This is a genomic window from Streptomyces sp. NPDC002057 (genome assembly GCF_040296665.1).
Taxonomy (GTDB): Bacteria; Actinomycetota; Actinomycetes; order Streptomycetales; family Streptomycetaceae; genus Streptomyces.
Genome location: NZ_JBEOXR010000022.1, coordinates 57,672 through 108,577, shown reverse-complemented (window position 1 = coordinate 108,577; position 50,906 = coordinate 57,672). Strand labels below are relative to the sequence as shown.

Sequence of the window (50,906 nt, the reverse complement as noted above, 5' to 3'; positions counted from 1 at the left end):
GGGGGGGGGGCCCGCCCCCCCCCCCCGCGCGCCGGCCCCCGGGCGGCCCCCCCCCCCCCCCCGCCGGGCCCCCGCGTCGGGGGTGGCGCGTCGGGCCGGGCTTCCTGCGATGCTGGCCGGGTCGTAGGAAAGAACTCGGACAACTGGGCATGGGGGCTGTACGGCGTGGGTGTGGATCAGGGGGACGGGCGGGTGCGTGTGGTCATCGCCGAGGATTCCGTGCTGTTGCGGGAGGGGCTGACCAGGCTTCTGACCGATCTGGGGCACGAGGTCGTCGCCGGTGTCGGGGACGGTGAGGCGCTCGTGGAGACCGTCGGGAAGCTGGCGGCGGAGGGGGCCCTGCCGGACGTGGTGGTCGCGGACGTGCGGATGCCGCCGACGCACACGGACGAGGGAGTGCGGGCCGCGGTGCGGCTGCGCAAGGAGTACCCGGGACTGGGCGTGCTGGTGCTGTCGCAGTACGTGGAGGAGCAGTACGCCACCGAACTGCTGGCCGGTTCGAGCCGGGGGGTGGGGTATCTGCTGAAGGACCGGGTCGCGGAGGTCCGTGAGTTCGTGGACGCGGTCGTGCGGGTCGCACGGGGCGGTACCGCGCTGGACCCGGAGGTCGTGCAGCAGCTGCTGGGCCGGAGCCGTCAGCAGGACGTGCTGGCGAACCTGACGCCGCGCGAGCGGGAGGTCCTCGGTCTGATGGCGGAGGGCCGGACGAACTCGGCGATCGCGAAGGCGCTGGTGGTGAGCGACGGCGCGGTGGAGAAGCACATCAGCAACATCTTCCTGAAGCTGGGGCTCTCACCGAGTGACGGCGATCATCGCCGGGTACTGGCGGTGTTGACGTATCTGAAATCCTGACTATCTGACACTCTGTCAGACAACACGGGGAACCCGGGAGGGCGGCCGCCCGTCCCCGAGGGCCTAGGCCCAAAGGATGAGGCGGAATCCGACTTTCCGGATGCTCCGGGTGGCGACAGAACGTGACGATTCAGGGCAAGAGGGCGTCTCAAAAAGAGGTCCATGATGCGAGAAGTCCCGGGAGGGCCCACCCTGCCGTCGTAGGGTGGGCCTCGGGACGGACGGTGATCGGCCGACCGCATCCCGAGCCTTCTCCCGCCTCCGGCGGAGAGTCCCCTTGCCGCGAGGGAGGTCCAGTTCAGTGACCAGCCAGGTCAGTAGCGAGGCCGGTGAGGCCCTGCTCGGGGAGCAGCGCAGCGCCCCGGCGAAGCCCCACCACGGCACCGAGAAGGAAGTGCGCCGCCTCGATCGGGTGATCATCCGCTTCGCGGGTGACTCCGGTGACGGCATGCAGCTGACGGGTGACCGTTTCACCTCGGAGACGGCGTCCTTCGGGAACGACCTCTCCACGCTGCCGAACTTCCCGGCCGAGATCCGGGCACCCGCCGGCACGCTGCCGGGTGTCTCGTCCTTCCAGCTGCACTTCGCCGACCACGACATCCTGACCCCGGGCGACGCGCCGAACGTGCTGGTCGCGATGAACCCCGCCGCCCTGAAGGCCAACATCGCGGACGTACCGCGCGGTGGCGAGATCATCGTCAACACCGACGAATTCGCCAAGCGCGCCATGGCCAAGGTCGGCTACCTGACCTCCCCCCTGGAGGACGGCTCGCTGGACGGCTACCGGGTCCACCCGGTGCCCCTGACCACGCTGACCGTCGAGGCGCTCAAGGAGTTCGGGCTCTCCCGGAAGGAGGCCGAGCGCTCCAAGAACATGTTCGCGCTCGGGCTGCTCTCCTGGATGTACCACCGGCCGACCGAGGGCACCGAGACCTTCCTGCGCCAGAAGTTCGCGAAGAAGCCGCAGATCGCCGAGGCGAACATCGTCGCCTTCCGGGCCGGCTGGAACTTCGGCGAGACCACCGAGGACTTCGCCGTCTCCTACGAGATCGCCCCGGCGACCAGGGCCTTCCCCACCGGCACGTACCGGAACATCTCGGGGAACCTGGCCCTCTCGTACGGTCTGATCGCCGCCGGACGCCAGGCGGACCTGCCGCTCTACCTCGGCTCGTACCCCATCACCCCGGCCTCGGACATCCTCCACGAGCTGTCCAGACACAAGAACTTCGGGGTGCGCACCTTCCAGGCCGAGGACGAGATCGCGGGCATCGGCGCCGCGCTCGGCGCCGCGTTCGGCGGCTCGCTCGCCGTGACGACGACCTCCGGCCCCGGTGTGGCGCTCAAGTCGGAGACGATCGGCCTCGCGGTCTCCCTTGAGCTGCCGCTGCTGGTCGTCGACATCCAGCGCGGCGGCCCGTCCACCGGTCTGCCCACCAAGACCGAGCAGGCCGACCTCCTCCAGGCCATGTACGGCCGCAACGGCGAGGCGCCGGTGCCGGTCGTCGCCCCGAGGACGCCCGCCGACTGCTTCGACGCGGCGATCGAGGCGGCCCGGATCGCCCTGACGTACCGCACGCCGGTCTTCCTCCTCTCCGACGGCTACCTCGCCAACGGCTCGGAGCCCTGGCGCATCCCGGACGTGGCGGAACTCCCCGACCTGCGGACCCTCTTCGCCACCGGGCCCAACCACGAGCTGGCCGACGGCACCGAGGTCTTCTGGCCGTACAAGCGAGACCCCGAGACCCTCGCCCGCCCGTGGGCCGTGCCCGGCACGCCGGGCCTCGAACACCGCATCGGCGGCATCGAGAAGCAGGACGGCACCGGCAACATCTCGTACGACCCCGCCAACCACGAGTTCATGGTCCGCACCCGGCAGGCGAAGATCGACGGCATCGCCGTCCCCGACGTCGAGGTCGACGACCCGGACGGCGCCCGCACCCTGGTCCTCGGCTGGGGCTCCACCTACGGGCCGATCACGGCGGCCGTCCGCCGCCTCAGGGTCGCGGGACTGCCGATCGCCCAGGCGCACCTGCGGCACCTCAACCCGTTCCCGAAGAACCTCGGCGAGGTCCTGGAGCGGTACGACAGGATCGTCGTCCCGGAGATGAACCTCGGCCAGCTCGCCACCCTCGTCCGGGCGAAGTACCTCGTCGACGCCCGCAGCCACACCCAGGTCAACGGCATGCCGTTCAAGGCCGAGCAGCTCGCCGCCGCTCTCAAGGAGGCCATCGATGAGTGAGACTCACGCCGAGCCCCTGCTCAACCTGGTCCCCAAGGCCGAGGCCGTCCAGTCGATGAAGGACTTCAAGTCCGACCAGGAGGTGCGGTGGTGCCCCGGCTGCGGTGACTACGCGGTCCTCGCCGCCGTGCAGGGCTTCATGCCCGAGCTCGGTCTGGCGAAGGAGAACATCGTCTTCGTCTCCGGCATCGGCTGCTCCTCCCGCTTCCCGTACTACATGAACACCTACGGGATGCACTCCATCCACGGCCGCGCCCCGGCCATCGCCACCGGCCTCGCCACCTCCCGCCGCGACCTGTCGGTCTGGGTCGTCACGGGGGACGGCGACGCGCTCTCCATCGGCGGCAACCACCTCATCCACGCGCTCCGGCGCAACGTCAACCTCAAGATCCTGCTCTTCAACAACCGGATCTACGGGCTGACCAAGGGCCAGTACTCGCCCACCTCCGAGGTCGGCAAGATCACCAAGTCGACGCCGATGGGCTCGCTCGACGCGCCCTTCAACCCGGTGTCGCTCGCGCTCGGCGCGGAGGCGTCCTTCGTGGCCCGTACGGTCGACTCCGACCGCAAGCACCTCACCGAGGTGCTGCGGCAGGCCGCCGACCACAACGGCACGGCGCTCGTCGAGATCTACCAGAACTGCAACATCTTCAACGACGGCGCCTTCGAGGTCCTCAAGGACAAGGACCAGGCCAAGGAGGCGGTCATCCGCCTGGAGCACGGGCAGCCGATCCGCTTCGGCGCGGAGAACGAGAAGGGCGTCGTCCGGGACCCGGTGAGCGGCGACCTCCAGGTCGTCACGGTCACCCCCGGGAACGAGGAGAGGATCCTCGTCCACGACGCCCACGCGGCCACCCCCACCACCGCCTTCGCGCTCTCCCGGCTCGCGGACCCGGACACCCTCCACCAGACCCCCATCGGGGTGTTCCGGTCGGTGGAGCGCGCGGTCTACGACACGCTGATGGCGGAGCAGCTCGACGCGGCCGTGGAACAGCACGGCAAGGGCGACCTGGGGCAGCTCCTCGCGGGCAACGACACGTGGACGGTGGCCGGGTAGCACCCGACCCGCCCGAGGGCCCGGTCCGCACGGACCGGGCCTTCGTCACGCACCCGTGAGCGCCGCCTTCGCGAACTCCCCCAGGAACCGCGGCACTCCGTTCCTCACCTGCCACAGGTAGAGACCGACGAGGCTCGCGGCACTGTTCTCCCGGCCGGCGGAGGAGTACGTCTTGACGAGTCCCTGGTAGGGGTTCTGCCGCAGACTGTTCGCCACCCCCGTCGCCTCCGACTCGGCGTGGTTCCCGAGGGTCGTGTGCAGCGCCTGGAGCGTCCAGTTGACCGCGTCGTACGCCTCCGTGGCGTACGGCTCGACGGGCGTCGTGGGGGCCAGCCCCCATCGCTTCCGGTAGAGGGCGGTGAACTCCTTCGCCGCCGGGATGCCGTCGGGGTCGGCGTAGCCGGTGCCGAAGAACCAGCCCTCGGCCGCCGGTCCCGCCAGCGCGAGGAACTCCGGCTGGAGCACGTACTCGACGCTGCCCCGGAGCCCCTGGTACCCCTGGTCGCGCAGGGCCCGGGCGCAGAGCGCGGCCCGGCGCGGCGAGTTCCCCACGTACATCACGCCCTGCGGGTCGGTCGCGAGGGCGGACCGGACGGCGGCGGCGAAGTCCTCGTCGTCCTTCTCGACGGGGTGGGAGGTCGCCACACCTCCCCGGGCCTGCGACGGCGGGGTCTCCCTCATGCTCTTGGCCGCGAACCAGGTGTACCGGCCGCCGGCCCGGTCCTCCACGAGGGCGGTCCGGACGTACTCGCGCTCGGAGAGGTAGCGCGCGAAGGGGACGATCATCGAGTCGGGAGAGGCGCGGGGCTCGAAGTAGGTCCGCTTGATGGTCTGCCCCTCCACCGTCATGCCGGTGGGGACCGAGGCGAGGACGCTCACCAGGGGGACGAAGTGGTCGACGAGCTCGGCCACCGCGGCAAGGACGCTGGGGACCGTCGTCGGGCCGAGGACACCGATCAGGTTCTCGTCCTTGAGCAGGGCGCGGGCGGCGGCCGTGGCCCGCGCCCCGTCCCCACCGTCGTCGGCGGTGCGCAGGACCAGGTCGAAGGGGCGGTCGGGGCGGGCGTTGAAGGACTCCACCGCCACCCGGGCGCCGCGCTCCTGGGCGCGCCCGAGCAGCTTCGTGGGGCCGCTCAGATCGGTGAGCACGCCGATCGTGTAGCGGGGAAGCACGGTGCCGGGCCCCGTCTCCGTTCCCGTCCCCGCCGGCCCGCGGTTCAGCAGCCAGGCGGTCAGGCCGCCCGCTCCCACGACGGCGGCGGCGGAGCCCCCCACCAGGAGCCTGCGGCGCGACATCCCCCGCGAGGGCTCGGAGGGTCCGAGCAGGGTCGGCTCGGCGACCGGCAGGTCCAGGGCCCGTGAGGAGCGCTCGGCGATGAGCGCGGGCAGTCCGGGCGGCAGCCAGTCGCCCGCCGGGCCGTCGGCCCCTCCCAGGGCGGCGCCCACCTCGGCCGCCGGGGGCCGGTCCGCCGGGTCCTTCGCCAGACAGGCGGTGACCAGCGGAAGCAGCGTGTCCGGTACGTCGGTGAGGTCGGGCTCCTCGTGGACGGTGCGGTAGACAACGGCCGCCACCCCGCCCGTACCGAAGGGGCGCTCCCCCGTCAGCGCGTACGCGAGGACGCAGCCGAGGGAGAAGACGTCGCTGGCGGGGCCGACCTCGCCGGCCCCGGCGGCGCGGGCCTGCTCGGGGGCGAGGAAGCCGGGGGTGCCGATCATCGCGTCGGTGGCGGTCAGGGCGGTCGCCCCGGCGGAGCGGGCGATGCCGAAGTCGATGAGCCGGGGGCCGTCGAGGGCGAGCAGGACGTTGCCCGGCTTGACGTCGCGGTGGACGAGCCCGGCCCGGTGCATGTCGTCGAGCGCGGAGGCGAGCCGGGCGCCGAGGGCCCGTACGGTCGGCTCGGGCAGGGCGCCGTGCAGGGCGATCGCCTCGGCGAGGGAGGGCCCGGGCACGTACTCGGTCGCCAGCCACGGCTCCCTGGCCTCCGGGTCCGATCCGAGGACGCGGACCACCCAGCGGCCGGTGATCCGCTCGGCGGCGCGGGCCTCGCGCCGGAACCGCTCCCGGAATCCGGGGTCGGCGGCGTGCTCGGCCCGGATGAGTTTGACGGCGGCGAGCGTCCCGCGGCCGGAGCGGGCGAGGAAGACCACGCCCATGCCTCCGGCGCCGAGGCGGCCGAGCAGCCGGTACCCGGCGATCGTCGACGGGTCTCCCCTGCGCAGTGGTCGCACGATCAGGCCTTCTGCTTCGCCTTGTTCGCGGGGAGCACGGGTGCGGGCCCGATCACCTTGTAGGCCCCGTTCTGCACCGCGTGCACGAACGTGCCGCCGTTGGTGAGGTCGCCGTTCTCGTCGAAGGTGTAACCGCCCATGACGCCCGTGTACTTCTGCTTCCGCAGCGCCGTCCAGAGCCCCTTGCGCGCGGGGGCTCGACCGGCCTTCGCGCTCCGCGCGAGCTCCTCGGCGACCATGGTGACCACGTCGTACGACTCTCCCGTGTAGTACGCGGGGGGCGCGCCGAACCGCTTCCGGTGGGCCGCGACGAAGCCGGCGGCCTCCTTGCGGGTGACGGCGTCGAGCACGGGGGTGCCGAAGAACCAGCCCTCGGCGTCGGCGCCGGCCTCCTTGAGGAACGCCGGCCCGAAGGCGTGCTGACCGCCGAACCGGGGTCCGGTGAAGCCGAGTTCGTTGAGGGCGCGGGCGGCGAGGACCGCGGTCTCGCGGACTCCGCAGTGGACGTACGCGTCCATTCCGGCGTCGATCATCTCGCGGAGGACCCCGCGGTAGTCCCGCACCCGGGCCGGGACCACGCGGAAGTGGGGGGTGAGACCGGCCTGGCCGAAGGCGAACTGGACGCCCCTGACGAGCAGCCAGCTGTACTGGTCCTCGGTGCGGTCCTGGAGGACTCCGGGCCTGCGGATCGCCTTCAGGAGCGTGACGGCGTAGGCGAGGTGCATGCCGGCGTAGGGGTGGTGGGGGATCGCGCGCAGCACCGTGGCGTTCGGCGGGCTCTGCTTGTCCCGGACGGTGAGCAGGTTGTATCCGGCGGAGACGGTGACGAGCGGGAGGCCCGACTCCTCGAAGGCGGGGAGCGCCGTCTGTCCCGTGTCGTCGGAGGTGGGTCCGAGGACGGCGAGGACACCCGGATCGGTGGTGAGTTCGCGGGCGGAGGCGAGGGCGGTGGTGCGGTCCCCCCGGTCGTCGGAGACCTTGAGTTCGAGCGTGAACGGCTTGTCCTGGCGGGCGTTGAACCGCTCGACGGCGAGGCGGGCGCCGCGCTCCTGGGCGAGCCCGATCTCCTTGGCGGGCCCGGAGAGGTCGGCGAGGACCCCGATCTTCCAGGTGGTGCGGGGCGGGCCGGGCTTCGCTCCGTCCCTGTCGCCGTCGGTGCCGTCGTCCCTGAGCCCCGCCCAGGCGGCGACGGAGCCGCCGCCCACGACGAGGGCGGCGCCGGAGGCGAGGAGCAGGAATCCGCGCCTGCTGCGCCGCGGAGGTCCCGCCGGTCCGGCGCCCGCCTCGGTGGCGTCGATCCCGGGGAGCGCGAGCATCCCGGCCGAGCGTTCGGCGATGGTCCGCACGAGGGGGGCGGGCAGCCAGTCGGCGGCGTGGCCCGGGGTGTCCTCGACGAGCCGGGCGGCGACCTCGTGGGCGATGGGCCGGGCGGCGGGGTCCTTGGCGAGGCAGGCCCGGAGCAGGTCGAGGAGGCCGTCCGGTACGCCGGTGAGGTCGGGTTCGTCGTGGACGGTGCGGTACATCAGGGCGTCCACGGCGCCGGTGCCGAAGGGCGGGCGGCCGGTCGCCGCGTACGCGAGGAGGCAGCCGAGGGCGAAGACGTCGGCGGGCGGGCCGATGGCCTCGGTGCGGGCTTCGGCCTGCTCGGGGGCGAGGAAGCCGGGGGTGCCGACGACCATGTCGGTGGCGGTGAGGGCGGTCTCGCCGGTCGCGCGGGCGATGCCGAAGTCGATGAGCCGGGGGCCGTCGACGGCGAGCAGGACGTTGCCCGGCTTGACGTCGCGGTGGACGAGCCCGGCCGCGTGCACGGCGGCGAGGGCGCGGGCGACGGCCCCGCCGAGGACGCGGACGCTCCGCTCGGGCAGCGGGCCGTGGGCGGTGACGGCCTCGCCGAGGGAGGGGCCGGGGACGAACGCGGTGGCCATCCACGGTTCGGGGGCGTCCGGGTCGGCTCCGGTCACCGGGACGGCCCAGGGGCTGACGACCCGGCGGGCGGCCTCGACCTCGCGGCGGAACCGGGCCCGGAAGTCGGGCTGGTCGGCCTGGTCGGCGTGGGTGACCTTGACGGCGGCGAGCTCGCCGTTCTCCGTGCGGCCCAGGTAGACGACGCCCATGCCGCCGGCCCCGAGCCGGCCCAGCAGCCGGTAGCCGGCGAGGGCGGAGGGATCGGAGGGCAGCAGCGGCTGCAGCGCCCCGGGCGCGGGACGGGGCGGGACGGGGGGTTGGGCCGGGTACGGGGGCGCGGCGGGCTCCGGCCGGGGGTCGGGCTGGGGCTCGGGCTCGGGCCGGGGGGTCGTGGGGCTCATGACTGGACCTCCAGCTCGTCCTTGGCGCGGTTGATCATCGTGACGAGGGCCTGGACCTGGCCGGTGACGGTACCGACCGTGGTGCTGGTCTGCTCCTCGCTGTAGCCGGGTGCGCCCTTGACGACGGTGGCGACGGTGACCTGTCCGATCCGGGACTGGTACCAGCCGTAGAACTGCTCCCCCTTCACGGCGTCGTTGAGGTAGACCCCGCGTTCGCCCAGGGCGTCGGTGGCGGTGTAGTTGCCCCCGATGCCGAAGGGATTGCCGAGGGAGATCAGGCTCGCGACGCGCTCACCGTCCCGCAGCCTCTGCTCGGGGCAGCGGAGTGCCTCCTCCAGCGTCCCGGCCATCTCCCAGTCGGCGTCGGCCTCGGTGCGGTGGACGGTGACGGTGGAGGCGACCCGGAGGACGCCGAGGGCTCCGTCGGCGGGGATCTCGCTGTAGGCGGTGACGCTGTAGAGGACGGTCGAGGGCCGGGAGCCCGTCTCCCACGAGCAGTTGGCGCCGAGGACGGGCCAGTACTCCGGGTCGCTGAGGTACGGGGTGCGCTTGACGTAGTCCGGTCCCCAGGCGTCGGGGCCGGCGACGACGGCGAGGGCGATCCGTCTGGCGTCGGCCTCGGTCTTCGGCGCGCGCTTCGGGTCGGGGACGAAGTCGAGGGCGGTCGGCGTGGGTGCGGGGGTCGGTGCCGCCGTGGCCGGAGCGGCCGACGTGCCCGTACTCCCCGGGCTCTTCCTGCCGTCGGGTCTCTTCCCGTCGTCTCCGCCGCCGCACCCCGTCGCGACCAGTCCGCCCACCAGCACGGCGCAACAGGCGCGCAGCAGCCTTCGGTCCCTGTTCACCACAGTTCCCCCACGGTCCCTCACGGTTTCCCCCGAACAGTGAGCAGATCGTACGACTCGTGAGGCCAACCCGCCGTGGCTACAACATCATTGGGACGAACCGGTAGCGCTCTCGCGACGCGCCTCGTCGTACCGCGCGCGGGCGTCGTCGACGGCGGCGACCTGGCGCTCGGACCAGCGGGCCAGCTCCCAGACCTGGCGGGCGGCCTCGACGCCGAGGTCGCTGAGGCTGTAGTCGACGCGGGGCGGGATGACCGGCTTGGCGTCGCGGTGGACGAAGCCGTCGCGCTCCAGGGTCTGGAGCGTCTGGGCGAGCATCTTCTCGCTGACGCCGCCGATCCGGCGGCGCAGCTCGCTGAAGCGGTACGAGCGCTCCATGAGGGCCGCGAGGACGAGGACGCCCCAGCGGCTGGTGACGTGCTCCAGGACGAGCCGCGAGGGGCACATCGGCTGGTTCACGTCGGGCTTCCCGCCCGGCCCGGACACCACCTTGCCACTTACTTCCATACCAGTACCTTACTTCAAAGTGGGTACTTTCGAAAGGTTAGCGCTCGTCGTACGGTGAGTGCATCGCCCACCGCACCCCACGGGAAAAGGAAACACCATGAGCATCGTCGTCACCGGAGCCACCGGCCAGCTCGGCCGCCTCGTCATCGACGCCCTCCTCGCCGCCGTCCCCGCCGAGTCCGTCGCGGCCGTCGTGCGGGACAAGGAGAAGGCGGCCGATCTGGCGGAGCGCGGTGTCGAGCTGCGGATCGCCGACTACGACCGTCCCGAGACCCTGGCGGAGGCCTTCGGGGCCGGCGACCGGGTGCTCCTCGTCTCGGCCAACGAGGTCGGCCGGCGCGTCCCGCAGCACACCGCCGTCATCGACGCCGCCAAGGCCGCGGGCGTCGCCCAGCTCGCCTACACCGGCGTCCTCGGCGGCGACGAGGCCGACTTCGACCTGGCCGCCGAGCACAAGGTGACCGAGCGGCTGATCCTCGACTCCGGCCTGCCGTACACCTTCCTGCGCAACGGCTGGTACACCGAGAACTACACCGCGAACCTCGCGCCGGTCCTGGCCCATGGCGCCGTCGTCGCCAACGCCGGCGAGGGCCGTGTCGCCTCCGCCACCCGCGCCGACTACGCCGCCGCCGCGGCCGCCGTCCTGACCGGCCCGGCCGAGGAGCACCTGAACAGGGCGTACGAGCTGAGCGGCGACGTCTCCTGGTCCTTCGCCGAGTACGCGGCCGAGGTCGCCGCCCAGTCCGGCCAGGAGATCACGTACAGCAACGTCCCCGCCGAGACGCACCTCGCGATCCTCACCGGCGCCGGGGTTCCCGCCCCCTTCGCCGAGATCCTGGTCGACGTCGACCGGGCCGTCGAGCACGGCGCGCTCGCCCGCCGCACCGACGACCTCTCCCGCCTGATCGGCCGCCCGACCACCCCGATCGCCGTGACGATCAAGGCGGCGCTCGACGTTTCCTGAACTGTCATGACCGTATGGCGATACGGGCATGACAACCCCTCCCGTGCGGCGCTACCTTCGAGAGAACAGCGCGGCAGAGGGCGGGAGGTCCGGTGAAGACGGACAACGAGGAACGAGCAGGGTTGCTCTACGGGATCGGCGCCTACGGAATGTGGGGGCTGGTCCCGCTCTTCTGGCCGCTCCTCAAGCCCGCCGGGGCGCTGGAGATCCTCGCCCACCGGATGGTGTGGTCCCTGGCCTTCGTCGGCCTCGCCCTGCTCGCGCTGCGCCGCTGGGGCTGGCTGCGCGATCTGGTCCGCAGCCCGCGCAAGCTCGGCCTGATCACCGTCGCCGCCACCGTCATCACGGTGAACTGGGGCCTCTACATCTGGTCCGTCAACACGGGCCATGTCGTCGAGGCCTCCCTCGGCTACTTCATCAACCCGCTCGTCACGATCGCCCTCGGCGTCCTCGTCCTCCAGGAACGCCTCCGCCCCGCGCAGTGGGCGGCGGTCGGCGTCGGCTTCGCCGCCGTCCTCGTCCTCGCGATCGGGTACGGGCAGCCGCCCTGGATCTCGCTCACCCTCGCCTTCTCCTTCGCGGTCTACGGACTCGCGAAGAAGAAGGTCAACATCGGCGGCGTGGAGTCGCTCGCCGCCGAGACCGCCGTCCAGTTCCTGCCCGCCCTGGGCTACCTGATCTGGCTCGGCACCCGGGACGACCTCGCCTTCGGCTCCCACGGCGGGGGCCACACGGCCCTGCTCGCCGCCACCGGCATCGTCACGGCGGTCCCGCTCGTCTGCTTCGGGGCGGCGGCGATCCGCGTACCGCTGTCCACGCTCGGACTCCTCCAGTACCTGGCGCCGACCTTCCAGTTCCTGCTCGGGGTCCTCTACTTCCACGAGGCGATGCCGCCGGAGCGCTGGGCCGGCTTCGCCCTCGTCTGGCTGGCCCTGACGATCCTCACCTGGGACGCCCTGCGCACGGCGCGGCGCAGCCGGGCGGCGGTCGAGGCCGCGAAGGCCACGGCGTCCGAGGCGGAGGCGGCGGCCGTCCCGGTCACGGGGGAGGCCGCTGGGGCCGCTGATACGGCTGGGACGCTCACGCCTCCGGCGGGCCGTACGTCCTGATCGGTCGGCGGACCGCCCGCCGGTCACCGATTCGGTTACCAGTCCGAGGGTCGGTTCCGTCTTGTAACCGCATGCATTGTGCGGGAGCATCGGGTGTCATGGACGAAGTCATGTCGAAGTCACCGAGTCACTGCGCGAGAACCTACGGAAACGACGGGGACCCCGACCCCTTCCAGTGGGACACCCGGGAGGACTGCGAGGTGCGGCAGATCCTCGACCGGGTCGCCGACAAGTGGTCCCTGCTCGTCATCGCCCTCCTCGACCGGCGCCGCCTGCGCTTCACGGAGCTCAAGCGCGAGATCGACGGCGTCAGCCAGCGCATGCTGACCGTCACCCTGCGCCAGCTGGAGCGCGACGGCCTGGTCAAGCGGACGGTCCACCCGGTGGTCCCGCCTCGCGTGGACTACGAGCTCACCCCCCTGGGCCGCACCCTGCACGTCACGATCCGCTCCCTGGTCACCTGGACCGAGCAGCACCAGAACGAGATCGCGGCGGCGCGGGAGGAGTACGACGCCAAGGAGCAGGCGGCGGCAGCGGCCGCACTGGTCTGACGCCGGGGAGGACCGCACGGCCGCCGGCCGACCGCCGACGGCCGCGATATCCGGTGGCCCTCCCCCGGTCGCTTCGCCGACCCTGGGGTCATGGCAGAACCGAAGTACCGGATCCGTGCGCTCCACACCGCCCGCACGGTCACCGTCTACCAGGCGTACAGACCCTCGATCGGCCTTCCCGCCGCCCGCGAGGGCCGCTTCCCGGCCGCCTGGAAGCGGGACCGCATGACCTGGATCAAGCCGTCGTTCCTGTGGATGATGTACCGCTCCGGGTGGGGGACGAAGGAGGGCCAGGAGACCGTCCTCGCCGTGGAGATCGAGCGTGAGGGCTTCGAACGGGCCCTGCGCGACGCCTGCCTCTCGCACTACGAGCGCGGCTTCCACACCGACCGGGCCGACTGGAAGCGGCGGTTGCGGGAGGCCCCCGCCCGCGTCCAGTGGGACCCGGAGCGCGACCTGAACCTCCGGCCCCTCCCGTACCGCTCGCTCCAGCTCGGCCTGTCGGGCGAGGCCGCCCGCCGGTACGCGGACGAGTGGACGGTCTCCGTCACCGACGTCACCCCGCTGGCCCACCGCGTCCGCGACCTGGTCCGGGCCGGCGACGTGGACGGCGCCCGCCCGCTGCTCCCCCGGGAGGAGCCGTACCCGGAGCCCGAGGGGCTCCTCGACCACCTGCGGGTGCGGGACGGCGACGGCGCCGCGACGGCCGGGAGGGCGATGGCGCCGGCCCCGGGCACGCCGTAGCGACCCGGCCGCCGCCGGTCGGGCCGCCGGAGGCGCTACGGGACGAGGGCGCGAACGATTTCGGCCATCACGCTCTTCCAGTGGGCGCGTTGGCGCTCGCGCTCCTCGGCGCTCGCCAGGTGTTCCTGGTGGAAGCCGAGGACGGCGCGGCCGTCGCTCGCCGGGGAGACGGTGGCCTGAAGGACGGTGTCGCCGTACGAGAGGCGGACCCGGTCGCGCGGCCGGAAGCCGCGGAGCGCGGGATCGCCCTCGGCGGGAAGGACGGCGCCGGGGCCGAGCCACAGGGCCAGGCCCTCGGCGCTCATCAGGAAGTCCCAGACGGTGGCGACGGGCAGGGGCAGGGTCTTCGAGACGCCGATCTCCCAGCCGGCGTCGCGGGTCAGTCCTACGGGCATCACGCGTCTCCTTCGTGCGGGGTACGGGCCCGGTGCGCCCGTACCTTGTGGCGGTTGCCGCACCGGTCCATCGAGCACCAGCGGCGGCGCCCGGGGCGGGAGGTGTCGGCGAAGAGGAGGGAGCAGTCGTCGGCGCCGCAGACCCGGACCCGGTCGGCGTACGGCCCGGTCAGAAGGTCGACGGCGTCCCGGGCGAGGGTCGCGAGGAGCCCGGACCCGGTGGCTCCGGGGGCCCACGCGCGCGTGCCGTCGGCGCGGACCAGGGCCGCGAGCGGGGTTCCGGCGGCGGCGGCGTTGACCACCGACCGCTCCCCGGGGTCGAGCGCGGCGCCCCGGGACCGGGCGAGGGCGAGGCCCCAGAGCGCGTCCCGGACCTCCCGCACGGCCGCGAGTTCCGCGTCGGTGACGGTCACGTCGAGCCCGGGCGCGAGCCGGCACCGCCGCACCCAGTCGAGCAGCCCGTCGACCCCGTCGAGCACCTCGTACCGGGCGGCGACCGGCCCGGGGCCCCCGGTGAGGAGGAGTTCGAGGCAGAGCGCCCCGGCATCGAACCGGAAGCGCTGCCCGTCGGGGTGGTGGAGGGTCATGGCGGCGTCCTGGGTCACGTAACCACTATAAGGAGTTACCTCTCGCCGCTCCACCGGAAGCCCGCGATCCCCTTCCCCGTCCGGGTGAGGCCGCCGGGCGGCGCGCCCCGCTGGACGCGCTCCGCCGGCGCGGGAGGCGGCGGAGGCGCTCGTCCGCTGAGCGAACGTGCCTGACCGGTTTCCGCTCTTGACGCGAAGTCAAACTCTCACTGAACATTCAGCACGCACAACAGAACAAGTGAGCACCTGAACAACTGAACACCGCACACGCACTCGTACAGCTCCAGCGCCTCGTGGCCCACAAGCCCGAGGCGTCTCGCACGTTCCGTCCCATCCCCGTTCGGAATCCGGAGCCCCCACAGATGAACATCTCCGTGCCCAGACGCGTCACCGCGGTCGCCGCTCTCGCGGCGCTCGCCCTCGGCGGACTCACCGGCACCACCGCCTCGGCCAACCCGGCCGCGGCTGCCGCCGCGCCCGACATCCCGCTCGCCAACGTCAAGCAGCACTTGACGGACCTGCAGTCGATCGCCACCGCCAACGGCGGCAACCGCGCCCACGGCCGTACCGGCTACAAGGCGTCGATCGACTTCGTGAAGGCGAAGCTGGACGCCGCCGGATACACCACCACCATCCAGCAGTTCACCTCCGGCGGATCCACCGGCTACAACCTGATAGCCGACTGGCCCGGCGGTGACCCGAACCAGGTCCTGATGGCCGGCTCGCACCTCGACTCGGTGACCTCGGGCCCCGGCATCAACGACAACGGCTCCGGCTCCGCGGCGGTCCTGGAGACCGCGCTCGCCGTCGCCCGATCCGGCTACCAGCCCACCAAGCACCTGCGTTTCGGCTGGTGGGGCGCTGAGGAGCTCGGTCTCGTCGGCTCGAAGTACTACGTGGCCCAGCTGCCCTCCACCGAGCGCGCCAAGCTCTCCGGCTACCTCAACTTCGACATGATCGGCTCGCCGAACCCGGGGTACTTCGTCTACGACGACGACCCGGCGATCGAGACGACCTTCAAGAACTACTTCGCCGGGATCGGCGTCCCGACCGAGATCGAGACGGAGGGCGACGGCCGCTCCGACCACGCCTCCTTCAAGAACGTCGGCGTCCCGGTCGGCGGTCTCTTCACGGGCGCCAGCCGGGTCAAGTCCAGTGCCCAGGTGCAGAAGTGGGGCGGTACGGCCACGGCCTTCGACCGCTGCTACCACTCCTCCTGCGACACGACGTCGAACATCAACGACACCGCCCTGGACCGCAACAGCGACGCGATCGCGCACGCGATCTGGACGCTCTCCGCGGGGACGACCAACCCGCCCACCGGCAAGGTCTTCGAGAACACGGCCGACGTGTCCGTCCCGGACAACGGCGCCGCGGTGACCTCCACGGTCAACGTCACGGGCATCACCGGCAACGCCCCGAGCAACCTCTCCGTCGGCGTGGACATCGTCCACACCTACAAGGGCGACCTCGTCGTCGACTTGGTCGCCCCCGACGGCTCGGTCTACAACCTGCACAACCGGACCGGCGGCAGCGCCGACAACATCGTCCAGACCTTCACCGTGAACGCCTCCTCCGAGGTCGCGAACGGCGCCTGGAAGCTCCGCGTCCAGGACAAGGCCTCGGCCGACACCGGCTACATCAACGGGTTCAAGCTCACCTTCCCGTAAGCCGCCCCGCGAGAAACGCCCGGGCGGGTCGGTGACCATCGCCCCCGACCCGCCCGGGGCCCCAACCGTGTTCCGCCGAACGCTACTTGTCGGCGTTCGCCGCGTTCACCAGCGCGTCCTTCGTGACCGCGCCGACGTAGACCCGGCCGTCGTCGGTGAGGAGCGCGTTCACCAGCTTCGTCTTGAAGACGGTGCCGGAGCCGAACTTCCCGCTGACCTTGTCGCCGAGGGAGTCCAGGAGCCCCTGGACCTCCTTCGGCGCCTCGTCGGTCTTCGGCGCGGGGGCGCCGGTGTCGAGCTTCGCGATCGTCGTCCAGCCCTCGCCGATGACGTTCACGCCGCCCTCGCCGGAGCCCGCTCCGAGGCCGAAGGCCTCCCCGAGGCCCCCGGGCAGCTCGTCGCCGAACGGGTTCTCCTTCGCGCCCTCGGCCTCCTCGGCCGCCTTCTCCGCCGCGCCCTCGGTGACCTTCGCGCCCTCGGGCGCCTTGAAGGCGAAGTCGGAGGCGGCCGGCTTCGAGAAGTCGACCTTCGTGAAGCCCGCGTCGACGACGGGCTTGCCGCCCTCGACCGAGGCGAGGGTGAACTTCAGCGGGGTGCCGTTCGCCGCGTCCACCGCGATCTTCACCGACGCGACCGTCGAACCGCTCTGCTTCGGCTTGATCACCAGCTGGTACGCGTCCCGGCCGGCCACCTTGGCCGTACCGTCGACGGTGATCGACGTCGTGTCGCCGGCCGCCTTCAGGACCTCGTCCGCGAGCTGCTTGGGCGTGCCCGGCAGCTCCGCGTCGCCCTCGGGGGCCCGCGACGGACCCTCGCCGGCCGGGGCCTTCTCGTGGAAGACCTCGTTGGACTTGCTGTCGTACGCCCAGACGTCGTCGCCGTTGTGGATCAGGCTGTACTCGTCGGAGCCGTCGAGCAGGGTCAGCTTCTGGCGCTCGGGGCCGTCCGCCGCCACCCGCAGGGTGTGGCTGCCGGAGAGGAGCTGGGTGAGCTTCTCCGTCGGGTCCGCCGAGGCCGGGCCGCCGCCACCGCCGCCGAGGCCGGAGGCCAGGCCGGACGCGAGGCCGTCGAGGGGCAGGCCCAGGTCGGTGGAGACCTTGAACGTGCCGGACAGGGTCTGCGTGTCCGAGGCGGCGATCTTCTCGATGAGCTGCTGGGCCGTGATCTCCGGCAGGTCGGGGTCGCCGGACGCCGCCAGCGCCGGGACCAGTCCGATGGTCGCCGCGGCCACCCCTGCCACCGCGACCGGGACGATGAACCGGCTCGCCTTACGGGTCTGTGCCATGGTCTCCCCTACCTCCGTGCCCTGCGCGGGCCCTCCGTGGTCGATGACTCCATCTCACCAAAGCAGCGGCGAGGATGCGTCAGCCCGGGGGATCAACCTGGCGTACTGCTTCGGGATGACCCGACCCTGAGACGGACCGGCCGTACGGGGGACGGAGTCACGGAGCGGGCGGCGGGACGGCGGCTCAGCCCGCCCGGTGGACCACCGCGTCGCACATCTCCGCGAGCCCGGCCTTGGCGTAGCCGTCGGGCAGCGGTGCCAGCATGGCGCGGGCCTCCTCGGCGTACCGCACGGTGTCCCGGCGGGCCTGCTCCAGGGCCGGGTGGGCGCGCAGCCGGCGCAGGGCCTCGGCGTGCCGGGCGTCGTCGGTGAGGTCGCCGTCGACGAGCTCGACGAGGGCGAGGTCCTCGGGCCGTCCGTGGGCCGCGGCGGCGGCGCGCAGGTGCAGGACGGGCAGGGTCGGGATGCCCTCGCGCAGGTCGGTGCCGGGGGTCTTGCCGGACTCGTGGGAGTCGGAGGCGATGTCGAGGACGTCGTCGGCGAGCTGGAAGGCGACGCCGAGCCGTTCACCGTACTGGGTGAGGGTGTCGACGACGCTCTCGTCGGCGCCGGACATCATGGCGCCGAAGCGGCAGGCGACGGCGACGAGGGAGCCGGTCTTGCCGCCGAGGACGTCGAGGTAGTGGTCGACGGGGTCGCGGCCGTCGCTGGGACCGGCGGTCTCCAGGATCTGGCCGGTCACGAGCCGTTCGAACGCCTCGGACTGGATGCGTACGGCCTCGGGACCGAGGTCCGCGAGGGTGTGCGAGGCGCGGGCGAAGAGGAAGTCACCCGTGAGGACGGCGATCGAGTTGCCCCAGCGGGTGTTGGCGCTGGGGACTCCGCGCCGGACGTCGGCCTCGTCCATGACGTCGTCGTGGTACAGCGTGGCCAGGTGGGTCAGCTCGACGACGACGGCGGAGGGCACGACGCCCGGCGCGTAGGGGTCGCCGAACTGGGCGGCGAGCATCACGAGCAGGGGGCGGAAGCGCTTGCCGCCGGCCAGGACGAGGTGCTGCGCGGCCTCCGTGATGAAGGGGACATCGCTCTTGGTGGCGTCCAGGAGGCCCGCCTCCACTGCCGCCAACCCGTTCTGGACATCGGCCTCAAGAGCCTGGTCCCGCACGCTAAGACCGAACGGCCCGACGACGGTCACGAGGGGGTCTCCTGTCTGCTGACGCCTGCTGACGTTCACGCGGGTGCGTTCACACGGCTTGCCGAGGATCACATGGATTGTCGATGTGTCGCTCGATTCACTCAAGCCAGCGTATCCGGTCACCTTTCGATCACCGTGGGCGCCTTCCCGTCACCCCCGGTATGTTCGGGATCAGCTCATACGACCAGGAGTAGTCCTTTTGTCCCGAACAACGATCGACACCGACACGGGCGGCGAGCAGCCGCCTCCCGAGGACGACCACGCCTTCTTCGGACACCCACGGGGTCTGCTGACCCTGTCGGGCCTGGAGGTCTGGGAGCGGTTCTCGTTCCTCGGCATGCAGGCGATCCTCGTCCTCTACTTCGCGGCGTCGGTCTCCGACGGCGGTCTCGGCATGGCGTCGGGCACCGCCGCCTCGGTCTCCGCCGCCTACGGCACCCTCGTCTACCTGGTCTCGGTGGCCGGCGGCTGGCTCGCGGACCGCGTCCTCGGCTCGTACCGCGCGGTCCTCTGGGGCGGCATCCTGATCGCCTGCGGGCACTACGCCATGGCGGTGCCGACCGCCGCCATGACCTGGGTGGGCCTCGGCCTGATCAGCGCGGGCACGGGGCTGCTCAAGCCCAACGTGGCGACCATGGTCGGCAAGCTGTACCGGACCGACGACGACCGCCGGGACGCCGGTTTCGCCCTCTACTACATGGCGATCAACATCGGGGCCTTCGCCGGGCCGCTGATCACCGGCTGGCTCGCCGACCACAAGGGCTACCACTGGGGTTTCTCGGCGGCGGCGATCGGCATGACCTTCGGCCTGATCCAGTACGTGGTGGGCCGGCGTCACCTGGCCGGGCGCAAGCACTCCGCCGAGTTCGCGCTCGCCCCCGACGCCATGCGCAGGGCGGTCCGGCTGATGATCGTCGGCGCGGTCGTCGTGGCCGCCGCCGGCACGGGCCTGGCGCTCGCGGGCTGGCTGACCATGGACCGGTTCGTGGACCTGCTGACCCTGATCTCGGTGATCGCCCCGGTCGTCTACTTCTGGGTGATGTTCACCAGCCCCCGGGTCACGGCCGAGGAGCGGGGCCGCCTCAAGCCGTACATCGTGCTCTTCCTGGCCTCGGTGGTCTTCAACTTCATCCTCTTCCAGGCGTACTCGACGATGATCCTGCTCGCGTCCACCAACGCCCGCACGACCATCCTCGGCTTCGACTTCCCCGCCAGCTGGTACGCCTCCGCCCTCGGCGCCTTCGAGGTCCTCCTGGCCCCGGTGGTGGCCGCCCTCTGGGCCCGGATGGGGCACCGGCAGCCGCACGCCTCCAACAAGATCGCCTACGGGGTGATCCTCGGCGGCCTGTCGTTCCTCCTGATGGTCCTGCCGACCTCCGGGCACGCCGACGACACGTACCGGATGGCCGCGTGGTGGATCGTCGGCTCCTACCTGCTGCTCGGCCTCGGTGACGTGCTCCTGGAGACCTCCGGGATGTCCGCCACCAGCAAGCTCGCGCCGAAGGCCTTCTCCAGCCAGACCATGTCGCTCTGGTTCCTCTCCCTCGCTCTCGCCAACGGCATCCAGGCGCAGACCGTGAAGCTCTACGACGACGTCTCCAAGCCCGTCTACTTCGGCGTGAACGGCGCCGTGGCCGTCGCCGTCGGCCTCGTCGTGATCGCCCTGGCGCCCTGGCTGCGCCGCACCATGCACCCCGTCCACTAGGGAGCCGAGATGAAGATCCGTACCGAGTTCCCCCACGAGGTCCGGCGCGAGGACGTCCGGATCCCGCTGCCGGACGGAACGAGGCTGTACGCGCGCGTGTGGCGCCCCGTCACCGACGAGCCCGTGCCGGCCCTCCTGGAGTACCTGCCCTACCGCCTCACCGACTGGACCGCGCCCCGCGACGCGCAGCGCCACCCCTGGTACGCGGGCCACGGCTACGCCTCCGTACGCGTCGACGTCCGCGGCCACGGCAACAGCGACGGCCTGCCCGGCGACGAGTACGACCCGGTCGAGCTCGCCGACGGCGTCGCCGTCGTGAACTGGCTGGCCGAGCAGCCCTGGTGCACGGGCAAGGTCGGCATGTTCGGCATCTCCTGGGGCGGCTTCAACTCGCTCCAGATCGCCGCCCTCGCCCCCGAACCGCTCAAGGCGGTCGTCACCGTCTGCTCCACCGACGACCGCTACGACAACGACGTCCACTACATGGGCGGCTCCGTCCTCGGCGTCGACATGCACGCCTGGGCCGCCACCATGCTCGCCTTCGTCTGCCGTCCGCCCGACCCGCGGTACGTGGGTGAGGAGTGGCGCGAGATGTGGCTGAAGCGCCTGGAGGCGGTGGAACCCTTCCTCCACACCTGGCTCGCCCACCAGACCAGGGACGACTACTGGCGGCACGGCAGCGTCTGCGAGGACTACCCGGCGATCAAGGCCGCCGTCCTCGCCGTCGGCGGCTGGCACGACCCGTACCGGGACACCGTCCTGCGGCTCGCCCAGCACCTCCCCCAGGACCGGGTGCGCGGCATCATCGGGCCCTGGTCCCACCAGTACCCGGACCGCGGCCTGCCGCCCGGCCCCGCGATCGGCTTCCTCCAGGAGACCCTGCGCTGGTGGGACCACCACCTCAAGGGCGCCGAGAACGACGTGATGGCCGAACCGCTGCTCCGCTCCTGGATCAGCGACTCGCACCTCCCGGCCACCGTGTACGAGGAGCTGCCCGGCCGCTGGGTCACGGACCCCGCCTGGCCCTCCCCGAACGTCACCCCCGTCACGTACGCCTTCCAGGGCGCCCCGGTCGTGGTCGACTCGCCGCAGCAGACCGGGCTCGACGCGGGCCGCTTCTTCCCCTTCGGGAACGACGCCGACCTGCCGCCCGACCAGCGCGACGAGGACGCCCACTCGGCCTGCTTCGACTTCCCCGTGCCCGAGGACGGCGGCCCCGTCGAGATCCTCGGCCGGCCGTCCGTGAGCCTCGCCCTGCGCACGGCCGCCCCGACCGGGCAGGTCGTCGCCCGGCTCTGCGACATCGCCCCCGACGGCTCCTCCACCCTCGTCACCCGGGGCGCGCTCAACTTCTCCGCCCGCTACGGCCGCGACCGGGCCGTGGAGGCCCAGATCGGCGAGACGGAGAGCTTCGTCTTCGAGCTGAACGGCATCGGCCACTCTTTCGCGCCCGGCCACCGGGTGAGGCTCGCGGTCTCCTCCACGTACTGGCCGTGGATCTGGCCGCAGCCCGACGCGGCGGGCTTCACCCTCGACCCGGCCGGCTCCTCCCTCACCCTGCCGGTGCGCCGCCCCACCGAGGACGCCGTCACCTGGGAGGAGCCGGAGCAGGCCGAACCGCTCGGCGTGGTCTTCCCCCGCACCCTGGAGGAGCCCCGCCCGGAGCGGGTGGTGGTCAGGGACGTGGCGAAGGGCGAGTGGACCCTGGAGGTCGACCCGAAGTACGGCGGGACGCGCGTGTACCCGGACGGCCTGGAGTTCACGGAGGACGCCCTGGAGACGTACACGATCGACGAGAGCGGCCCCCTGTCCGCCCGGACCCGCTCGGAGTGGACGATCCGGCTGCACCGGCCGGAGACGGCCTGGGACGTCACCGTGGACACCCGCTCGGAGATCGCCTGCGACGCGGACGACTTCCTCACCACGAACGAGGTGGTGTGCAAGGAGGGCGGCGAGGTCGTCTTCCACCGCACCTGGGAGAAGCGGATCCCGCGCACGGCGGGGTGAGTACGCGGAAGGCGCCCGTACCGAGGTCGGTACGGGCGCCTTCACGTCGGATCAGACGTTCGCGCCGGCCTTGCGGCGGCGGGCGACGAACATCGCGCCGGCGCCGAGGGCGACGGCGGCACCGGCCGCGAGGCCGATCTGGTTCAGGTGGTCGTTCGCACCGGTGGCGGCGAGGGAGCCGTTCACGGGGGTGCTGGACGAGCCGCCCTGCGGGGTGGTGTTGCCGTTGCCACCGGTGGTGGGCGCCGGGGTGGGCGTCGCGGTGGTCTCCGACGGGGTCGGCTTCGGCTTGTCGGTCTTGGCCGCGAGGATGTCGAAGTCGACTTCGGCGTAGGACTTGCCGATGCCGCAGGACCCGTCGTTGTTCTCGTACGCGCCGACGGCGAAGGCCCCACCGGGGCCGGCCGGGGCCTTGGTGGAGACCGTGAGGCGGAGCTTCATGTCGGCGGTCGCGCCCTTGGCGAGCGTGCCGACGTCGACGGCGTCGAAGGAGGCCTCGACGTCGGTCCAGTGCGGGTTGCCCGCGCCGGTCCACTCGATGGTGATGAACTGCTTGAAGTAGCCGTTCTCGTCCTCCTCACCGGGGAGGGCGGCCGCGCCGACGTAGGCCTCGACCGCGTCGAGGGTCCGCTCGGTGGTGTTGGTGACCTGGAGCGAGAAGACGGCGCTCGTGCCGGCGGTGATCGTCTTCGGGCCGCTCAGCCCGACCTTGACCGCCTTGTCCTCCTTGCACTCCTCGCCGATCTCCTCGAAGAACTCAAGCTCCTCCTTGGCCTCGGCGAGCTTCTCGGCGGCGGTCTCCTTGACCGTCTTGGTGAGCTCCTCCAGCTGCGCGGCGGCGATCAGGGCCTCGTCGCGGGCCGTGTCGGCCTCGGTGTGCTTCGCGTCGGCGGCGGTCTTGGCCGCGGTGGCCTCGTCGGCCGTCTTCTTCGCGGCGGCGACGGCCGCGGTGGCGGTCGTCTTCTGCTCCTCGGTGGCGTCGACGGGCAGCTCGGCCAGGGCCTTCTCGGCCTTGGCGAGCTCCGCGTCGGCGGCGGTCTTCGCCGCGGCCGCGGCGTCCGCGGCCTTCTTGGCGTCGGCGACGGCGACCTGGAGCGGGTGGTCGGCGCTGTCCACGGCCTTGAAGGCCTTCGCGGCCTTGTCGTACGCGACGACGGCCTTGTCGTACGCCTTCTGAGCGAGCTCGACGGCGGCCTTCAGCTCGTCGAGCGAGGGGCGCTCGTCGTCCTCGTCCGACGCGGGCTTCTGCGTCGACGCGGGGGACGGCTTCGTGTCGGCGAACGCGGGCGCGGCCGAGAGGAGCAGGACCGGGGTGGTCACGGCGGCGGCCACGGCGGTCGCGAGAATGCGACGAATCTTCACAGTGCGGGACCTTTTTCCTGGTCAGGGAAGGTGGAGGAATTGCGGGGCACGTGCCTGCGGCAACATCACGCGGCGCGGTACCACCGTGATCGTATGGCCGGGAACGGCCTTGCGGGAGACCTGTTTTCGCAGCTCGGAGCCGGTTCCGACGCCCACCCGGCACACAAAGCACGTGAAGGCGGACAGTTGCCCACGGAGGCCGCACTTTCTGTGTGATCCATGTCATCCGCGCCCGGCGGCCCGACCCGTAACGTGTCCCCCACACCCGTGGAAAGCGAGGCACGTACCCATGTCCGAGCACAGCCCGCTCGACCTGGCCGAGGGCGATCCCTTCGGCCCGCACAACCTCCCGTACGGCGTCTTCTCCACCGCCGACGAGCCCGGCCGGCGCCGGCTGGGCGTCCGGATCGGCGGGCACGTGCTGGACGCGGGTGCCGCGGCGCACGCGCTCGGCTCGCCGTACGCCACGCTCCTCGACCGGCCGAACCTCAACCCGCTGCTCGCGGCCGGGCGGACCGCCTGGCGCGATGTCCGCCGGGCCCTCACGGCCTGGGTGACGGTGCCCGCCCACCGGGCGGACATCGAGCCGCTGCTCCACCCCCTCGACACGGTGACCCTGCACCTGCCGTACGAGGTGGCGGACTACGTCGACTTCTACGCGAGCGAGCACCACGCGACGAACGTGGGCCGGATCTTCCGCCCCGACGGCGACGCGCTGACCCCCAACTGGAAGCACCTGCCGATCGGTTACCACGGTCGCGCGGGCACGGTCGTGGTCTCCGGCACCGATGTCGTCCGCCCCTCCGGACAGCGCAAGGCGCCCACGGACGCGGCCCCGGTCTTCGGCCCCTCGGTCAAGCTGGACATCGAGGCGGAGGTCGGCTTCCTGGTCGGCACGCCGTCGGAGCTGGGCCGGCCGGTGGCGCTCGGCGACTTCCGGGAGCACGTCTTCGGTCTGACGCTGCTCAACGACTGGTCGGCGCGGGACGTGCAGGCCTGGGAGTATGTGCCGCTCGGCCCGTTCCTCGGCAAGTCGTTCCAGACCTCGGTGTCGGCGTGGGTGACGCCCCTGGAGGCGCTGGACGCCGCCCGGACCGCTCCGCCCGCGCGGGACCTCCCGCTGCTTCCGTACCTGGACGACGCGGACGAGGAGGAGCCGGGCGGCTTCGACCTGCGGATCACGGTGGAGATCAACGGCGAGGTGGTGGCCGAGCCGCCGTTCTCCACCATGTACTGGACGGCCGCCCAGCAGCTCGCCCACATGACGGTGAACGGCGCCTCGCTGCGCACGGGTGACCTGTACGGCTCGGGGACGGTCTCGGGCCCCGAGGTGAACCAGCGCGGTTCGCTCCTGGAGCTCACCTGGAACGGCCGGGACGCCCTCGAACTCTCCGGCGGCAAGCGGACGTTCCTGGAGGACGGCGACGAGGTCGTCCTGACGGCGTGGGCTCCGGGCCCGGACGGCACGCGGGTGACGCTCGGCGAGGTCCGGGGCCGGATCGCCCCCTCCGCCTGAGGCTCAGGCGGTCCGCCAGAGGGCGGGGACGTTCGGCGGCTGCCAGCCGGGCTGGGCCGTGTGCGCCTGGAGGCACACATAGGCGAGCCCGCCGTGGGTGACGGCGTCCCCGGCCCGGTAGGCGGTCCCCACGGCCCAGCTGCCCCCCGGCGGCTGGGTCGTGGCGGTGGCCGTGGGCGTGGGGCTCGGGCCCGGGTTCTGCGGCACGTTCAGGACGAAGTCGAAGGCCGCCTCACGGGCGCCGCCCGCGTCCCGCACGGTCATGAGCAGCCGCGGGTCGAAGATCGTGTCGGTGTTGTTGCGGGGCTCGTTCGGGAAGTACAGCTGGGTGGTGAGCACCGGGCGGCCGGGGGCCTGGAGCTTGACGTGGATGTGCCGGGTGCGGCCCGGGTAGAGGCCGGGCACGATCGTGGTGAGCCGGAACGCGCCCTGGGCGTCGGTGAACTGGTGGCCGCGGAAGCGGAATCCGGTGTTGTCGTAGGCGCCGTTGGTGTCGGCCTGCCAGAAGTCGAGCAGGACGCCGGATATCGGCCGGCAGGCGAGGCCGAAGACGTAGCCGCTGACGGTGAGCCGCACGCCGGCCGTTCCGGCGTCCACGAGGCTGGTCCGCAGCGGTGAGTTGGGCTTGAAGTAGGGGCCCTCGGTCTGGGACGGGGTGGGGTCGTCGCCGTCGTCGCACTCGGGGGTGAGGGCGGGTGCCACGTCTCCGGCGCTGAGGGTCCGGGCGAGTGCCGGTACGCCCATGAGGACCGCGGGGGCGGCGATGCCGGCCGCGAGCGCGGCCCGCAGCACCGCCTTGCGGGTGACGTGCCCGGTGGTGGTCTCGTTGTCCATGCCTGCCTGCTCCTCGTGTGGGGGGGCTGGGGGATCGCAACGAACCTAGGCGGGCGGGTCGCCGTCTTCGATGGACGGATCACGGCGGTCGTGGTGTTTTCGGAAGTCTCCCGGGCTGCGCCCCGTCTCGCGGCGGAAGAAGCGGCAGAAGTACGCGGGGTCGTCGAAGCCGACCCGGGCCGCGATCTGACGTATCGACAACCCGGTCCCGACGAGGAGGCGCTGGGCCTCCCGGGCGCGGGCCTCGCGCAGCAGGGCGCCGGGGGTGCGGCCGGTGGCGGCGCGGACGGCCTCGGCGAGGTATCCGGGGGTGACGCCGATCAGCTCGGCGCACTCGCGTACGGTCCTGCCCTCCGCTCCGGTACGGGCGAGCCGCCGGGCGAACTCCTCGGCGACGGCGGCGGGTCTGCCGGGCGGCGGGGTGTGGGTGCCGGGGCCGCGCAGCCGTGCCGTGCGGACCAGGAGGACGTGCAGGAGGGAGCGCAGGACGGTCGCGAAGCCGTCGGCGCCGTGGCCGTACTCCTCGACGAGTTCGGCCATCAGCCGGCCGGTCCGCGCGTGCGTGGGCGGGTCGAGGGTGAGCCAGGGCCGTTCGCCGAGGCGGCGCAGGAGGGCGCGGTCGCCGGGGTGGTCGAGGAGGAAGTCCTCGGTGAAGAGGACGACGCTGCCGTCGAGGCCGCGGGCGTCCTCCCAGTGGTGCAGCTGTCCGGGGAGGATGAGGCCCAGGTGGGGCGGGTGGAGCGGCCAGCGGGCCAGGTCGACGACGTGGGTGCCGGTGCCGGCGGTGACGTGGACGATCTCGTAGAAGGTGTGCCGGTGCGGGAAGGCGGCTCGGGACATGGGGCCGATGGTGTCGAAGGTCCCGGCGGCGAAGGGCACCTGGTCGGGGAGCCGGACCTCCAGGCGGTGCATGGGCGGGTCGCCGGCTCGCGGGGTGGCGCAGGGAGTTCCCGGTAACGCGGTGGTGTCGCTCATCGTGCCGCTTCCCCCTCCTGGTACAGACCATTGGGCGGCTCACACGATGGCACGGAACCCCTCACGGGTCACCCCCGCGCACGGGGCCCCGGGGTGCGCCGAGGGGGTACGCCGAAGGGCCCGGCTCGCCCCCGAGCCGGGCCCCTCGCGCGTGCGGTCCGGTCTACCGGACGAAGACGCTCGCCTGGTTCGCCAGGTCGAGGAAGTACTGCGGCGCGAAGCCGAGCACCACCGTGACCACCACACCGGCCGTGATGGTGAGGGTCGTCAGGGCCGAGGGCACGGCGACCGTCGGGCCGTCCGCCTTCGGCTCGCTGAAGAACATGAGCACGATCACCCGGATGTAGAAGAAGGCGGCGATCGCCGAGGAGATCACACCGACCACGACGAGCGCGCCCGCGCCGCCCTCCGCCGCCGCCTTGAAGACCGCGAACTTCCCGGAGAAGCCGGAGGTCAGCGGGATGCCGGCGAAGGCGAGCAGGAAGACCGCGAAGACCGCCGCGACGAGCGGCGAACGGCGCCCGAGTCCGGCCCACTTGGAGAGGTGGGTGGCCTCGCCGCCCGCGTCCCTGACCAGCGTGACGACGGCGAAGGCGCCGATCGTCACGAAGGAGTAGGCGCCCAGGTAGAAGAGGACGGACGAGATGCCGCTCGGCGTGGCCGCGATGACACCGGCGAGCAGGAAGCCCGCGTGCGCGATCGACGAGTACGCCAGGAGCCGCTTGATGTCGGTCTGGGTGATGGCGACGATCGCACCGCCCAGCATGGTGACGATGGCGACGCCCCACATGACCGGCCGCCAGTCCCAGGTGAGACCCGGCAGCACCACGTACAGCAGGCGGAGCATCGCGCCGAACGCGGCGACCTTGGTCGCGGCGGCCATGAAGCCGGTGACCGGGGTCGGGGCGCCCTGGTAGACGTCCGGGGTCCACATGTGGAACGGCACGGCGCCGACCTTGAAGAGCAGCCCCGTGAGGATCATGGCGAAGCCGATGAGCAGCAGCGCGTCGTTGCCCATGGTGTCGGCGAGCGCCGGGTTCACGGAGGCGATCGAGCCGTCGACGACCTGGGCGATCGTGGCGTACGAGACGGAGCCCGCGTAGCCGTAGAGCAGGGCGATCCCGAAGAGCAGGAAGGCCGAGGAGAAGGCGCCCAGGAGGAAGTACTTGACGGCCGCCTCCTGCGACATCAGCCGCTTGCGGCGGGCGACGGCGCAGAGCAGGTACAGCGGGAGGGAGAAGACCTCCAGCGCGACGAAGAGCGTCAGGAGGTCGTTGGCGGCCGGGAAGACCAGCATGCCGGCGATGGCGAAGAGCGCCAGCGGGAAGACCTCGGTGGTGGTGAACCCGGCCTTGACGGCGGCCTTCTCGTGGTCGCTGCCGGGGACGGCGGCGGCCTCGGCGGCGAAGGAGTCGACCTTGTGCCCGTGGTCGGCCGGGTCGAGCCTGCGCTCGGCGAAGGTGAAGATCGCCACGATCGAGGCGAGGAGAATGGTGCCCTGGAGGAAGAGGGCGGGTCCGTCGACGGCGATGGCGCCCATCGCCGCGATCTGGGCCTTGGTGGAGCCGTAGCCGCCGGCCGCCAGGCCGACGATGGCGGCGAAGGAGGCGGCGAGCGCCACCACGCTGAGGAACAGCTGGCTGTGGTAGCGGGCCTTGCGGGGCACGAAGGCCTCGACGAGGATGCCGACGATCGCGGCGCCGACCACGATGAGCACGGGCGAGAGCTGCGTGTACTCGATGTGGGGTGCCGGGATCTTGTCCAGCGGCTCGGCAGCGGTCGTCCACAGGCTGTGGACAGAGGTTGCGACAGCGGACGTGCTCACTTGGCTGCCTCCGCGTTCTGGACAGGCACGGCAGGCTGGGGGTCCGTCTGCCGTACGTCGGACATGGTGTGCTGCACGGCCGGGTTGACGACGTCCGTCAGCGGCTTCGGGAAGACCCCGAGGAAGATCAGGATCGCGATCAGCGGCACGACCACCGCCAGTTCGCGCACCCGCAGGTCCGGCAGCTCCCGCACCTCCTCCTTCACCGGCCCGGTCATCGTCCGCTGGTACAGGACGAGGGTGTAGAGCGCGGCGAGGACGATGCCGGTGGTGGCGATGACACCGGCCACCGGGTAGCGGGCGTACGTGCCGACCAGGACCAGGAACTCGCTGACGAACGGGGCGAGTCCGGGCAGCGACAGGGTCGCGAGACCACCGATGAGGAAGGTGCCGGCGAGCACCGGGGCGACCTTCTGCACACCGCCGTAGTCGGCGATGAGCCGCGAGCCGCGCCGGGAGATCAGGAATCCGGCGACGAGCATCAGCGCGGCCGTCGAGATGCCGTGGTTGACCATGTAGAGCGTGGCGCCGGACTGGCCCTGGGTGGTCATCGCGAAGATGCCCAGGATGATGAAGCCGAAGTGCGAGATCGACGCGTAGGCGACCAGGCGCTTGATGTCCCGCTGGCCGACGGCGAGCAGCGCCCCGTACACGATGCTGATGAGCGCGAGGACGATGATCGCCGGGGTGGCCCACTTCGAGGCCTCGGGGAAGAGTCCGAGGCAGAAGCGGAGCATCGCGAAGGTGCCGACCTTGTCGACGACGGCGGTGATGAGGACGGCGACCGGGGCGGTCGCCTCCCCCATCGCGTTCGGCAGCCAGGTGTGCAGCGGCCAGAGCGGCGCCTTCACCGCGAAGGCGAAGAAGAAGCCGAGGAAGAGCCAGCGCTCCGTGCTGGTCGCCATCTCCAGCGAGCCGTTGGCGCGGGCCTCGGCGATCTCGGTGAGCGAGAAGTTCCCCGCGACCACGTAGAGCCCGATGACGGCGGCCAGCATGATGAGGCCGCCGGCCAGGTTGTAGAGGAGGAACTTGACCGCCGCGTAGGAGCGCTGGGCCGCCGCGTTCTCGTCGGAGCCCGCGTGGGCGCGGTCGCCGAAGCCACCGATGAGGAAGTACATCGGGATGAGCATGGCTTCGAACAGGATGTAGAAGAGGAAGACGTCGGTCGCCTCGAAGGAGAGGATCACCATCGCCTCGACCATGAGGATCAGGGCGAAGAAGCCCTGGGTCGGCCGCCAGCGGCTGCTCTTGGTCTCCAGGGGGTCGGCGTCGTGCCAGCCGGCCAGGATCACGAAGGGGATGAGGAGCGCGGTGAGCGCGATGAGCGCCACCCCGATGCCGTCGACCCCGAGCTCGTAGCGGACCCCGAAGTCCTTGATCCAGGCGTGGGACTCGGTCAGCTGGTACCGCTCGCCGCCGGGCTCGAACCGTACGAAGACGACGGCGGCGAGCACGAGCGTGGCGAGCGAGACCAGCAGCGCCAGCCACTTGGCGGCGGTGCGGCGGGCGGCGGGGACGGCGGCGGTGAGGATCGCACCGACCGCCGGAACCGCCGCCGTCACCGTAAGGAGGGGGAAAGACATGGTGGTTACACCGCCCTCATCAGCAGGGTCGCGGCGATGAGCACCGCCGTACCTCCGAACATGGAGACCGCGTACGAGCGGGCGTAGCCGTTCTGGAGCTTGCGCAGCCGGCCGGAGAGTCCGCCGACGGAGGCCGCGGTCCCGTTGACCACGCCGTCGACCAGGGTGTGGTCGACGTAGACGAGGGAGCGGGTCAGGTGGGTGCCGCCGCGGACGAAGACGGCGTGGTTGAAGTCGTCCTGGAGGAGGTCGCGGCGGGCGGCCCGGGTGAGGAGCGAGCCGCGCGGTGCGACGACCGGGACGGGCCTGCGGCCGTACTGGAGGTAGGCGAGGCCGACGCCGATCACCATGACGGCGACGGTGGCGGAGGTGACGGCCGCGGCGCTGATCGGCGGGTGGCCGTGCGCGTAGCCGGTGACGGGCTCCAGCCACTTCACGAACCGGTCGCCGACGCTGAACAGGCCGCCCGCGAAGACCGACCCGAAGGCCAGCAGGATCATCGGGACGGTCATGGACTTCGGGGACTCGTGCGGGTGCGGCTCGTGGCCCTCCGCGTCGGCCTGCCAGCGCTTCTCGCCGAAGAAGGTCATGAGCATCACGCGCGTCATGTAGTACGCGGTGATGGCGGCGCCGAGCAGGGTGACCGCGCCGAGGATCCAGCCCTGGGTGCCGCCCTTGGCGAAGGCCGCCTCGATGATCATGTCCTTGGAGAAGAAGCCGGAGAGGCCGGGGAAGCCGATGATGGCGAGGTAGCCGAGGCCGAAGGTGACGAAGGTGACCGGCATGTACGTCCGCAGGCCGCCGTACCTCCGCATGTCGACCTCGTCGTTCATGCCGTGCATGACCGAACCGGCGCCGAGGAACAGCCCGGCCTTGAAGAAGCCGTGGGTCACCAGGTGCATGATCGCGAAGACGTAGCCGATGGGGCCGAGGCCGGCGGCCAGGATCATGTAGCCGATCTGCGACATCGTCGACCCGGCGAGGGCCTTCTTGATGTCGTCCTTGGCGCAACCGACGATCGCACCGAAGAGGAGCGTGACCGCGCCGACCACGACGACCACCGTCTGGGCGTCCGGGGCGGCGTTGAAGATGTCGGCGGAGCGGACGATCAGATAGACACCGGCGGTCACCATCGTGGCCGCGTGGATGAGGGCCGAGACCGGGGTCGGGCCCTCCATCGCGTCCCCGAGCCAGGACTGCAGCGGCACCTGGGCGGACTTGCCGCAGGCGGCGAGGAGCAGCATCAGACCGATCGCGGTCAGCGTGCCCTGGCTCGCCTCGCCGGTCGCCCCGAACACCGGCTCGAAGGCGAAGGTGCCGAAGGTGGTGAACATGATCATGATGGCGATCGAGAGGCCGATGTCGCCGACCCGGTTGACCAGGAACGCCTTCTTGGCGGCGGTGGCCGCGCTGGGCTTGTGCTGCCAGAACCCGATCAGGAGGTACGAGGCGAGGCCGACGCCCTCCCAGCCGAAGTACAGGAGAAGGTAGTTGTCGGCGAGGACGAGCAGGAGCATCGCCGCGACGAACAGGTTGAGGTAGCCGAAGAACCGGCGGCGGCGCTCGTCGTGCTCCATGTATCCGATGGAGTACACGTGGATGAGCGTGCCGACCCCGCTGATCAGCAGGACGAAGGTCATCGACAGCTGGTCGAGCTGGAAGGCGAAGTCCGCCTGGAAGCCCTCGACGGGGATCCAGGTGAAGAGCCGCTGGTGCAGGGCCCGGTCGTCGGCGCTCCTGCCGAGCATGTCGGCGAAGAGCGCGAGGCCGACGGCGAAGGAGACGGCCGCGAGCAGCGTGCCGATCCAGTGCCCGACCTTGTCGAGCCGCCGGCCGCCGCAGAGCAGGACCACTGCTCCCAGCAGGGGCGCCGCGATGAGCAGCGCAATCAGGTTGTCCACAATTCCGCCCCTTACAGCTTCATCAGGCTGGCGTCGTCGACCGAGGCCGAGTGGCGGGCACGGAAGACGGACACGATGATCGCGAGCCCGACGACGACCTCCGCGGCGGCGACGACCATCGTGAAGAACGCGATGATCTGGCCGTCGAGGTTTCCGTGCATGCGGGAGAAGGCGACGAACGCGAGGTTGCAGGCGTTGAGCATCAGTTCGACGCACATGAAGACCACGATCGCGTTGCGCCGGATCAGCACCCCGACCGCACCGATGGTGAACAGCAGGGCGGCGAGGTACAGGTAGTTGACGGGATTCACCGGGTGGCCTCCTCTTCGTCCCGGTCCCGGCCGAGCCGCTCCTCGGAGCGCTGCTCCAGGGCCTTGAGGTCGGCCAGTGCCTCCGTGGACACGTCCCGGATCTGGCCCCGCTTGCGCAGGGTCTGCATGACGGTGAGCTCCGACGGGGTGCCGTCGGGCAGCAGACCGGCGACGTCCACGGCGTTGTGCCGGGCGTAGACGCCGGGGGCGGGCAGCGGCGGCAGGTGCTTGCCTTCCCGTACGCGCTGCTCGGAGAGCTCGCGCTGGGTGGCGGCGCGCTCGGTGCGCTCGCGGTGGGTGAGCACCATCGCGCCGACGGCGGCGGTGATGAGGAGCGCGCCCGTGATCTCGAAGGCGAAGACGTACTTGGTGAAGATGAGGGCGGCGAGGCCCTCGACGTTCCCGCCGTACGCGCTGTTGGCGGCGCCGAGACCGGTGAACTCGGTCAGCGAGGCCTGGCCGATTCCGGCGATCAGCAGGATGCCGAAACCGAGGCCGCAGGCCGCGGCCCACCAGCGCTGGCCCTTGATGGTCTCCTTCAGCGAGTCCGCGGCCGTGACACCGACCAGCATGACGATGAAGAGGAAGAGCATCATGATCGCGCCGGTGTAGACGACGATCTGGACGATGCCGAGGAAGTACGCGCCGTTGGCGAGGTAGAAGACCGCCAGGACGATCATCGTGCCGGCCAGCGACAGGGCGCTGTGCATGGCCTTCTTCATCAGGATCGTGGCGAGGGCGCCGACGACGGCGACGGTGCCGAGGACCCAGAACTGGACGGCCTCACCGGTCGAGGTGGTGGCGGCGAGGGTCTGGAGGTTCGCGCTCATGCGTCCGCCCCCTCCTCTTCGCCCTTCTCCCCCTGGGACACGGCGACCTGGCGGACGGTGCCGGGCGCGGCGTCGGTGACGAGGCCCAGGTAGTAGTCCTGCTCGGTCATGCCCGGGTAGATCGCGTGCGGGCTGTCGACCATGGTGTCCTCCAGGCCCGCGAGGAGCTGCTCCTTGGTGTAGATCAGGTTCTCGCGGGAGGAGTCGGCCAGTTCGAACTCGTTGGTCATCGTCAGCGCGCGCGTGGGGCAGGCCTCGATGCACAGCCCGCAGAGGATGCAGCGGGCGTAGTTGATCTGGTAGACGCGGCCGTAGCGCTCGCCGGGCGAGTAGCGCTCCTCCTCGGTGTTGTCCGCGCCCTCGACGTAGATGGCGTCGGCGGGACAGGCCCAGGCGCACAGCTCGCAGCCGACGCACTTCTCCAGACCGTCGGGGTGACGGTTGAGCTGGTGCCGGCCGTGGAAGCGGGGCGCCGTCGTCTTCTGCTGCTCCGGGTACTGCTCGGTCAGCCGCTTCTTGAACATGGCCTTGAAGGTCACGCCGAAGCCGGCCACCGGATTCTGGAAGTCAGACACCGTCCGTCTCCTTTCCATCACTCGCAGAGGCAGAATCGGGGGCGCCGCTGGCGACGAGGTCCCGCTCGTGCCGGGGCCTGCGCCGGGGGACGGCGGGCAGGGACTGTCCGGGCTTGGGCGGTACGGGGAAGCCTCCGGCCATCGGGTCGAAGGAGCGCGTGTCGGCCGGCCCGGCCGCGCCCGCCTTCGCCTTCCGGTCGCGGAACACGTCGACCACGAAGGAGAGCAGCAGCAGTCCGAGGACGGCTCCGGCGACGTACAGGACGATGTTGGTGAAGGCGATGTTCTCGTTCCGCAGCGCCCGGACGGTGGCGACGAGCATGAGCCAGACCACGGAGACCGGGATGAGGACCTTCCAGCCGAGCTTCATCAGCTGGTCGTAGCGGACGCGGGGCAGGGTGCCGCGGAGCCAGATGAAGAAGAAGAGGAGCAGCTGCACCTTGAGGACGAACCAGAGCATCGGCCACCAGCCGTGGTTCGCGCCCTCCCAGAAGGTGGAGACCGGGTACGGGGCCCGCCAGCCGCCCAGGAAGAGGGTGACCGACACGGCCGAGACCGTCACCATGTTCACGTACTCGGCGAGCATGAACATCGCGAACTTGATGGAGGAGTACTCGGTGTTGAAGCCGCCGACGAGGTCGCCCTCGGACTCCGGCATGTCGAACGGGGCGCGGTTGGTCTCGCCGACCATCGTGACGATGTAGATGATGAACGAGACCGGCAGCAGGATCACGAACCAGCGGTCCGCCTGCGCCTCGACGATCGCCGAGGTCGACATCGACCCGGAGTAGAGGAAGACGGAGGCGAAGGCCGCGCCCATGGCGATCTCGTACGAGATCATCTGCGCGCAGGAGCGGAGGCCGCCGAGCAGCGGGTACGTGGAGCCGGAGGACCAGCCGGCGAGGACGATGCCGTAGATGCCGACGGAGGCGACCGCGAGGACGTACAGCATCGCGATCGGCAGGTCGGTGAGCTGCATCGCGGTGCGGTGGCCGAAGATCGAGACCTCGTTGCCGGCCGGGCCGAACGGGATCACGGCGATCGCCATGAACGCCGGGATGGCCGCGATGACCGGGGCGAGGACGTAGACGACCTTGTCGGCCTTCTTGACGATCACGTCCTCCTTGAGCATCAGCTTGATGCCGTCCGCGAGGGACTGGAGGAGGCCCCAGGGGCCGTGCCGGTTGGGGCCGACGCGCAGCTGCATCCAGGCGACGACCTTGCGCTCCCACACGATGGAGAAGAGCACGGTGATCATGAGGAAGGCGAAGCAGAAGACGGCCTTGATCAGGACGAGCCACCAGGGGTCCGTACCGAACATGGACAGGTCTTCGGCGGCGAGGGGCGTGGTCATGCCTGCACCTCCGTGACATCGACGGGGCTCGGGCTCGCCGGGCCGATGCGGACCAGGTCGCCGGGGTGGGCGCCGGTGTCGGAGAGGACGCCGCGGCCGGCCGAGTTCAGCGGGAGCCAGACGACGCGGTCGGGCATCTCGGTGACCTGGAGCGGGAAGGCGACGGAGCCCGTGGGCCCGGTGACTTCGAGGGTGTCGCCGTCCTTGACGCCGGTGTCGGCGGCGGTGGCGGCGGAGAGCCGGGCGACCGCCGCGTGCCGGGTGCCGGCGAGGGCGGTGTCGCCCTCCTGGAGGCGGCCGAGGTCGAGCAGGAGGCGGTGTCCGGCGAGGACGGCCTCTCCGTCGCCGGGCCGGGGCGCGGCCTGGCCGGGCTCGACGGGCTCGGAGGCCCGCTCCCCGGTCCAGCCGGCGAGCCGGTCGAGTTCCCGGCGTACGGCCCTGAGGTCGGGCAGGCCCAGGTGGGCGTCGAGGGCGTCGGCGAGCATGTGGAGCACGCGCCCGTCCGACGGCGACAGGGACCGGGTCATCTGTTCCGGCTTGAGCGCGGCCTCGAACATCCGGGCCCTGCCCTCCCAGTTGAGGAAGGTGCCGGGCTTCTCGGCGACGGCGGCGACCGGGAGGACGACGTCGGCGCGCTCGGTGACCTCGCTGGGCCGCAGCTCCAGGGAGACCACGAAGGCCGCGTCGAGGGCCTCGCGGGCACGTGCCGGGTCCGGCAGGTCGGAGACGCCGACGCCGCCGACGAGCAGCGCGGCGAGCTCGCCGGTGGCGGCGGCCTCCACGATCTGGCCGGTGTCGCGCCCGTAGCGGTGCGGGAGTTCGCGGACGCCCCAGACGCCGGCGACCTCCTCCCGCGCGCGGGGGTGGGTCGCGGGCCGGCCGCCGGGCAGCAGCGCCGGGAGCGCTCCGGCCTCGACGGCTCCGCGTTCGCCGGAGCGGCGCGGGATCCACACGAGCCGGGCGCCGGTGGCGGCGGAGACGCGCAGGGCGGAGGTGAGGGCGCCGGGGACGCCGGCGAGGCGCTCGCCGACGACGAGGACCGCGCCTTCCTGGCGGAGGGCCTCGGCGGCGGCGAGTCCGTCGCCTTCGAGACCGACCCGGGAGGTGAGGGCGTCGAGCCACTCGGTCTCGGTGCCGGGGGCGGCGGGCAGCAGGGTGCCGCCCGCCTTCTCCAGGCCGCGGGTGGCGAAGGCGGCGACCGCGTAGGTCTTCTGGCCGTGCTTGCGCCAGGCCTTGCGGAGCCGCAGGAAGACGCCGGGGGCCTCCTCCTCGGACTCGATGCCGACGAGGAGGACGGCCGGGGCGGCTTCGAGCGAGGTGTACGTGACGCCGGTGCCGTCCAGGTCCCGGCCCCGGCCCGCGACGGCGGAGGCCAGGAAGTCGGCCTCCTCGCCGGAGTGGATCCGGGCCCGGAAGTCGATGTCGTTGGTGTCGAGGGCGACCCGGGCGAACTTGGCGTACGCGTAGGAGTCCTCGACGGTCAGCCTGCCTCCGGTGAGGACGCCGGTGCGGCCGCGGACGAGTCCTCGGGCGGCCGCCTCCAGTGCCTCGGGCCAGGAGGCGGGCTCCAGCTCACCGGTGCCGGGGTTCCGGACGAGCGGGGTGGTGAGCCGGTCGCGCTGCTGGGCGTACCGGAAGCCGAAGCGGCCCTTGTCGCAGATCCACTCCTCGTTGACCTCCGGGTCGTCGGCGGCGAGCCGCCGCATGACCTTGCCGCGCCGGTGGTCGGTGCGGGTGGCGCAGCCGCCCGCGCACTGCTCGCACACCGACGGCGAGGAGACCAGGTCGAAGGGGCGGGAGCGGAAGCGGTAGGCGGCCGAGGTGAGGGCGCCGACCGGGCAGATCTGGATGGTGTTGCCGGAGAAGTACGACTCGAAGGGGTCGCCCTCGCCGGTGCCGACCTGCTGGAGCGCGCCGCGCTCGATGAGTTCGATCATCGGGTCGCCGGCGACCTGGTTGGAGAAGCGGGTGCAGCGGGCGCAGAGCACGCAGCGCTCGCGGTCGAGGAGCACCTGGGTGGAGATCGGTACGGGCTTCTCGTAGGTGCGCTTGACGCCTTCGAAGCGGGACTCGGACTGCCCGTGGGACATGGCCTGGTTCTGCAGGGGGCACTCGCCGCCCTTGTCGCAGACCGGGCAGTCCAGCGGGTGGTTGACGAGCAGCAGCTCCATCACGCCGTGCTGGGCCTTCTCGGCGACGGGGCTGGTCAGCTGTGACTTCACCACCATGCCGTCGGTGCAGGTGATGGTGCAGGAGGCCATGGGCTTGCGCTGGCCCTCGACCTCGACGATGCACTGGCGGCAGGCGCCGGCGGGGTCGAGGAGCGGGTGGTCGCAGAAGCGCGGGATCTCGATGCCGAGCTGTTCGGCGGCGCGGATGACCAGGGTCCCCTTGGGGACGGAGATCTCGATGCCGTCGATGGTCAGCGTGACGAGATCCTCGGGCGGTACGGCCGGGGAGCCGCCGCCGGCCGGGCCGGCCGTGGTGACCGTCATGCCGACACCTCCTTGTGGTTGTCCGCCCAGGCGGTCGACTTGGCGGGGTCGAAGGGGCAGCCCCGGCCGGTGATGTGCTGCTCGTACTCCTCGCGGAAGTACTTCAGCGAGGAGAAGATCGGCGAGGCGGCGCCGTCGCCGAGGGCGCAGAACGACTTGCCGTTGATGTTGTCGGCGATGTCGTTGAGCTTGTCGAGGTCGGAGAGCTTGCCCTTGCCGGCCTCGATGTCACGGAGCAACTGGACGAGCCAGTAGGTGCCCTCGCGGCAGGGGGTGCACTTGCCGCAGGACTCGTGGGCGTAGAACTCGGTCCAGCGGGTGACGGCCCGGACGACGCAGGTGGTCTCGTCGAAGCACTGGAGCGCCTTGGTGCCGAGCATCGATCCGGCGGCGCCGACGCCCTCGTAGTCGAGGGGCACGTCGAGGTGCTCGTCGGTGAACATGGGGGTGGAGGAGCCGCCGGGGGTCCAGAACTTGAGCCGGTGGCCGGGGCGCATGCCGCCGCTCATGTCGAGGAGCTGGCGCAGGGTGATGCCGAGGGGGGCCTCGTACTGGCCGGGCGAGACGACGTGCCCGGAGAGCGAGTACAGCGTGAAGCCCGGGGACTTCTCGCTGCCCATCGAGGTGAACCACTCCTTGCCCTTGTTGAGGATCGCGGGAACGGAGGCGATGGACTCGACGTTGTTCACCACGGTGGGGCAGGCGTACAGACCGGCGACGGCGGGGAAGGGCGGGCGCAGCCGGGGCTGGCCGCGGCGCCCTTCGAGGGAGTCGAGGAGGGCGGTCTCCTCGCCGCAGATGTACGCGCCGGCGCCGGCGTGCACGGTGATGTCGAGGTTCAGTCCGCTGCCGAGGACGTTCCGGCCGAGGTAGCCGGCGGCGTAGGCCTCGCGCACGGCCTCGTGGAGGCGGCGCAGGACGGGCACGACCTCGCCGCGCAGGTAGATGAACGCGTGCTCGGAGCGGATCGCGTAGCAGGCGATGATCATTCCCTCGATGAGGGAGTGCGGGTTGGCGAAGAGGAGCGGGATGTCCTTGCAGGTGCCGGGCTCGGACTCGTCGGCGTTGACGACGAGGTAGTGCGGCTTGCCGTCGCCCTGCGGGATGAACTGCCACTTCATGCCGGTGGGGAAGCCGGCGCCGCCGCGTCCGCGGAGGCCGGATTCCTTGACGTACGCGATGAGGTCGTCGGGGCTCATCGCGAGGGCCCGCCTGAGGCCCCGGTACCCCTCGTGCCTCTCGTAGGTCTCCAGGGTCCAGGAGTCGGGCTGGTCCCAGAAGGCCGAGAGGACGGGGGCCAGAAGCTTCTCGGGGCTGCTGTTGTTGATCTCGGCGGCCAAGGTCATCACTCCCCCTCCTGACCGGAGGTCTCACCGCGCGGGTGGACGATTCGGTGGTTCGGCTGCTCGCCCTTGGCCAGACGCAGGCCGACGAGGGAGGCGGGGCCCGCTCCGCCGGTGGCCTCGACGGCGCCGGGGCGCTCGTCGGGGAAGCCGGCGAGGATGCGGGCGGTCTCCTTGAAGGTGCAGAGCGGGGCACCTCGGGTGGGTTCGACGGTCCGGCCGGCCCGCAGGTCGTCCACCATCGCCTTGGCGGACTCGGGGGTCTGGTTGTCGAAGAACTCCCAGTTGACCATCACCACGGGGGCGAAGTCGCAGGCCGCGTTGCACTCGATGTGCTCGAGTGTGATCTTGCCGTCGTCGGTCGTCTCGTTGTTGCCGACGGCGAGGTGCTGCTTGAGCTCCTCGAAGATGGCGTCGCCGCCCATGACCGCGCAGAGCGTGTTCGTACAGACGCCGACCTGGTAGTCGCCCGAGGGCTTGCGCCGGTACATCGTGTAGAACGTGGCGACGGCGGTGACCTCGGCGGTGGTCAGGCCGAGGAACTCGGCGCAGAACGCCATGCCGGTACGGGTCACATGGCCCTCCTCCGACTGCACGAGGTGCAGCATCGGCAGGAGGGCGGAGCGGGAGTCCGGGTAGCGGTCGACGATCGCCCGGGCGTCCTCCTCCAGGCGGGCGCGGACCTCGGCGGGGTACGCGGGCGCGGGGAGCTGGGGCATCCCCAGACTGATCTGGTCGGTCATCGGTCGACGCCTCCCATCACGGGGTCGATGGAGGCGACGGCGACGATGACGTCGGCGATCTGGCCGCCCTCGCACATCGCGGCCATGGCCTGGAGGTTGGTGAAGGACGGGTCGCGGAAGTGGACCCGGAAGGGGCGGGTGCCGCCATCGGAGACGACGTGGACGCCGAGCTCGCCCTTGGGTGACTCGACGGCCGCGTAGGCCTGCCCCGCCGGGACCCGGAAGCCCTCGGTGACCAGCTTGAAGTGGTGGATCAGGGCCTCCATGGAGGTGCCCATGATCTTCGCGATGTGGTCGGTGGAGTTGCCGAGGCCGTCGGCGCCGAGCGCGAGCTGCGCGGGCCAGGCGATCTTCTTGTCGCCGACCATGACGGGTCCCGGCTCCAGGCGGTCGAGGCACTGCTCGACGATCCTGAGGGACTGGCGCATCTCCTCCAGGCGGACGAGGAAGCGTCCGTAGGAGTCGCAGGTGTCGGCGGTCGGGACCTCGAAGTCGTAGTCCTCGTAGCCGCAGTACGGGTCGGTCTTGCGCAGGTCGTGCGGGAGGCCCGCCGAGCGCAGGATCGGTCCGGTGGCGCCGAGCGCCATGCAGCCGGTGAGGTCGAGGTAGCCGACGTCCTGCATGCGGGCCTTGAAGATGGGGTTGCCGGTGGCGAGCTTGTCGTACTCCGGCAGGTTCTTCTTCATGGTCTTCACGAACTCGCGCACGGCGTCGACGGCGCCGGGCGGGAGGTCCTGGGCGAGGCCGCCGGGGCGGATGAACGCGTGGTTCATGCGCAGGCCGGTGATCAGCTCGTACAGGTCCAGGATCATCTCCCGGTCCCGGAAGCCGTAGATCATGATCGTGGTGGCGCCGAGCTCCATGCCGCCGGTGGCGATGCACACCAGGTGGGAGGAGAGCCGGTTGAGCTCCATCAGGAGGACGCGGATGACGCTGGCCCGGTCCGGGATCTGGTCGGTGATGCCGAGCAGCTTCTCCACGCCGAGGCAGTACGCCGTCTCGTTGTAGAACGAGGTGAGGTAGTCCATCCGCGTGACGAAGGTGGTGCCCTGCGTCCAGTTCCGGTACTCGAGGTTCTTCTCGATGCCGGTGTGGAGGTAGCCGATGCCGCAGCGGGCCTCGGTGACGGTCTCGCCGTCGATCTCCAGGATGAGCCGGAGCACGCCGTGGGTGGACGGGTGCTGGGGGCCCATGTTGACGATGATGCGCTCGTCGTCGGCCTTGGCCGCCGACTGGACGACCTCTTCCCAGTCGCCGCCGGTCACCGTGTAGACGGTGCCTTCTGTGGTCTCTCGGGGAGACGCGTGGGACGTGGACATCAGCTGTACGACCTCCGCTGGTCCGGAGCCGGGATCTGGGCGCCCTTGTACTCGACCGCGATGCCGCCGAGGGAGTAGTCCTTGCGCTGCGGGTGGCCCTGCCAGTCGTCCGGCATCATGATCCGGGTGAGGGCGGGGTGGCCGTCGAAGACGATGCCGAAGAAGTCGTACGTCTCGCGCTCGTGCCAGTCGTTCGTCGGGTAGACCGCGACGAGCGACGGCAGGTGCGGGTCGGCGTCCGGGGCGGACGTCTCCAGGCGGATCAGCCGGCCGTGGGTGAGCGAGCGCAGGTGGTAGACGGCGTGCAGCTCGCGGCCCTTGTCGCCCGGGTAGTGGACGCCGGAGACGCCGGTGCAGAGCTCGAAGCGGAGCGCCGGGTCGTCGCGGAGGGTGCGGGCGACCCGGACGAGGTGCTCGCGCTCGATGTGGAAGGTGAGCTCGTCGCGGTCGACGACCGTCTTCTCGATGGCGTTCTCCGGGAGGAGTCCCTGCTCCTCCAGGGCGCCTTCGAGTTCGTCGGCGACCTCGTCGAACCAGCCTCCGTACGGGCGGGAGGCGGGTCCGGGGAGCCGGATCGAGCGGACGAGTCCGCCGTAGCCGGAGGTGTCGCCGCCGTTGTTGGCGCCGAACATGCCGCGCTGGACGCGGACCTCCTCGCCGTGGTCCCCGCGCTGCCCCGGCAGGTTCTGCGCGCTGAGGTCCTTCTCGGGATTGGGTGTCTCGTCGCTCACCGGAGCAGACCCTTCAACTCAATGGTCGGCAGCGCCTTGAGCGCCGCTTCCTCCGCCTCCCGGGCCGCCTCCTCGGCGTTCACGCCGAGCTTGGAGGTCTGGATCTTCTGGTGGAGCTTGAGGATCGCGTCGAGCAGCATCTCCGGGCGCGGCGGACAGCCGGGCAGGTAGATGTCGACCGGCACGATGTGGTCGACGCCCTGGACGATCGCGTAGTTGTTGAACATGCCGCCGGAGGAGGCGCAGACGCCCATGGAGATGACCCACTTGGGGTTGGGCATCTGGTCGTAGACCTGCCTCAGGACCGGCGCCATCTTCTGGCTGACCCGGCCGGCGACGATCATCAGGTCGGCCTGGCGCGGTGAGCCGCGGAAGACCTCCATGCCGAAGCGGGCCAGGTCGTACCGGCCGGCTCCGGTGGTCATCATCTCGATGGCGCAGCAGGCGAGGCCGAAGGTCGCGGGGAACACGGACGCCTTGCGCACCCAGCCCGCGGCCTGTTCGACCGTCGTCAGCAGAAAGCCGCTCGGGAGTTTCTCTTCGAGTCCCATAGGTGCCCCTCAGCCCCTCAGTCCCATTCCAGGCCGCCGCGACGCCACACGTAGGCGTAGGCGACGAAGACGGTGAGCACGAAGAGCAGCATCTCCACGAGCCCGAAAAGCCCCAGGGCGTCGAAGGTGACCGCCCAGGGGTAGAGGAAGACGATCTCGATGTCGAAGACGATGAAGAGCATCGCCGTCAGGTAGTACTTGATCGGGAAGCGACCGCCTCCGGCGGGCGTGGGTGTCGGCTCGATGCCGCACTCGTACGCCTCAAGCTTTGCCCTGTTGTACCGCTTTGGCCCGATAAGCGTGGCCATGACCACGGAGAAGATCGCAAACCCCGCACCCAGGGCACCGAGCACGAGGACGGGCGCGTACGCATTCACGCTCCTCGCTCCTTCCAGTCGTCCTTGACCGTTGGACCGCACCACCGGACCGTGAAAGATCGCCCCCATGTGAGGCAGTTCACAAGCCCGGCTGCCCCGCATCTTATGCCCGCCCCTCTGTGATCTGCGACACGGGGTGCACCAAGTAGTTTGTGATCTCCACCACCTGACGAAGGATCATGAAGTCGGATGATGGGTGATCTTGTTGCGCGAAGCGCCCAGGTGATCACCAGATGTGACATCCGGACCGGTAATCGCTGATCGGAGGGGGTGTCGCACTATCAAGTGATGGTCACTACAGGCAAATTGGTGGTGGACGCATCCGGGTGATAAAGGAACCGGCCGTCGCCCGGTCGGGGGGTCCGGCGGACGAGGGTGGACGCGTGCGCGCTTTCACGAGCGCCCGTGAGACGGATGTGTGACCTGCGTCACGTTGTGAAGGTTCGGAAAAAACGGGGCTTGGCCACCGGCGTCAAGAGGTGGTAAGCGTGGGGCAATTCGGGCTTTTCAATGAAAACCCGTGATCACGGGCCAGATGACCCCTGCCCGATTTGCCCGTTACGGCGTCAATAAGGGCGCCACAGAAGCGGATTATGAGGTTCCGAACGTAACTGTGGCGCAACCCACGTTTCTTGAAGGGAACCCTGAAGCCCTGATAGCGGTTGTACCCATGTCCCACACCGCTCACATACCCAGCCACCGGAAGCCCCGCCGCAGCGCCTCGAAGCTCGCGCTGCGAGCCGGAGTTGCCGGTGGCGTCCTCGGCACCATCGCGGTGGCCGGTGCTGCCGGGCCGGCGAATGCCGAGCCGGTGACCGAGACCATCGAAATGCCCACCCTGGGCTCCCTGGAGAACGGCGCCGGTCTCGCCAGCGCCGTCGCCGCCTCCGCCGAGGCCTCCCAGCAGGAGGCGCTCGACCAGAGCCTCCAGACGCAGGAGAACGCGGCGCTGCAGAAGGCCGCCAAGGAAGCCAAGACCGCCAGGGCCGAGGCGGACCGCAAGGCCGCCGCCGAGCGCGCCGAGAAGGCCCGTCTCAAGGCCGAGCAGGAGCGCAAGGAGCAGGAGGCGCAGGAGCGCGCCTCCCGCGACAGTGCGCGCACCCAGCTCTCCACGACGTCCTCGGGCTCGTCGAACGACGGCGGCTCCTCCTCGGACGGCGGCTCCTCGACCGGCTCCGACGAGAGCACGACGCAGGCTCCCTCCGGCTCCGCCGCCGCGATCGTGGCCTTCGCCCGCGCCCAGGTCGGCGACTCGTACGTCACCGGTGGCACCGGCCCCAACTCGTGGGACTGCTCCGGGCTCGTCCAGGCCGCCTACCGCGAGGCCGGCATCGACCTGCCCCGCATCTCGTACCAGCAGTCGAGCATGGGCTCGTCGGTCTCCCTGAGCGACCTGCAGCCGGGCGACATCCTGTACTGGGGCAGCCGCAGCGGCTCGTACCACGTCGCCGTCTACGTGGGCGGCGGCAAGTACGTCGGTGCGCAGAACTCGTCGACCGGTGTGGTCGAGCGCTCCCTGGACTGGGACATGCCCTCGGGCGCGGTCCGCATCCTCTGATCCACCCCTCTTCATGACGAAGGGCCGTCACTCCTCGGGGGAGCGACGGCCCTTCGTCATGGCCGGACGGTGACCGCTACTTCCGGAATGTCTCGATGATCCGGGCGTAGCTGTCCCCGCCGTGCCCCGCCTCGACCGCGGCGCGCATCAGCTCCAGGTGCAGCCGGGGCAGCCGACCGTCGACGCCCCGCGCCTCCCCCGCGTGCAGCAGGTGCTCGATCGCCGCCACCTGGACGTCGATGGTGGCGTCCTCGCCCGGGTACTCCCCCGCGTCGATCTGCTCCGCGTACCCGGACATGAACCAGGAGACCGTGGACAGCCAGCGGTTCGCGACCGCCGTGAAGTCCTTGGCCGCCACGCCGTCGGCGCCGGCGAGGGCGGTGGCGTGCAGCCAGCCGCCGAAGACCGACCACATGAGCCCGAGCAGTCCGGCGTCGTAGAGCGAGGCGAGTCCCGCGTCCGCGCCGAGGTCGACCGGGTCGCCCAGGACGGCCAGGGTCGCGCGGTGGCGGGCGAGCAGCTCGGGGCCGCCCGCGTACAGGATCATGTTGGAGCTGTCGCCGACCCCCGGCGGGGTCGTCATGATGCCGCCGTCCAGGTAGCCGATGCCGTGGGCGGCGGCCCAGTCGGCGGTCTCGCGGGCCTGCTCGGGCGAGCCGGTGGTGAGGTTGACGAGCACCCGGCCGCGCAGCGACTCCGCCAGCGGGTCGAGGAGTTCGCGTACGGCCGCGTAGTCGAGGACGCAGACGACGACCAGCTCGCTCGCGGTGACCGCTCCGGCGACGTCGGCCGCGCGCACGGCTCCCCTGCCGACGAGGGGGTCGGCCTTGCCCGGGGTCCGGTTCCAGACGGTGGTGGGGTGTCCGGCGGTGAGGAAGGCGTCGGCGAGGGCGGCGCCCATCAGTCCGAGCCCGATGACGGTCACGGGGGCGGCGGTGGCGGGGGTGCTGACGTTCTGTTCGTTCATGGGATCCACGCTCGCAGCGACGGAATCCGGCCGAAAGTGGCAGGACTGACGACATGCGCAAAATTCCTGCCGGGGGTGTCGTAGGGTCGGCGCCATGAGTGCGGGAGTGGTCGCCATCGCCGTCGTACCGGACCGGCGGATCGGGACGTCGGTCTGGGAGCTGTACGAGATCGCCATCGCCTGCGCGGTCTTCGGCAATCCCCAGCCGGATCTCGCGGACCCCTGGTACGAGCTGCGGCTGTGCGGGGACACGGGTTCGGGACCGGGGACCGGGATCTTCTCGCTGCGTGTCGATCACGGTCTGGACGGTCTGGTCGGCGCGGACACGGTGATCGTGCCGTCGGTGCCCGACGCGGTCGTCGAGGACGGCGAGGAGGTCCCGGCCGACCTGGTGGACGCCCTGCGCGAGGCGGCCGCGTCCGGTGCGCGGATGGTGTCCCTGTGCACCGGGGCCTTCGCGCTCGCCGCCGCCGGACTGCTCGACGGCCGCCGGGCCACCGCCCACTGGCAGCACACCGCGCAGCTCGCCGCCCGCCACCCGGGCGTCCTCGTGGACGACTCCGTGCTCTACACGGACGAGGGGTCCGTGCTCACGAGCGCCGGGACCACCGCGGCGCTCGACCTGTGTCTGCACCTGGTCCGCCGCGACCTCGGCGCGACCGTCGCCGGACAGCTGGCCCGGCGGCTTGTCGTACCGGCCCATCGCAGCGGTGGCCAGGCCCAGTTCATCGAGGCTCCGCTGCCGCCGCGCGACGCGGACGGGCTCGGTCCCGTCCTGCAGTGGGCGACGGAGAACCTGGCCGAGCCGCTGACCGTCGACGACCTCGCCCGGCGGGCCCGGCTGAGCACGCGGACCTTCCACCGCAGGCTCCAGGAGGCCTGCGGGACCACGCCCCTGCAGTGGCTGCTCCAGCAGCGCCTGGCCCGTGCGCAGAGCCTGCTGGAGGCCACCGATCTGCCCGTGGAGCAGATCGGCGGCCTCAGCGGTCTGGGCACGGCGGCGAACATGCGCCGTCACTTCACGCGGACGGTCGGGGTCTCGCCGACCGACTACCGCAGGTCGTTCAGGCCTTCGGCGCGACCTTCGACAGCCCGTTGATGATGCGGTCCATGGCGTCGCCGCCCGTCGGGTCGGTGAGGTTCGCCAGCATCTTCAGGGTGAACTTCATGAGCAGCGGGTGGGTGAGGCCGCGCTGGGTCGCGATCTTCATGACCTTCGGGTTGCCGATGAGCTTCACGAAGGCGCGGCCGAGCGTGTAGTAGCCGCCGTAGGTGTCCTTGAGGACCTGCGGGTAGTTCCGCAGGGCCAGTTCGCGCTGGGCGGGGGTCGCGCGGGCGTGCGCCTGGACGATGACGTCGGCCGCGATCTGGCCGGACTCCATGGCGTACGCGATGCCCTCGCCGTTGAACGGGTTGACCAGGCCGCCCGCGTCACCGACGAGCAGCAGGCCCTTGGTGTAGTGCGGCTGGCGGTTGAAGGCCATCGGGAGGGCGGCGCCGCGGATCGGGGTCGTCATGTTGTCCGGGGTGAAGCCCCAGTCCTCGGGCATCGAGGCGCACCAGGCCTTGAGGACCTCGCGCCAGTCCAGTTCGCGGAAGGCCTTCGAGGAGTTGAGGATGCCGAGGCCGACGTTGGAGGTGCCGTCGCCCATGCCGAAGACCCAGCCGTAGCCGGGCAGGAGGCGGTCCTCCGCGCCTCGGCGGTCCCACAGCTCCAGCCAGGACTCCAGGTAGTCGTCGTCGTGCCGGGGCGAGGTGAAGTACGTGCGGACGGCGACGCCCATCGGCCGGTCCTCGCGCCGGTGCAGGCCCATGGCGAGGGAGATCCGGGTGGAGTTGCCGTCGGCGGCGACGACGAGCGGGGCATGGAAGGTGACCTCGCGCTTCTCCTCGCCGAGCTTGGCGTGGACGCCGGTGATCCGGCCGGTGCGGTCGTCGATGATCGGGGAGCCGACGTTGCAGCGCTCGTACAGGCGGGCGCCGGCCTTCTGGGCCTGGCGGGCCAGCTGCTCGTCGAAGTCGTCGCGCTTGCGGACGAGTCCGTAGTCCGGGTAGGAGGCGAGCTCCGGCCAGTCGAGTTCCAGGCGGACGCCGCCGCCGATGATCCGCAGGCCCTTGTTCCGCAGCCAGCCGGCCTCTTCGGAGATGTCGATGCCCATGGAGACGAGCTGCTTGGTGGCGCGGGGGGTGAGGCCGTCGCCGCAGACCTTCTCGCGGGGGAACGCGGTCTTCTCCAGGAGGAGGACGTCGAGTCCTGCCTTGGCGAGGTAGTAGGCGGTGGTGGATCCGGCCGGGCCGGCCCCGACGACGATGACGTCCGCGCTGTGCTCGGAGAGGGGCTGCTCGGTCACGGCGAGGTCTCCCGGTGGTTGGGCGATGAGGACGTGTCGAAGTCTAGGGGGGCCGGTGGCGGCGGAGTCGGAGGGCTACCCGTCGGCCCGCCCCGGAGCGGAGGCGCGGCGGCCGCTTCCACCCGGGGCGAACACGTGTTCCCCTTCACGCTCCGCGCTGACACCATGATCATCCGTGACCGACCTCCGTATCGACCTCCGCATCGACCTACGGCGGGGCGGGCTGATCACGGCCGCCCTCGCCCTCCTCTGCTCGGTGTTCCTCGTCCTGCCCGCGAACGCCGACCCGGCCCCCTTCGACGACTGCCCGCCCGCCACCCTCTGCCTCTACTCCGGCCCGGGCGGCACCGGTGAGCGCAGGGACTTCACCGACCGGCAGAGCCAGGAGAGCCACGGCGCCGACTGGGACGGCCGGACGCTCTCCGCGAAGAACAACACCGCCCTGTGGGCCTGCGCCTACGTCGACCCCGGCTACGGCGGCCTCTTCGAGACCGTCAAGCCCGGCAACTCCGACGAGTACACGACCGACGCCCGCTTCACCGGCACGCTCAGCGCCCACAAGCTGGTCCCGAACCGCGCCCTCTGCTTCACCGGCTACGAACGCTGCCCCGACAACCGGGTCTGCACCTTCGCGGAGCCGAACGGCCGGGGCGCGATGACCGTCCACCTCCCGGCGACCGACCCCGCCACCCAGAACTACGGCAACCGCCACGGCGCCGGCACCGCGCTCCCCGCGTCCGTCTGGAACCGGACGGCGAAGCACGCCTGCTTCTACCCCGAGGCCTCGTTCACCGGCACCTGGGACGATCCGGCGAGCCAGCGGAAGTTCGGCGCGTACGTCGTCCTGCGCGGCGACAGCACCAGCCTCCCGAAGCCGTTCGCCGGCACCTTCCGCTCGCACGAGCTCGTCAACGGAACGGACGCATGCCAGTGACCAGGAACCGCCGCCCCTGGGTGGCCGCCGTCGCCGCGCTCGGCGCCGCCCTCACCCTCACCTCCCCCGCCTCCGGCGCGGGCGAGCCCGCCCCGAGCCCGTTCGCCGCGGCCTGGACGGCCGGCGCCCCCGTCCAGGTCGCGCCCGGCGTCACCCACACGACCTGGACCGAGAGGACCCCCGCGCTGCGCACCAGTGCCCGGATCCTCCAGATCGTCGAGATCGACCCCACCGCCGGTTCGCTCACCCTGGAATCCACCGTGGGCACCGCCGACGCGACCGCCCAGACCCTCACCGAACAGCTGGCCTCCGTCACGCACGTGACCGCGCGTCACCCGTACGCGGGGGTCAACGGCGGCCTGTTCCAGCGGGAGCCCGCGGCGGCCGGCGCCGATCCGACGACCCCGCACACCGGCGTCTCCGCCACCGACGGCGTCCTGCACAGCGCGAGCTGCTGGAGCGGGGGCAGGGGAAGTTCGGGCGCGGTGATCCAGTACGGACTCCCGTACGTCACCAGGCTCCGCACCGATCTGAAGCTGACCGGCCCCACCGGCGAGACCGTGCGGATCGACGACGTCAACCGGATGCCCGGCCGCGCCCCGCACTGCGCGCGCGACGCCGAGGACACGCCGACCGGGATCCCGAACGTCTTCACCGACCCCGACGAGATCGTCCTCTTCACCGACGACTACGGCCGGGCCGTCCCCGGGCCCGGCACCGACCCGGCCGTCCCCGCGACCGCCGACCCGGGCTTCGAGGTCGTCGTGGACGCGCACGGCGTCGTCACCGAGGCCCGCGAGGGGCGCGGCGGCACCGCCGTCCCGGCGGGCGGCCACGTCCTCCAGGGCATCGGCACCGGCGCCGCGTGGCTCCGTGCGCGGCTCGTCCGCGACGACACGGTGACCATCGGCCAGAAGCTCCACGACGTGACCACGGACCGGGACGTCCCGCTGGACGCCTCCGTCGACGTCGTCAGCTCCTTCCACACCCTGCTGCTCTCCGGTGAGGTTCCCGCCGCGCTGCCCGACTCGTGCGGCGGTACGGAGAAGGGCACCGACGGCACCACCCTGATCTGCACCGACTCCCGCACCGCCCTCGGCACCAACGTCAGGGGCCGCCCGGTGCTCGTCACGCTCACCGGGCGGGACAACGAGGACGGCGACTACCTGCGGAGCTTCGCCGCCCTCCTGGACTCCCCCGAGCTCGGGATCGTCGACGCCCTCAACCTGGACGGCGGCGGCTCCACCACCCTGCAGACCCGCGCCGGGGTCCAGACCCCGCCGACGGACCTCGTGGGCGGCACCCGGGTGCACCGGAAGGTGGCGGACGCCGTGTACGCGGGCGTCGGCGGCTACGGCCTGTACGTCAGGCCGTAGCGCCGTGAGGCCCCGGGTCAGGCGGGCTTGAAGCCCCGGTGGAGCGCCACGATGCCACCGGTCAGGTTCCGCCAGGCCACCCGCGACCAGCCGGCCTTCTGCAGCATGCCCGCCAGGGTCGGCTGGTCCGGCCACGAACGGATGGACTCCGCCAGGTACACGTACGCGTCCGGGTTCGAGGAGACCGCGCGGGCCACCGGCGGCAGCGCGCGCATCAGGTACTCCTCGTACACCGTGCGGAACGGCGCCCAGGTGGCGTGCGAGAACTCGCTGATGACGACCCGGCCGCCGGGCTTCGTCACCCGGTACAGCTCGCGCAGCGCCTGCTCGGTGTCCTGGATGTTCCGCAGCCCGAAGGAGATCGTGACGGCGTCGAACACGTCGTCGCGGAAGGGCAGCTTCGTGCCGTCGCCCGCCGTGAACGGCATCCACGGGTGGTTCTTCTTGCCGACCCGCAGCATCCCCAGCGAGAAGTCGCACGGCACGACGAACGCGCCCGCGCGGGCGAAGGGCTGCGAGGAGGTCGCCGTCCCGGCGGCCAGGTCCAGGATCCTCTGCGCGGGACGGGCGTCGACCGCCTTGGCGACCTCCTTGCGCCAGCGCCGGTCCTGGCCCAGGGAGAGCACGTCGTTGGTGAGGTCGTAGTTCGCCGCCACGTCGTCGAACATCGAGGCGACTTCGTGCGGCTGCTTGTCCAGGGTGGCGCGGGTCACTGGCGTTCGGCCTCGCAGAATCGGGGTACGGGCGGGCGCGTCCATCATCTCAGGGCCGCTCCCGCCCCGACCGGCAGGGCGCGCTCAGCGGGCCCGGTGGACCAGACGCCCCTCGATGACGGTGGCCACGCAGGTCGA

General features: G+C 71.5%; 44 protein-coding genes (1 of these 44 only partly in view). 15 read left to right on the top strand and 29 right to left on the bottom strand.

Features of this window, described 5'->3' with window-relative positions; all coding sequences use genetic code 11:
• Positions 1-171: 171 nt before the first annotated feature.
• From ABT129_RS19175 to ABT129_RS19165, 3 genes are all read left to right on the top strand, one after another.
• Entirely contained in the window at positions 172-852 is a 681-nt protein-coding gene (locus ABT129_RS19175) for a LuxR C-terminal-related transcriptional regulator (protein ID WP_351902434.1), read from the top strand.
• A gap of 301 nt (positions 853-1,153) precedes the next feature.
• Entirely contained in the window at positions 1,154-3,091 is a 1,938-nt protein-coding gene (locus tag ABT129_RS19170; RefSeq protein WP_351902432.1) for a 2-oxoacid:acceptor oxidoreductase subunit alpha, read from the top strand.
• Positions 3,084-4,148, top strand: coding sequence for a 2-oxoacid:ferredoxin oxidoreductase subunit beta (locus ABT129_RS19165; RefSeq protein ID WP_351902429.1), 1,065 nt, complete (start codon positions 3,084-3,086; stop codon positions 4,146-4,148). The genes ABT129_RS19170 and ABT129_RS19165 overlap by 8 nt, the downstream gene beginning before the upstream one ends.
• 45 nt (positions 4,149-4,193) lie before the next feature.
• Here ABT129_RS19165 and ABT129_RS19160 read toward each other — a convergent pair whose 3' ends face one another.
• The 4 genes from ABT129_RS19160 to ABT129_RS19145 form a co-directional block, all read right to left on the bottom strand.
• Positions 4,194-6,377, bottom strand: a complete 2,184-nt coding sequence (locus ABT129_RS19160) for a bifunctional serine/threonine-protein kinase/ABC transporter substrate-binding protein (RefSeq protein WP_351902426.1) — start codon at positions 6,375-6,377, stop codon at positions 4,194-4,196.
• A gap of 2 nt (positions 6,378-6,379) precedes the next feature.
• Positions 6,380-8,683, bottom strand: a complete 2,304-nt coding sequence (locus tag ABT129_RS19155) for a bifunctional serine/threonine-protein kinase/ABC transporter substrate-binding protein (RefSeq protein ID WP_351902423.1) — start codon at positions 8,681-8,683, stop codon at positions 6,380-6,382.
• Positions 8,680-9,525, bottom strand: a complete 846-nt coding sequence (locus tag ABT129_RS19150) for a hypothetical protein (protein ID WP_351902420.1) — start codon at positions 9,523-9,525, stop codon at positions 8,680-8,682. The genes ABT129_RS19155 and ABT129_RS19150 overlap by 4 nt, the downstream gene beginning before the upstream one ends.
• 87 nt (positions 9,526-9,612) lie before the next feature.
• The gene (locus ABT129_RS19145; RefSeq protein ID WP_351902417.1) at positions 9,613-10,032 is read right to left on the bottom strand and encodes a winged helix-turn-helix transcriptional regulator; all 420 of its coding nucleotides are present in this window, start codon (positions 10,030-10,032) and stop codon (positions 9,613-9,615) included.
• Positions 10,033-10,129: 97 nt separating this feature from the next.
• Between ABT129_RS19145 and ABT129_RS19140 the strand changes: the two genes are divergently transcribed.
• The 4 genes from ABT129_RS19140 (at position 10,130) to ABT129_RS19125 (ending at position 13,400) form a co-directional block, all read left to right on the top strand.
• Complete coding sequence (locus tag ABT129_RS19140) at positions 10,130-10,996, top strand: SDR family oxidoreductase (protein WP_351902414.1); 867 nt, start codon at positions 10,130-10,132, stop codon at positions 10,994-10,996.
• Between the two features lie 92 nt (positions 10,997-11,088).
• The gene (rarD, locus tag ABT129_RS19135) at positions 11,089-12,105 is read left to right on the top strand and encodes an EamA family transporter RarD (protein WP_351902411.1); all 1,017 of its coding nucleotides are present in this window, start codon (positions 11,089-11,091) and stop codon (positions 12,103-12,105) included.
• Between the two features lie 98 nt (positions 12,106-12,203).
• Positions 12,204-12,656 (top strand): winged helix-turn-helix transcriptional regulator, encoded by a 453-nt coding sequence (locus ABT129_RS19130; protein ID WP_351902408.1) that lies wholly within the window; start codon positions 12,204-12,206, stop codon positions 12,654-12,656.
• Between the two features lie 90 nt (positions 12,657-12,746).
• A complete protein-coding gene (locus ABT129_RS19125; RefSeq protein ID WP_351902405.1) occupies positions 12,747-13,400 on the top strand; it encodes a DUF4291 domain-containing protein in 654 nt (217 codons plus the stop codon).
• 35 nt (positions 13,401-13,435) lie between these two features.
• Here the strand turns inward: ABT129_RS19125 and ABT129_RS19120 are convergent, their stop codons facing one another.
• Together ABT129_RS19120 and ABT129_RS19115 are read right to left on the bottom strand one after the other, a co-directional pair.
• Positions 13,436-13,795 (bottom strand): SRPBCC family protein, encoded by a 360-nt coding sequence (locus tag ABT129_RS19120; RefSeq protein WP_351902402.1) that lies wholly within the window; start codon positions 13,793-13,795, stop codon positions 13,436-13,438.
• Positions 13,795-14,382: a CGNR zinc finger domain-containing protein gene (locus ABT129_RS19115; RefSeq protein ID WP_351902446.1), complete on the bottom strand. Its 588-nt coding sequence runs from the start codon at positions 14,380-14,382 to the stop codon at positions 13,795-13,797. The genes ABT129_RS19120 and ABT129_RS19115 overlap by 1 nt, the downstream gene beginning before the upstream one ends.
• 362 nt (positions 14,383-14,744) lie before the next feature.
• On the opposite strand from ABT129_RS19115, the gene ABT129_RS19110 reads away from it, so the two are divergent.
• Positions 14,745-16,052, top strand: coding sequence for a M28 family metallopeptidase (locus ABT129_RS19110; RefSeq protein ID WP_351902399.1), 1,308 nt, complete (start codon positions 14,745-14,747; stop codon positions 16,050-16,052).
• Positions 16,053-16,134: 82 nt separating this feature from the next.
• Here ABT129_RS19110 and ABT129_RS19105 read toward each other — a convergent pair whose 3' ends face one another.
• Positions 16,135-17,337 carry a LolA family protein gene (locus ABT129_RS19105; protein ID WP_351902396.1) on the bottom strand — a complete coding sequence of 401 codons (1,203 nt, stop codon included), beginning with the start codon at positions 17,335-17,337 and terminating at the stop codon, positions 16,135-16,137.
• Positions 17,338-17,521: 184 nt separating this feature from the next.
• Positions 17,522-18,532 (bottom strand): polyprenyl synthetase family protein, encoded by a 1,011-nt coding sequence (locus tag ABT129_RS19100; RefSeq protein WP_351902393.1) that lies wholly within the window; start codon positions 18,530-18,532, stop codon positions 17,522-17,524.
• A gap of 199 nt (positions 18,533-18,731) precedes the next feature.
• On the opposite strand from ABT129_RS19100, the gene ABT129_RS19095 reads away from it, so the two are divergent.
• On the top strand, positions 18,732-20,237 hold the full coding sequence (locus ABT129_RS19095; protein ID WP_351902390.1) for a peptide MFS transporter: 1,506 nt from the start codon (positions 18,732-18,734) through the stop codon (positions 20,235-20,237).
• 9 nt (positions 20,238-20,246) lie between these two features.
• Positions 20,247-22,244: a CocE/NonD family hydrolase gene (locus ABT129_RS19090; RefSeq protein ID WP_351902387.1), complete on the top strand. Its 1,998-nt coding sequence runs from the start codon at positions 20,247-20,249 to the stop codon at positions 22,242-22,244.
• A 51-nt stretch (positions 22,245-22,295) separates the two neighbouring features.
• Here the strand turns inward: ABT129_RS19090 and ABT129_RS19085 are convergent, their stop codons facing one another.
• Complete coding sequence (locus ABT129_RS19085; protein WP_351902384.1) at positions 22,296-23,606, bottom strand: peptidase; 1,311 nt, start codon at positions 23,604-23,606, stop codon at positions 22,296-22,298.
• 289 nt (positions 23,607-23,895) lie between these two features.
• Here ABT129_RS19085 and fahA point away from each other — a divergent pair, with 289 nt between their 5' ends.
• A complete protein-coding gene (gene fahA, locus ABT129_RS19080) occupies positions 23,896-25,122 on the top strand; it encodes a fumarylacetoacetase (RefSeq protein ID WP_351902381.1) in 1,227 nt (408 codons plus the stop codon).
• A 3-nt stretch (positions 25,123-25,125) separates the two neighbouring features.
• Here fahA and ABT129_RS19075 read toward each other — a convergent pair whose 3' ends face one another.
• The 16 genes from ABT129_RS19075 to ABT129_RS19000 all read right to left on the bottom strand — a co-directional run bounded on the left by ABT129_RS19075 (position 25,126) and on the right by ABT129_RS19000 (position 42,869).
• Positions 25,126-25,956, bottom strand: a complete 831-nt coding sequence (locus ABT129_RS19075) for a dioxygenase family protein (RefSeq protein WP_351902378.1) — start codon at positions 25,954-25,956, stop codon at positions 25,126-25,128.
• 45 nt (positions 25,957-26,001) lie between these two features.
• Complete coding sequence (locus ABT129_RS19070) at positions 26,002-26,931, bottom strand: helix-turn-helix transcriptional regulator (protein ID WP_351902375.1); 930 nt, start codon at positions 26,929-26,931, stop codon at positions 26,002-26,004.
• Between the two features lie 163 nt (positions 26,932-27,094).
• A complete protein-coding gene (gene nuoN / locus ABT129_RS19065; RefSeq protein WP_351902373.1) occupies positions 27,095-28,756 on the bottom strand; it encodes an NADH-quinone oxidoreductase subunit NuoN in 1,662 nt (553 codons plus the stop codon).
• Complete coding sequence (locus ABT129_RS19060) at positions 28,753-30,339, bottom strand: NADH-quinone oxidoreductase subunit M (RefSeq protein ID WP_351902370.1); 1,587 nt, start codon at positions 30,337-30,339, stop codon at positions 28,753-28,755. The genes nuoN and ABT129_RS19060 overlap by 4 nt, the downstream gene beginning before the upstream one ends.
• A gap of 5 nt (positions 30,340-30,344) precedes the next feature.
• Positions 30,345-32,240, bottom strand: coding sequence for an NADH-quinone oxidoreductase subunit L (gene nuoL / locus ABT129_RS19055; protein ID WP_351902367.1), 1,896 nt, complete (start codon positions 32,238-32,240; stop codon positions 30,345-30,347).
• An 11-nt stretch (positions 32,241-32,251) separates the two neighbouring features.
• Positions 32,252-32,551, bottom strand: a complete 300-nt coding sequence (gene nuoK / locus ABT129_RS19050) for an NADH-quinone oxidoreductase subunit NuoK (RefSeq protein WP_148005711.1) — start codon at positions 32,549-32,551, stop codon at positions 32,252-32,254.
• The gene (locus ABT129_RS19045; protein WP_351902364.1) at positions 32,548-33,381 is read right to left on the bottom strand and encodes an NADH-quinone oxidoreductase subunit J; all 834 of its coding nucleotides are present in this window, start codon (positions 33,379-33,381) and stop codon (positions 32,548-32,550) included. Before ABT129_RS19045 ends, nuoK begins: the two co-directional genes overlap by 4 nt.
• On the bottom strand, positions 33,378-33,974 hold the full coding sequence (nuoI, locus tag ABT129_RS19040) for an NADH-quinone oxidoreductase subunit NuoI (RefSeq protein WP_351902361.1): 597 nt from the start codon (positions 33,972-33,974) through the stop codon (positions 33,378-33,380). The genes ABT129_RS19045 and nuoI overlap by 4 nt, the downstream gene beginning before the upstream one ends.
• The gene (gene nuoH / locus ABT129_RS19035) at positions 33,949-35,310 is read right to left on the bottom strand and encodes an NADH-quinone oxidoreductase subunit NuoH (RefSeq protein WP_351902358.1); all 1,362 of its coding nucleotides are present in this window, start codon (positions 35,308-35,310) and stop codon (positions 33,949-33,951) included. Before nuoH ends, nuoI begins: the two co-directional genes overlap by 26 nt.
• The gene (locus tag ABT129_RS19030) at positions 35,307-37,805 is read right to left on the bottom strand and encodes an NADH-quinone oxidoreductase subunit G (protein WP_351902355.1); all 2,499 of its coding nucleotides are present in this window, start codon (positions 37,803-37,805) and stop codon (positions 35,307-35,309) included. Before ABT129_RS19030 ends, nuoH begins: the two co-directional genes overlap by 4 nt.
• Positions 37,802-39,154: an NADH-quinone oxidoreductase subunit NuoF gene (nuoF, locus tag ABT129_RS19025; protein WP_351902352.1), complete on the bottom strand. Its 1,353-nt coding sequence runs from the start codon at positions 39,152-39,154 to the stop codon at positions 37,802-37,804. The genes ABT129_RS19030 and nuoF overlap by 4 nt, the downstream gene beginning before the upstream one ends.
• A complete protein-coding gene (gene nuoE, locus ABT129_RS19020) occupies positions 39,151-39,891 on the bottom strand; it encodes an NADH-quinone oxidoreductase subunit NuoE (RefSeq protein ID WP_351902350.1) in 741 nt (246 codons plus the stop codon). Before nuoE ends, nuoF begins: the two co-directional genes overlap by 4 nt.
• The gene (locus ABT129_RS19015) at positions 39,888-41,210 is read right to left on the bottom strand and encodes an NADH-quinone oxidoreductase subunit D (protein WP_351902347.1); all 1,323 of its coding nucleotides are present in this window, start codon (positions 41,208-41,210) and stop codon (positions 39,888-39,890) included. The genes nuoE and ABT129_RS19015 overlap by 4 nt, the downstream gene beginning before the upstream one ends.
• On the bottom strand, positions 41,210-41,941 hold the full coding sequence (locus tag ABT129_RS19010) for an NADH-quinone oxidoreductase subunit C (RefSeq protein ID WP_351902344.1): 732 nt from the start codon (positions 41,939-41,941) through the stop codon (positions 41,210-41,212). The genes ABT129_RS19015 and ABT129_RS19010 overlap by 1 nt, the downstream gene beginning before the upstream one ends.
• Entirely contained in the window at positions 41,938-42,492 is a 555-nt protein-coding gene (locus ABT129_RS19005; RefSeq protein ID WP_024756031.1) for a NuoB/complex I 20 kDa subunit family protein, read from the bottom strand. The genes ABT129_RS19010 and ABT129_RS19005 overlap by 4 nt, the downstream gene beginning before the upstream one ends.
• A 17-nt stretch (positions 42,493-42,509) precedes the next feature.
• Positions 42,510-42,869 carry an NADH-quinone oxidoreductase subunit A gene (locus ABT129_RS19000; RefSeq protein ID WP_019888619.1) on the bottom strand — a complete coding sequence of 120 codons (360 nt, stop codon included), beginning with the start codon at positions 42,867-42,869 and terminating at the stop codon, positions 42,510-42,512.
• A gap of 670 nt (positions 42,870-43,539) precedes the next feature.
• On the opposite strand from ABT129_RS19000, the gene ABT129_RS18995 reads away from it, so the two are divergent.
• The gene (locus ABT129_RS18995) at positions 43,540-44,427 is read left to right on the top strand and encodes a C40 family peptidase (protein ID WP_351902341.1); all 888 of its coding nucleotides are present in this window, start codon (positions 43,540-43,542) and stop codon (positions 44,425-44,427) included.
• 76 nt (positions 44,428-44,503) lie between these two features.
• On the opposite strand, the gene ABT129_RS18990 is transcribed toward ABT129_RS18995, so the two are convergent.
• Positions 44,504-45,394 carry an NAD(P)-dependent oxidoreductase gene (locus tag ABT129_RS18990; protein WP_351902338.1) on the bottom strand — a complete coding sequence of 297 codons (891 nt, stop codon included), beginning with the start codon at positions 45,392-45,394 and terminating at the stop codon, positions 44,504-44,506.
• 94 nt (positions 45,395-45,488) lie between these two features.
• On the opposite strand from ABT129_RS18990, the gene ABT129_RS18985 reads away from it, so the two are divergent.
• On the top strand, positions 45,489-46,493 hold the full coding sequence (locus ABT129_RS18985; protein ID WP_351902335.1) for a helix-turn-helix domain-containing protein: 1,005 nt from the start codon (positions 45,489-45,491) through the stop codon (positions 46,491-46,493).
• Here ABT129_RS18985 and ABT129_RS18980 read toward each other — a convergent pair.
• Positions 46,459-47,745 (bottom strand): geranylgeranyl reductase family protein, encoded by a 1,287-nt coding sequence (locus ABT129_RS18980; RefSeq protein WP_351902333.1) that lies wholly within the window; start codon positions 47,743-47,745, stop codon positions 46,459-46,461. The two genes, ABT129_RS18985 and ABT129_RS18980, sit on opposite strands and share 35 nt — an antisense overlap.
• Positions 47,746-47,920: 175 nt before the next feature.
• On the opposite strand from ABT129_RS18980, the gene ABT129_RS18975 reads away from it, so the two are divergent.
• Both ABT129_RS18975 and ABT129_RS18970 read left to right on the top strand, forming a co-directional pair.
• Positions 47,921-48,679, top strand: coding sequence for a peptidase inhibitor family I36 protein (locus tag ABT129_RS18975; RefSeq protein ID WP_351902330.1), 759 nt, complete (start codon positions 47,921-47,923; stop codon positions 48,677-48,679).
• Positions 48,670-50,055: a phosphodiester glycosidase family protein gene (locus ABT129_RS18970; RefSeq protein WP_351902327.1), complete on the top strand. Its 1,386-nt coding sequence runs from the start codon at positions 48,670-48,672 to the stop codon at positions 50,053-50,055. Before ABT129_RS18975 ends, ABT129_RS18970 begins: the two co-directional genes overlap by 10 nt.
• 17 nt (positions 50,056-50,072) lie before the next feature.
• Here the strand turns inward: ABT129_RS18970 and ABT129_RS18965 are convergent, their stop codons facing one another.
• Entirely contained in the window at positions 50,073-50,768 is a 696-nt protein-coding gene (locus ABT129_RS18965; protein ID WP_351902324.1) for a demethylmenaquinone methyltransferase, read from the bottom strand.
• A gap of 84 nt (positions 50,769-50,852) precedes the next feature.
• On the bottom strand, positions 50,853-50,906 hold the 3' portion of the coding sequence (locus tag ABT129_RS18960; RefSeq protein ID WP_351902321.1) for a hypothetical protein. 546 nt of this gene lie beyond the right edge of the window; the window shows 54 of its 600 coding nt (coding positions 547-600); the start codon falls outside the window, past its right edge; it ends in the stop codon at positions 50,853-50,855.

Bases quoted from the DNA above. Each gene is read 5' to 3' on its own strand.
- ABT129_RS19165 (WP_351902429.1), top strand. From the start codon at position 3,084: ATGAGTGAGACTCACGCCGAGCCCCTGCTCAACCTGGTCCCCAAGGCC.
- ABT129_RS19155 (WP_351902423.1), bottom strand. From the start codon at position 8,683: ATGAGCCCCACGACCCCCCGGCCCGAGCCCGAGCCCCAGCCCGACCCC.
- ABT129_RS19145 (WP_351902417.1), bottom strand. From the start codon at position 10,032: ATGGAAGTAAGTGGCAAGGTGGTGTCCGGGCCGGGCGGGAAGCCCGAC.
- ABT129_RS19140 (WP_351902414.1), top strand. From the start codon at position 10,130: ATGAGCATCGTCGTCACCGGAGCCACCGGCCAGCTCGGCCGCCTCGTC.
- ABT129_RS19130 (WP_351902408.1), top strand. From the start codon at position 12,204: ATGGACGAAGTCATGTCGAAGTCACCGAGTCACTGCGCGAGAACCTAC.
- ABT129_RS19125 (WP_351902405.1), top strand. From the start codon at position 12,747: ATGGCAGAACCGAAGTACCGGATCCGTGCGCTCCACACCGCCCGCACG.
- ABT129_RS19120 (WP_351902402.1), bottom strand. From the start codon at position 13,795: ATGCCCGTAGGACTGACCCGCGACGCCGGCTGGGAGATCGGCGTCTCG.
- ABT129_RS19115 (WP_351902446.1), bottom strand. From the start codon at position 14,382: ATGACCCTCCACCACCCCGACGGGCAGCGCTTCCGGTTCGATGCCGGG.
- ABT129_RS19110 (WP_351902399.1), top strand. From the start codon at position 14,745: ATGAACATCTCCGTGCCCAGACGCGTCACCGCGGTCGCCGCTCTCGCG.
- ABT129_RS19105 (WP_351902396.1), bottom strand. From the start codon at position 17,337: ATGGCACAGACCCGTAAGGCGAGCCGGTTCATCGTCCCGGTCGCGGTG.
- ABT129_RS19090 (WP_351902387.1), top strand. From the start codon at position 20,247: ATGAAGATCCGTACCGAGTTCCCCCACGAGGTCCGGCGCGAGGACGTC.
- fahA (WP_351902381.1), top strand. From the start codon at position 23,896: ATGTCCGAGCACAGCCCGCTCGACCTGGCCGAGGGCGATCCCTTCGGC.
- ABT129_RS19075 (WP_351902378.1), bottom strand. From the start codon at position 25,956: ATGGACAACGAGACCACCACCGGGCACGTCACCCGCAAGGCGGTGCTG.
- ABT129_RS19070 (WP_351902375.1), bottom strand. From the start codon at position 26,931: ATGAGCGACACCACCGCGTTACCGGGAACTCCCTGCGCCACCCCGCGA.
- ABT129_RS19060 (WP_351902370.1), bottom strand. From the start codon at position 30,339: ATGTCTTTCCCCCTCCTTACGGTGACGGCGGCGGTTCCGGCGGTCGGT.
- ABT129_RS19045 (WP_351902364.1), bottom strand. From the start codon at position 33,381: ATGAGCGCGAACCTCCAGACCCTCGCCGCCACCACCTCGACCGGTGAG.
- nuoI (WP_351902361.1), bottom strand. From the start codon at position 33,974: ATGGAAAGGAGACGGACGGTGTCTGACTTCCAGAATCCGGTGGCCGGC.
- nuoH (WP_351902358.1), bottom strand. From the start codon at position 35,310: ATGACCACGCCCCTCGCCGCCGAAGACCTGTCCATGTTCGGTACGGAC.
- ABT129_RS19030 (WP_351902355.1), bottom strand. From the start codon at position 37,805: ATGACGGTCACCACGGCCGGCCCGGCCGGCGGCGGCTCCCCGGCCGTA.
- nuoE (WP_351902350.1), bottom strand. From the start codon at position 39,891: ATGACCGACCAGATCAGTCTGGGGATGCCCCAGCTCCCCGCGCCCGCG.
- ABT129_RS19015 (WP_351902347.1), bottom strand. From the start codon at position 41,210: ATGTCCACGTCCCACGCGTCTCCCCGAGAGACCACAGAAGGCACCGTC.
- ABT129_RS19005 (WP_024756031.1), bottom strand. From the start codon at position 42,492: ATGGGACTCGAAGAGAAACTCCCGAGCGGCTTTCTGCTGACGACGGTC.
- ABT129_RS18995 (WP_351902341.1), top strand. From the start codon at position 43,540: ATGTCCCACACCGCTCACATACCCAGCCACCGGAAGCCCCGCCGCAGC.
- ABT129_RS18990 (WP_351902338.1), bottom strand. From the start codon at position 45,394: ATGAACGAACAGAACGTCAGCACCCCCGCCACCGCCGCCCCCGTGACC.
- ABT129_RS18985 (WP_351902335.1), top strand. From the start codon at position 45,489: ATGAGTGCGGGAGTGGTCGCCATCGCCGTCGTACCGGACCGGCGGATC.
- ABT129_RS18970 (WP_351902327.1), top strand. From the start codon at position 48,670: ATGCCAGTGACCAGGAACCGCCGCCCCTGGGTGGCCGCCGTCGCCGCG.